This window comes from Sulfitobacter sp. EE-36 (assembly GCF_000152605.1).
In the GTDB taxonomy this organism is placed as follows: Bacteria; Pseudomonadota; Alphaproteobacteria; order Rhodobacterales; family Rhodobacteraceae; genus Sulfitobacter; species Sulfitobacter pontiacus.
The window spans coordinates 1026421-1084091 of sequence record NZ_CH959310.1; the positions used below are offsets into that span (position 1 = coordinate 1026421).

The following is a 57671-nucleotide window of genomic DNA, read 5'->3' on the forward strand; positions in this document are numbered from 1 at the left end:
GGGGCAGATCGCCGTCGGCTGTGCTTTGGGATACCTTGATTTCCGGCATGACGCGCGCAATTGGCGTAAGGGAAACGACGCCTTGGCAGATTGGGCGCGCCGCTTTGATTCGCGTGCATCCATGCAGGCCACTGCCCCTCCGGCAGGATAAAAGCGCAAAAAATCCGGTCTGCACCCTTGAAGGAATGCAACACTGCGACGGTTTGCGCGACAAAGGTATCTGGACGTGCGCGACGCAGCCCGCTAGTAACCAAAAGAATTGTGGGAGGTGCGTCAGCGCCGCCCCTTGATTTAATGGCCGTCAGGCCCTCGATTTGGAGTTAACCCGTGTCCCAAGCAGAAGATCACGCAGGCACCCGGAGGGATTTCCTCTATTACGCCACAGCTGGTACAGGTGCGGTCGCCGTCGGCGCGGCAGTCTGGCCATTGGTCAATCAGTTGAACCCATCCGCAGATGTGAAGGCGCTGTCGTCCATCCGCGTCGATGTGTCCGCTGTTGAGCCAGGTACACAGCTCACGGTCAAATGGTTGGGTAAGCCGGTGTTCATCCGCCGCCGTACCGAAGAAGAAATCGCCAAGGCACGTGACGTTGAAATGTCCGAGCTGCCCGATCCGGGCGCCGAGAACGCCAACATCGCAGCCGGTGCCCCCGCGACGGATGAAAACCGCGCCATGGCCGGTAAAGAAGACTGGCTGGTGATGATGGGCGTCTGTACCCACCTGGGCTGCGTGCCATTGGGCGACGCAGGTGACTTTGGCGGCTGGTTCTGCCCCTGCCACGGGTCGCACTATGACACTGCGGGCCGTATCCGCAAAGGGCCAGCACCGCGCAACCTGCCGGTGCCAATCGCAGAATTCGTGGATGAAACCACGATCAAACTAGGTTAAGGGAGAACGGGAATGGCTGGAATTCCTCACGACCATTACGAGCCGAAATCTAACGGAGAGAAGTGGCTGCACACCCGTCTTCCCGTTGTTGGGCTGCTGTATGACACATTGATGATCCCGACACCGAAGAACCTGAACTGGATGTGGATCTGGGGCATTGTTCTGACGTTCTGTCTGGCACTGCAAATCGTGACCGGCATCGTGCTGGCGATGCACTACACACCCCATGTCGATGTCGCGTTCTCGAGCGTTGAACACATCATGCGGAACGTGAACGGCGGCTACATGCTGCGCTATCTGCACATGAATGGCGCGTCGCTGTTCTTTGTTGCGGTCTACGCGCACATCTTCCGCGGCCTGTACTACGGGTCGTATAAAGCGCCACGTGAAATCACATGGATCGTCGGCATGCTGATCTACCTTCTGATGATGGCAACCGGCTTTATGGGCTATGTTCTGCCTTGGGGTCAGATGTCGTTCTGGGGCGCAACGGTTATCACCGGTCTGTTCGGTGCGATCCCGTTCATCGGGGAAAGCCTGCAAACGCTTCTGCTGGGCGGGCCTGCGGTCGATAACGCCACGCTGAACCGTTTCTTCAGCTTGCACTACCTGCTGCCCTTCGTGATTGCCGGTCTGGTGATCGTGCACATCTGGGCCTTCCACACCACCGGGAACAACAACCCCACAGGGGTCGAGGTCCGTCGCACAAGCAAGGAAGACGCAGAGAAAGACACGCTGCCCTTCTGGCCCTACTTCGTGATGAAAGACCTGTTCGCGCTGGCCGTGATCCTGGTTGTTTTCTTTGCGATCGTGGGTTTCATGCCGAACTATCTGGGCCACCCCGATAACTATATCGAGGCGAACCCGCTTTCGACGCCTGCGCATATTGTGCCTGAATGGTACTTCCTGCCGTTCTACGCGATCCTGCGTGCCTTTACTGCCGAAGTCTGGGTTGTTCAGATTGCGTCTTTCGTGACCGGTGGCATCATCGACGCCAAGTTCTTTGGTGTTCTGGCGATGTTCGGTGCGATCGCGGTGATGGCGCTGGTGCCTTGGCTGGACACATCCTCGGTGCGTTCGGGCCGCTATCGTCCCATGTTCAAGTGGTGGTTCGCGCTGCTGGTGATCGACTTCTTCGCGCTGATGTGGCTGGGTGCCATGCCTGCGGAAGAGCCATATGCCAGCTTCTCGCTGATCGCGTCGGCCTATTGGTTCGCATACTTCCTGGTGATCCTGCCGCTTCTGGGTGTGATCGAGAAACCAGCGCCGCAGCCTGAAACCATCGAAGCCGACTTTGACGCGCATTACGCGCCAAAAACCGGCGGCACCAAGACGCTGGTCAAGCCAGCAGAGTAAGGACCATGACAATGATCAAGAAAACCTTCCTTTCGGCTGTTGTCGCCTTGGGCTTTGCAGGTTCCGCTGCTTTCGCCGCCGGTGGTGAAGCGCATGTCGAAGACTTTGACTTCTCTTTCGAAGGGCCTTTCGGGTCCTTCGATGCCAACCAGCTGCAACGCGGTCTGCAAATCTATACCGAGGTCTGCTCTGCCTGCCACGGGATGAAGTTTGTGCCGATCCGTACACTTGCGGATGAAGGTGGCCCCCACCTTCCCGAAGACCAGGTCCGTGCCTATGCCGCGAACTTTGATATCTTCGACCCCGAGCTGGACGACACACGCCCCGGCACGCCGGTTGACCATTTCCCTGAGTCCGCGTTGGATACCGCGCCCGACCTCAGCTTGATGGCCAAGAAGCGCGCCGGTTTCCACGGGCCTTACGGTCTGGGGATCAACCAGTTCTTCAAAGGCATCGGCGGACCCGAGTACATTGCGTCCCTGATGGTCGGCTATGAAGAAGCGCCTGCCTGTGCCCCCGAGGATTTCCCCGGTCACTACAACACGGCGTTCCCAAGCGGCGGTATCCCCGAGTCCTGTAAGGACGAGAATGGCCACGCCACAATCGAAGGCAGCTGGATCGCCATGGCACCCCCGCTGTACGGCGACGACGTGACCTATAACGACGGCCACGATTCTGACCTGCACCACGAAGCCGAAGACGTTGCGGCCTTCCTGATGTGGACAGCCGAGCCCAAGATGATGGCACGCAAGCAAGCCGGTTTTGCTGGCGTTCTGTTCCTGACGCTACTGTCGGTACTCCTGTACCTGACCAACAAACGTCTGTGGGCTCCTGTGAAACACAAGGAAGACTGATCTTCCTTCACACGACCAATGCCTGAATATAGCCCCCCGATCCATTGTGGTTCGGGGGGCTTTCTTTTTTTAGGGTAATCGGCTGGTCGCCAAGCTCGCTGGTAAAGTACCGCTAGCGACGGTGCCCGTGGCTTAGCGGTGGAACCCTGCCACGCGGTCCAGCCGCACACCGCCATAGCCGGCAAGCACGGACATCACCGCGGCGGTGGCAGGGCCGTAGACGGTTAAACGCACCGGCATAAACAGCTCTGTAAACCGGTCAGCAAAGCGGCCACCGAACTGCGCAAAATGCGCCATCACGGCTGCGTTGTCCGCATAACGTTCCAGCACAGTGCAGGTGCGTCGGTCGTCGGACATGTAGAATTCGCAATGCAGCGTGCGCGGTTCGTCTGCCTCTGCAGCCTGTACCATTTCCTCAAGCAACGGTTGGACATTGTCGCCCTGACCATCCCGCACGTCCATCTCGAGGACCCATTCGATAATTTCGCTCATGTTAACCCTTTCTCGCTAGGGAATCACCCTAGAGGAGAAAGGTTTACAATCTGCAACGCCTCACACAGCCAGCAGATGCCCTGCGTTCTGGCCGGTGATCGTGGCCGAAATGATCGCGCCCTCGGTCTGGGGGGTGGCAAAATGGGTTTCGGTGAATTGTTCGGTCCGGCCCATTGTGGGGTTTTCCATCAACACCTGATGGGCGCGTCCTTGTTGGGCGGCCAAATGGCGCGCGACCTGCGCGTCACCCGCAGCACGCAGCTGCGCCGCGCGTTCCTTGATGAGCGTGCCGTTCACCGCAGGCATCCGTGCAGCGGGCGTGCCTTCGCGCGCCGAATAGGGGAAGACATGCAGCCATGTCAGATCGCAGTCCGTCACCAGCTTGAGCGAGTTTTCGAACATCGCGTCGGTTTCGGTCGGGAAACCGGCGATGATATCGGCCCCAAAGGTCATGTCGGGACGCAGTTTGCGGGCCTCTTGGGCAAAACGGATCGCATCGTCGCGCAGGTGGCGGCGCTTCATCCGTTTCAGGATCATATCGTCGCCATGCTGCAAGGACAGATGCAGGTGCGGCATCAAGCGGGGCTCGGTGGCGATGGCCTGCATCAGGTTCTCGTCCACCTCGATCGAATCGATGGAACTGATGCGCAGGCGTGGCAGGTCCGGCACCAGCCGCAGGATGCGCATTACCAGATCACCCAGCTTGGGCGTCGCGGGAAGGTCCGCACCCCAACTGGTTAGATCGACGCCGGTCAGAACGACTTCGTTAAAGCCCTTGTCTACCAGCCGCTTGATCTGATCCACCACGACCCCCGCGGGGACCGAGCGGGAATTGCCGCGGCCATAGGGGATGATGCAGAAGGTGCAGCGGTGATCGCAGCCGTTTTGGACCTGCACATAGGCCCGGCTGCGCGTGCCGAAACCGTCAATGAGATGCCCCGCCGTTTCGGTCACCGACATGATGTCATCGACCTGAAGCGCCTCTGTCTCGCCGATGAAATCAGCGGCCAATCCCTGCCACGTCGCGCCCACCATCTTTTCGGTGTTGCCGATGACCGCGTCGACCTCTGCCATCTTGGTGAAGGTCTCCGGTTCGGTCTGGGCGGCGCAGCCGGTGACGATCAAACGCGCGTCGGGGTTGGCCTTGCGCAGTTTGCGGATGTCCTGACGCGCCTTGCGCACGGCCTCGGCGGTGACGGCGCAGGTGTTGATGATCACCGCGTCTTTCAGGCCAGCCTGTTCGGCCAGTTCCTTCATCGCTTCGGTCTCATAAGCGTTCAGGCGGCAGCCGTGATTCGAGAAGATCGGGGCGCTCATGTCAGGCTTTCCAGAAACGAAGGGGTCAGCACGCCGCTGAAGACATGGGCCGAGGGGCCGGTCATCCAGACGCCATCCTCGCGCCAGTCGATGTGCAGCGTGCCACCGTCCAGATCAATGCGCACGGCGCGGCCTGTCAGCCCTCTGCGTGCCGCTGCCACGGCCGTCGCACAGCTAGAGGAGCCGGAGGCCAGCGTGATGCCCACACCCCGTTCCCAAACGCGCATACGGATGTGATCGGGGCCGATGATCTGGGCGATCTGCACATTGGTGCGTTCGGGGTAAAGCGCGTGATGCTCGATACCGGGGCCAAAACCGGCCAGATCAATCGCGTCGACATCATCGACAAAGAAGGTGCAATGGGGGTTGCCCATGCCAGTGGCTGTCGGCGCACCGTCGATTGGCAGCTCAAGCGTATCCATCTGGCGGGCCAGCGGAATTTCGTCCCATTCAAGCTGTGGATGACCCATGTTGACCGATGTCAGCCCATTGCCTGCATCCCGCGCCGCCAGATCGCCGCGGTCGGTGGTCAGGTGCAGCTGGGTTTTGCCTGTTTCCTCCATCAGGAACCGCGCGATGCAGCGCGTGGCATTGCCGCAAGCTGCAGAGGTAGAGCCGTCAGCGTTGAAGAACGTCAGATGCGCATCAGCCGCGCCATTGGTGATCACGGCCAGCTGGTCGAAGCCCACGCCGAACTGGCGATGTCCGATGGCCTGCGCAAGCGCAGGGGTCACCTTCGGGAGCGCCGGGGTGCCGTCGGCACGCACAGCACCGTCGCGCGCATCCAGCATTTCTTTTTGGCGCGCATCCAGCACGACCTTTTCGCGCGCGTCTAGCACGACAAAATCATTGCCCAGCCCATGCATCTTCATGAAGGGCAAACCGTTGGTCAGATCACTATACATTCGGCGCATATAACGCGGCATTTGAAACTAATCCAGCGAGAGTGAAATTTTTCGTAAGTTTCCGCTTGACCCCAAGGCCGCACCTTTCTAGATACCCGCCTAGTGGGCCGTTAGCTCAGTTGGTAGAGCAACTGACTTTTAATCAGTAGGTCGATGGTTCGAACCCATCACGGCTCACCACTACTTTCCAGTCTGACTGGAACGGATAAAAACAGCGCCCCTCGGGGCGCTGTTTTTCGTTTCAGGTGTTGGGTTTAGGGCTTAGCCCGTATGGCCTTCAAAACATTTCAGCGCGATCCCTGCTTCTTGCAGGGATGATTTGACAGCGCGGGCAATATCGACGGCTTCGGGGGTGTCGCCGTGCAGACAGATCGTATCGATCGCGGCAGGAATTGTTTGGCCGCCCTCGGTCAAAATCGCACCGGCTTTGACCATTTTGACCATCCGTTCGCCCGCCAGTGCCGCATCGTGAATCACCGCACCGGGTTTAGAGCGGTCGACCAGCGTCGCGTCGTCGTTATAAGCGCGGTCGGCAAAGATCTCTCCGGCCCACTTACAGCCAAGCGATTGCACCGCGTCCTGTTGCGCCGTGGCGGCCAGCACCATGACGATCAGATCAGGCGCGACGCTGAGCGCGGCCTCATAAAGGTCACGGGCCAGTATCTCGTCCTCTGACGCCATATTGGCGAGCGCGCCGTGAAGTTTCAGGTGCCGCACCGATGTGCCAAGGCTGCGGGCCATGCCGACGCTGGCGGCGACCTGATAGCGGACCTGATTTTGCAGCGCGCCCCGTGGCACCGACATGCGGTTGCGGCCAAAACCGGCCAGATCCATGAAACCGGGGTGCGCACCGATACCGACGCCATTGTCACGCGCCAGCGCCATTGTGGCAGACATCACATCGGCGTCGCCCGCGTGGCCGCCACAGGCGATGTTGGCAGAGCTGATGATTTGCAACAAAGCGGCATCATCGCCCATTTTCCACGGGCCAAAGCTTTCGCCCATATCGGCATTCAGATCGACGGTCGGCATTTAATGCTCCTCTTCAAAGGGATTGTCGGTGGCAGAGATCGCGCCCCCCACCAGCTGATAGGCCAGCAGGTTGCGGATTTTTGCAGGGTCGCGGACCAGCGGTGTGACCTGCCCGCCAAGCGCCTTGATGTCTTGGCGGTGCTGCGTCTCGAGGGTGATGGCCTGTTCCAGCGTGATGAATTCGAACCGGATCGCGGTGCCCGATGCGGCTTGCGCCACGCGGGGCAGGTCGCGGGGAATCACGGTCCCGATGCGGGGATAGCCGCCGGTGGTCTGGCATTCGCCCATCAGCACGAAAGGTGCGCCGTCACCGGTGATCTGGATGTCGCCGGGCACGATGACCTCGGACAGGATGGACAGACCGCCCTCGGCGCTGAAACCGTCGCCGTCGTGGTCCATGCGCACGCCCATGCGGTTGGCACGCGGGTCGCGGGTAAAGGCGGTGGTCTCGAAACGTTCGCGTTCATCAGCGGTAAAGTGGTCGGTCTGCATGCTGGCCACGACGCGCACGGTGCCGCCGTCAAAACGACTGTCGCGGGGCAGTTGTAGCCCCGTTTCGCGCGACTTGTCCGCCCCAAGGGGCAGCGCGTCGCCCGCAGCAAGCGGCTGGCCCAGACCTGCGCTCAGGTGGCTGGCCCGTGCCCCCAACAGTCTGTCAGAGGCGATGCCCCCGCCCACATGCAGATAGCCATAGGTGCCGCCCGTGGTGCCGCCAATGGTCAGCTTTGCCCCAGCGGGCAGCATGTGGCTGGCGTTCCAGACGATGGCATCCCCGTCGATGCTGGCGGCCATGGTGGCCCCTGTCAGGGCGATACGGATGTCGGCGTCAGCCGTGAAGGTCCCGCCGGTGCCTGTCATCTCTATCACCGCAAGCTCGGGCGATTGGCCAAGCAGGGCGGCCCCTTCGTAAAGCGCCACGGGATCGGCGGCACCGCCCTTTGTAAGCCCTTGGGCACGCCAACCGGGACGGCCCATATCCTGTATCGTCAGGGCGGGACCGGCTTGGGAAATGGTGAGGGTCGCGCTCATGCCAGCACCTCTGTCTCTGCGCCGCCCTGACCTGTTTCATCTGTCGCGGTGATCTTGTCATATTCGGCGCGCGATATGGAGGGGAAGCACAGCTCGTCCCCCGGTGACAGGGCAAAGGGCGTGTCGCTGCGCGGGCGGAAGGTCTTGAACGCGGTCTGCCCGATATGGCGCCAGCCGGTGGGGGAGGCATTGGTGAAGATAATCAGCTGCCGGATCGCCACGATCAACGCGCCGGCGGGGACGGATTTTGTCAGCCCCTGCTGGCGCGGAATATCCCAGTTCTGCGGCAGTTCGCCCATATAGGGCTGGCCGGGGGCAAAGCCGATGGTCAGCACCCGTACGCGCGCCTGCGACAGCTGTGCAATCGCCGCATCGGGGTCCAGCCCCGCAAGCTCTGCCGCTTCTTCAAGCTGTGGCGCAAGGTCGGTGCCATAGACCGTTGGCACATGCCACAGCGTCCGCCCCGTCGGCAGGTCAGAGGTGTACCAGTCGCGCGTTGCCAGAAGGTCGTGCAGCCGGTCCAGCAGGGTGTCCACCGAAGCCGCCACCAGATCGATCTGCAGGAAGGTGGACACCAGCGAGGTGCTCGTCTCTGTTACCTCGGGCCAGTCGGCGGCATCCACGGCGGCGCGAAACGACAGGGCGGCGCGGTTCGCGGGCTCTGACATCGTGTCGGCAAAACGCACCAGCACGCCGGACAGGCCAACGGTCTGGATCAGGGGAAAGTCGGTCATTGGGGCACCTGCCTTAGATTTTCGGGCAGCCAAGTCGCGATGTCGGGGAAAAAGATCAGGACAAAGACCATCACCACCATAATCAGGAACATCGGCAAGGCGGCTTTGGTGATATATCCCATCTCGTGATCCGTCATGCCTTGCAGCACGAACAGATTGAACCCGATCGGCGGCGTGATCTGCGCCATCTCGACCACGACCACAACAAAGATTCCGAACCAGATCAAGTCGATCCCCGCACCGCGCACCATCGGTTCAACGACAGCCATCGTCAGCACGACCGACGAAATACCATCAAGGAACATGCCCAGTACGATATAGAATACCAGCAGCGCCATCAGCAGTTGAAAGCGCGTCAGTTCAAGCGCGGCAATCCCGTCCGCCAGCGCACGCGGCAGGCCGGTAAAGCCCATCGACAGTTTAAGAAAGGCCGCGCCCGCAAGGATCAATGCGATCATGGCAGAGGTGCGCATCGCCCCCATCAGGCTTTCCTGAAAACTGGTCCAGTTCAGCGACCCTTGCATCAACGCCAGCGCCAGCGACCCTAGCACACCGATGGCAGCCGCCTCTGTCGCGGTGGCGTAGCCCAGATACATCGACCCGATCACCACCGTGATCAGCCCGAAGACCGGCAGCAGAAAGCGCGAGTTGCGCAGCTTGGCGGCAAAGCTCATCCCTGTCTCGACGCTGGGGTTCCAGTCCTTCGAGGTCAGCGCGATAAAGGCGACATAGGCCATGAACATCAGCGCCAGAATAAGCCCTGGCAGGACGCCGGCAAAGAACAGTTCGGTGATGCTTTCGTTCACGGTGACGCCGTAAACGATCAGCGCGAGCGAGGGCGGGATCATCAGACCCAGCGTGGCGGCACCGGCCAGCGTGCCGATGATCATCTTTTCGGGATAGTTGCGCGCCCGCAGTTCGGGGATCGACATTTTGCCCACGGTCGACAGCGTCGCGGCAGACGACCCTGACACGGCGGCAAAGACGGTGCAGCCGACGATATTGGTATGCACCAGCCCGCCGGGCAATTTCGCCAGCCACGGCGACAGCCCTTTGAACATATCCTCGGATAGCCGCGTCCTGAACAGGATCTCCCCCATCCAGATGAACAGCGGCAGCGCGGTCAGCGTCCACGAGCTGGACGAGGCCCAGATCGTCGTGACCATAGCATCGCCCACGGGGCGGGTGGTAAACAGCTCCATCCCGAACCAGGCGACGCCCATCAGCGCCAGACCAACCCAGACGCCGGTGCCCAGCAGGAACAGCAGGACAGTGATAAACAGAATGATCGCGTAAAGTTCCGTCACAGCGTCACTCCCCAAAACTTTGATCGACAAGATCGCGGGTGAGACGGTGTTCGCCTTTTACGATCAGATAGAGCAGGTTATCGGTCAGCGCGATGGCAAGGATGCCGCCGCCCACAACCATCACCGACTGCGGAATCCACAAGGACGTGGCGTCTTGCGACTGGCTGACTTCGTTGAATTTCCACGACCAGTAGACGAACCAATAGGCGTAGTAGGTGAAATACCACGCAATCGCCGCGGCAAGGCCGAAACACCATATTTCAAGCAGCCGTTTCGGGCCTGCGGGCAGGGCGTTCAGCAGCACAGATACGCGGATATGCGCGCCACGGTTCAGTGCGTTGGCGAAAGCGAGGAAGCTGGCGGCGGCCATCGCATAGCCGGCATAGCTTGCCGCACCGGGGAAAACCTCGCCGGTCCAGCGGGCAACCATCTGCACCACGATCAGCAGCAGGATCGCGACAAGACTGACGGCAGCCAGGGCGCCGGATGCGAAATAGATGAAATCAAGCAGGCGTCGCAGGATGTTCATGGGAAAGGTCTCCGGATTGGCGGATCGAAGGTCAAACGGCGGCACCTGTGGGGGTGCCGCCGTTCGTTGATTTACTGCATGGATTTGTAGCTATCGACGATCGCCTGACCGTCCTCGCCCGCATTCTCCAGCCATTCGGAGGTCATGGTGCCGCCAATGTCGCGCAGGCCGGACATCAGCTCTTCGCTGGCGGGTTCCACGGTCATGCCGCCTTCGCGCAGCCCGTCATAGGTGAACTGCGTATAATCCTTGGAGGCTTGCAGCCCGCGCGTTTCCGCATCGCTGGCACAGGTGGTGATGATCGCCTTGTTCTCTTCCGAGACATCGTTCCACACGTCATTGTTGATCATGATGTAGTTGCGCGGCAGCCAAGCGTCGACCTCGTAGAAATGGGTCAGGCTTTCCCAGACTTTCTGGTCATAGCCGGTCGCACCGGACGAGATCATCGATTCCGCAACGCCGGTGGCAAAAGCCTGGCTCAGCTCGGCGGCTTCGATGGTGACGGGCAGCATGCCTGTCAGCTCTGCCAGACGGCTGGTGGCGTTGTTGTAGGACCGGAACTTGACGCCCTTCATGTCCTCGATCGTGTTGACCTCTTTCTTGAAGTACAGACCCTGTGGCGGCCATGGCACGTTATAAAGCAGCGTCAGGTTCTGCTCTGCCAACAGCTCTTCGATCTTGGGTTTCGCGGCTTTCCACAGCTTGTCGGACGCCTCGAAGGACGGCGCGAGGAAGGGGATGGAATCAAAGCCGAAGATCGCGTTTTCATTCTGGTGCCCCGACAGGATGCGTTCGCCCAGCTGGACCTGACCGGTCTGGATCGCGCGTTTGATATCGGCACCCGCGATCAGCGACCCGCCGGGGTGCACGGTGATCTCGATCTCGCCCGCGGTGCCTTCGGTCACGCAGTTGGCAAATTCAACGCCGTTCTCGGAATGGAAGTTCGACGCCGAATAGGCCATCGGCATGTCCCATTTCTCAGCCGCGAAAGCGGGCAGGGCGGTGGTGACCGTCAGGGCGGCGGTCGCGACGCCTGTCATCAATGTGGTGGTCCGTTTCATGTGGTTCTCTCCTTGTTGGTATGTCTTTGGTTTGCGGGGTTAGCCCCTGCTAAACCGTTGTGGTGCATAGGGCTGCAGGTCGGTGTTGACGGGTTGCCCGATAACCAATCCTGCGACGAGGCGGCCTGTTTTGGGCCCGCCTGTCAACCCGATGTGGTGATGCCCGAAGGCGGTAAAGACCCGGCTTGTGCCAACCTGTCCGATCAGGGGCAGGCTGTCGCTGGGGGCAGGTCGGTGCCCCAGCCATTCGATTTCGCGCGTGGCCTCAAGCTGTGGAAAGGCCGCCTTGGCCTGTCGCCGCAGCAGCGCCAGCGGTGCCTTGGACGGGGCTGCGTCAAGCCCGCCGAATTCCAGAATACCCGCGCAGCGTAGGCCCTGCGCCATGGGGGTGGCAACGAATTTCCCGCTGGCGATCATCACGGGGCGCGCGGGGCCGCCCGTCGCCCCCTCGAATATCACATGATAGCCGCGTTCGCTTTCCAGCGGGACGTTCAGCCCCAGCTTGGCCATCAGCGGTTTCGACCAGACGCCGGTGGCCAGCACGATATCGTCACAGGCCACGCGGCCTTGGGTCGTCTCGACCCCGGAAATCGCGCCGCCGGACAGGTCGAAATCCTTGACCTCGGCCTGCAGGATCTTGCCGCCGCCCTGTTCGAACGCCCGCGCCAGCGCGCCGACATAGCCGCCGGGGTCGCGGATAAAGCCGTGGTTCTTCATGGTGGCAAGCAGGTGAATGTCCGGCCCGAGCGTCGGTTCATACTCGTGTATCTGCGGCCCCTCGATCAGCTCTGGCGCGAACCCCGCCTCGGCCCGCAGCGCCCAGGTGTAGGCTTCGACGTCAAACGCGGCGCGGTTTCGGTAGGCGAAAACATAATCGCTGTCCCGCACCCAGTCGGACAGGCCCAAATCAGCGGTCAGGCTTTTGTGTTGGTCCACACTGTCGCTGACAATAGGCGCGAGCCCCTGCGCAATCCGGCGGGTGTCGCGGTCGTTCGCGACCCGCAGATACTTTGCCAGCCAAGGCAGCAGACGCGGCAGATAGGGCAGGCGCAGGTAAAGCGGCACATCCGGGTTCAGCAGCATCGCGGGGGCTTTGGCGATCAGGCCGGGGGCGGTGACGGGTGCCACGGCGCAGGCCGCCAGCACGCCCGCGTTTCCATGCGACGTGCCTGTCCCCGGTGCCGCGCGGTCAATGATCGTGACCTGCGCGCCTGCGCGTTGCAGCCAGATCGCCGATGACACACCGACAATACCCGCCCCCACGACGACCACATGGCGCGTCATGGGCGACCCTTGGGATGAAAGCAAAGACGGTTCGACATGGTTCTTGATTCCTTTCCGCTCACTTTGGCAGGGAAAAGCAATACGTCAACAAAATGTTTACAAATTGTCATCGTTGTTGCCTGCGCAGGCATGTACCGCCAATTCGTTCATCGAAACGGGGTGGGTTAGCGAAGCCAGCCGTCTTCGAAAGCGATCTGACTGACGCCTGCCAGACGGATGATGCGGGCCAGCTCTGCCTCGAAGGCGGCTTGTTTGCCTTTGCCCCACCGGCTGCCCGGTTCTGGCCAAAGGGCGCGTACCACCAGCGTATCGCGGTCACGATGCGCTTTCATATCCACCCGCGCGATGATGCTGTCGCCCTGCAGGATCGGAAAAACATAATAGCCATACACCCGTTTGGGCGCGGGCACGAACATCTCTATCCGGTAGCGGAAGCCGAACAGACGTTCGGCGCGTTTGCGATCGCGCAAGGCCGGGTCAAAGGGGCTGAGCACGCGTAGCCGTGCGGTCGGAGCCATGTCTCTCGCGGGGTCGCTTGCCAGACCGGGACGGGCAAAGCTGCGATGGACTGTGCCGTCGGCGCCCGCGATCTGCACCTGCTCGACACGTCCGGCGGCCTGTTCACGCTGGACCCATGCCTTCGCCTCTGCCGGAGAGATATGCGCCCAGAATGCCGCCAGCTCCCCCGGTGTGGCAAAGCCCAGACGATCCAGCGCGCCGTTGCAGCACCAATCAATGGTCTGCGCCTCATCCGGTGCCTGCGACGGGTCGCATAGCGCCGCGTCAATCACCCGCTCTGTCAGGTCATAGCGTTTCTGGAAGCCGTCCCGCCCCACGACGCAAAGCGCACCGGCGCGCCACAGATATTCCAGCGCGGTTTTGGAGGGATGCCAATCCCACCACCCGCCATTTGATCGCGGTTCATCCTGCCCGACATCAGACGACGACACCGGCCCCTGTGCGCGGATCTGGTCGAGCACGGTCTGGAACCGCCCCTCGAAATCATGTTGGTGCCAGTTCTTGTACCGCTGGCGCAGCATCTGCGCGTCCCGCTGGCGGCGCAATTCCCAATGGGGGTAGTATCCCATCGGGATCACCGCGGCGTCATGGGTCCAGTGCTCAAACAGCGCCCCATCGCGTTCATACAATGTCTTCAACGCTTGCGGGCGATAGCGTTGGCGGCGCGAGAACAGGATCAGGTCATGCGCCCGCGCCACGGTATTGATGCTGTCCAACTGCACAAAGCCCAGGCCCTGGATCAGCTGCAACAGGTCGTTCCCGCTGGCGGGCCCCTGGGGCGCATCGCTTAGCAGATGGCGATGCAGAAAGATGCGACGGGCGTCGCGGTTGCCGATCAGCGGCAGGGTCATACCTTGCGGTTGCGGCGCAGCGTGTCCCCCAGCGACAGGGTCGGTGTCAGGGTAATCTGCGTTTGCAGGTCGGGGTCCGGTTCATCCAGTGTATCGTTCAGAATGATACGCGCCGCGGCCTGTCCGATCTCGAGCCGACAGGCGTCCATCGTGGCAAGCTGACGGGGCAAGCCCTGTAGCAGCTCGACGTTGTTGAAACCGGCAAGGCCGATCTGGCCCGGAATATCGATGCCCTGATCGATCAGATACAGCAATCCGCCGGCACCGATCATGTCGTTTGAATAATACAGGAAATCCAGCTCGGGCGACCGCTCAAGCATGTCTTGCGTCATCTCGCGCCCCTTGGCCAGCGCAGAGCCGCCAGAGTAGAACGCGCGGTCCTCGATCTCTATCCCGGCTTTGGCGAGCCCTTCGGTAAACCCTTCGAACCGTTTGCGGGCGCGGTGGTCAAGCGGCATCTTGGTGCCCATGAAACCGATGTGTTCATAGCCTTCCTTGAGGATCGCCTTGGCCATTTCCTGCCCCGCACGGCGGTGCGAGATGCCGACCATCGCATCAATCGGACGCCCGTCAACATCCATGATCTCGACCACGGGGATGCCCGCGTTCTTGAGCATGGCACGCGTCGCATCACTATGTTCCAGCCCCGCGATGATCACGCCCGAGGGCCGCCACGACAGCATTTCATAGAGAACACGTTCTTCTTTTTCGGGCATATAGTCGGTGACGCCCACGACCGGCTGCAGCGGCGTGTCTTCAAGCACCTGATTGACGCCGTTCAGCACCTCGGGAAAGACCATGTTCGACAGCGACGGGATAATCACCGCGACAAGGTTCACCCGTTGGGACGCTAGCGATCCGGCAATCTGGTTGGGCACATACCCCAGCTCTTTCGCCGCAGCCAGCACCCGCCGGCGCGTCGCTTCGGACACGTCGCCGCGTTTTCGCAGAACCCGGCTGACCGTCATTTCCGACACCCCGCAGGCATCGGATACATCACGAAGGGTCAACGGGCGTTTCGGAGGCTGTGTCAAAGGCGCTTGTCCTGCTTGAAAGTGGTATTCTATCAACAGCGTAGTGCGTCGGTCGGGCGCAGGCAATCACCATATCAAGCCCCCCACCACAGCGCTGCCATACCACCGTGCAGTGTGGCTGGATCACCACCCCGTTTTGCGCTAAGCCAAACCCGTGGCCCCGTGGCTCAACTGGATAGAGCAGCCCCCTCCTAAGGGGCAGGTTGCAGGTTCGAATCCTGCCGGGGTCACCAGTAACTATATGAATTTCAATACAATTATTATGATTTTCTGTGTGAGGTGATTCTCACCTTTTGCTGTGTTTTACTGCATTTGCGTGTGAAACCCTGCAAATTGCACGAAATTTCCGTGCAAAATCCGTGCAGTTGGTTCTGGCATTGTTCACCCTCAAGTAGGCGCGAGAAAGCGGAAGCCACGCGGGTTGGGAATGAGCGCGGTATCCAACTCAATTTAGCAGCATGACGCAGATCGGATTTCCTGCAATTTTTTGTCAAGGAGCGTTTGTCTTGAGGTCGGCGGACCTACTGCTTTATGTAAAGCGAGAAGCGTAAGTTAATTTACCAAGCAAGTGATATTGGAGCAGTGCATTGTCTGAACAGAATGAGAACGAAGAGGATGCGAAGAGCGACGGTGACCTTCGGTCTCGGATCAGTGCGTCTAGGGTTGTTTCGGCAGCCTTTGCGGTATCCGGGGTATGGGTCGCTGTATTCGCCATCATTTGGCTTGCAGGGCCAGTTTCAAGCGCTTTTCTAGAAGCTGTAGTTGGCTTGAGCGATCTACTTGACATAAGTACTTCTGCAGTCACTGCCGGTATATTTGTGTCAACCTACATCACATTTGCCATGCTAGTGATGCTGAACCCAAGTGTTCGCAAGTCACTTTTTCGATTGGCGGGTGTAGTAGTAAAGCAAGAAAAGTCTTTTCACTTGGGTGCTAACGCGGCTCGTTTGTCCAAGTTCAGTGTGACTGCTGGTTCGGATAACCCTTTCAGAAATGGAGACGAATTTAGAAGAAAGATTGATGATCGGCTCGCCAAGATGGAGAATAAGCTTTCTTACCCGGCCGAAGTTAAGGTGGGTGAGGGAGAATGGGAAGCCATTCGATCGCAGGCTATCGTTGCCGTTACTGAGAAATTAGCGGACGATGTGCGAGAGCGGGTGAAAGAGAAGCTTTGGCAGTCCCGCATTCTGGAGTTGGAGAATGCCTCATTAGCCCGACTGTCTGATCAAATCGTTGTGCTCGGCTCACGGGCGAACCTAGCACTCGTCACTGGCGTAATTTTTTGTGTAGGTGGCTTGTTAATCTTATGGTGGACGTTGGCAAACGTTGAGTTTTCCACCCCTGAAGCTGTCTCAGGGAGCTTATACTGGGCAGAGTTCCTAAAGGTCTTTGCCCCCAGACTATCGTTGGTATTGATCGTAGAAATCATCGGTTTTTTCTTTCTGAAGCTTTTCCGTGGAGCATTGGACGAAGTGCGCCTAACTCAAAATGAGATAACCAATGTTGAAATGAAGCTCATCGCGGCAAACTTAGCGTTAAGCGAAAGTAGAGACGATTTGCCGAAAGTAATTCACGAGCTCGCAACCACTGAAAGAAATATGATCATAGACAAGGGGCAGACCACAGTTGAACTTGAAAAGGCCAGAGGAGTACGAGAGGTCGAAGGTCGATATGTTGACTCTCTCGTCGCGTTATTGAAGGGCCGAAGGTGATATAAGCGCTCCTTAGCTTATTAGCTGCTCATTGGCTGCATTGTCGAAACGTGCAAAATCCGTGCAGCCATGCCAAAGTTAGCTCTTAACTAACCAATATTAATCAATAAATTGGAATAATCCCGCCCCCTCCTAAGGGGCAGGTTGCAGGTTCGAATCCTGCCGGGGTCACCATTCCTGCCTGAGAACGTGACCTATTTGCGGGGAAGCCGAACGCGTGGAGGTAAGGGGGCGGCTTAGCTGCATTGGCCAGCAGGACGTATTCGACACGCCTTGCAGCGATTGCGCATTTAGTGATGGCAGAATGCGAGACGTTCTCACGGTCTGCGCGAAACCGGACCTCCATGCCATCAGCGTTGAAGGGGGCCGATACCGCGCTGTTGTTGATCATCGAAGGGCTGACGCAAGCGTGGCCCCTGCATCATGAGGCCGCGCTGAATGCGGCCAAGCGATTAGGGCTGTCGCTGCTGCCACAGGATCATTGACGGCCCCACAGCCGGATGTCGCGGCGGTACCACGTTCCGGAACGCGGGTGTTCTTGCGGGGGCTGCCCGTAGCTCTGGTGTAAACCTGCATGGCTGGCACCGCTGTGATCGAGCGACTGTTTTATTCTGCACAACAGATTGGCACATGCGTCTTTTCTGCTCACTGTTTGGGCTAAGCATGTCGTAAGCCGCTGGCGCACGAGGGGTGTCAGATTGAAGTTGCACCGATGATCGTGGATCAAAATGCATGAATGCAGATCTGCGTATCCTGGTTGTAGAGCCAAACCCCGACCGCGTGCGTGACATCGTGGATGCACTGCGCGAAGCGGGTTGGTCTGACGTCAAGGCTTTGCTGCAGATGTCGGAGCTGAACCAGACGGTGAGGGAATTTTCACCGGATATCGTTCTTATCGACCTGACAAATCCGGACCGCGATACGCTTGAACATATCTCTCACGCGACCGAGACGACCAAGCGGGCGGTCGCGCTGTTTGTGGATCAGACCGATGAGAACCTGACGCAGGCGGCGCTGAATGCCGGGGTCAGCGCCTATGTGGTGGATGGTCTTCAGATGGACCGGATAAAACCCGTGCTGCAAACGGCCATCGCGCGCTTCAAAATGATGCGTCAATTCCACTTCGAACTGAATGCTGCCAAGCAAGCGCTGGAGGATCGCAAGACGATCGACCGCGCAAAGGGGATCCTGATGCGCCAACGTGGCATGTCCGAGGATGACGCCTATAAGCTGCTGCGCACCACCGCGATGAGCCAGAATCGCAAGGTCATCGATGTGGCACAAGCGTTGGTAACGGCAGCGGATCTGTTGTCATGAGCGAGGTTGTTCTGAACTGTGGCTATGTCCCGTTGGTTGATTGCGCCCCGCTGGTCATCGCGAAAGAGCTGGGATTTGCTGCCGAACAGGGGCTCGCGCTTAATCTTTTGCGTCAGCCTTCGTGGTCTGCGCTGCGCGATATGCTTGCACTGGGGCATCTGGATGCCGCGCATATGCTGTCACCAATGCCCGTGGCCATGTCCATCGGGATGGGCGGATTGCCCGCGCGGGTAGATGCGCTGATGGTCTTGTCCGTGAACGGCACGGTGTTCGGCGTCTCTAACGCTGTTGCTTCCGCATTGGAGGATGTGCGCTTTGGGGACACGACTGCATTGCTGTCGGGGCTCAGCGCGCGCGGTGCCAAACCGCTGCGTGTGGGTATCCCGTTCCACTATTCCATGCACCGGCTGCTGCTGTCCTATTGGGCCGCGCAAGCGCCCGACCTGCAGATCGAGGAAGTCACCGTGCCGCCGATGCGCATGGCGGATGCAGTCTCGGACGGGTTTGTCGACGCCTTTTGGGTGGGCGAGCCCTGGGGCGGTGTGGCCGTGCAGAATAATATTGCCAAGCTAATGATGGCGGGCCGCGATGTCTGGCAGTTCGCGCCGGAGAAGGTGCTTGCCGCGCGCCATGAGTGGGCCTCGCAGAACGAGGACAGCGTGCGTCGCCTGATGCGGGCGGTATACCAAGCGTCGGCCTGGCTTGATGCGCCGGGAAACAAGCCGCTTTCGGTCGAGATTCTGGGCCGCAGTGAACACCTGAGCATGTCGCCCGATTTGATCGATCCGGCGCTGACCGGGCATATCGTCCCCCGAACGGGGGCCTCTCCGATCACGGTGGACCGGTTTTTGCAGTTCCACAGCCATGCCGCCACTTTCCCGTGGCGCAGCCAGGCGGCGTGGATCGCGCATCACTTAGGCGCCGACGCCGCGGGAATCGAGAAAGCCAAAACCTGTTTTCGCGCCGATCTTTTCCGCCAGAATCTGTCTGATATCGGCGCTGATATGCCCCAATCCTCCGAGAAAACCGAAGGGGCGATGACCTTGCCAACATCTGTAGCATCTGCGCGGGGAGAGATGATTCTTTCGCCCGACGCCTTTTTTGACGGCAGAACGTTTGATTTCACCGCAGCTGTGCGATGAATTCTTAAGCGGCTTCTGCATGGGCCTCTGAAAAGCTGCCGCAATGCAGAAAATTCGTTGCGTGAAGCCGCGTCTATGAGCCACCCTTGATACCAAGGGACAACGTTGTCCGACCTATACCGCTGACCAATGCTGGTCGCACATCACTCAGAGCAATGCCGCTCGTACGGAGCACGGATTTCTTCCCCGTGAACCATACGTGCGGCTTTTTTCGTTTCTGCCCTTCGGGGCCATGAAAGGACATGACCCATGAAAAATACATTCGCACTCCTGCTCGCCTCGACCAGTCTGCTGGCGACCGCGGCGTCGGCCGAAATGCTGGCGCTCGAGAAAGAGGAGCTGACCTTTGGCTTTATCAAGCTGACCGATATGGCACCTTTGGCCGTGGCCTACGAGCTGGGATACTTTGAGGACGAGGGGCTTTTTGTCAGGCTTGAGGCGCAGGCCAACTGGAAAGTGCTGTTGGACGGCGTGATCGACGGCCAATTGGACGGCGCGCATATGCTGGCGGGCCAACCGCTGGCGGCAACAATCGGCTATGGCACCAAAGCGCATATCATCACGCCCTTCTCGATGGACCTGAACGGCAATGCGATCACCGTTTCCAATGACATCTGGGACGAGATGAAGCCGAACGTGCCCACGATGGACGATGGTCGGCCGCAGCATCCCATCAGCGCCAGTGCTTTGGCTCCGGTGGTCGAAGGCTACAAGGACCGCGGCGAGCCGTTCAATATGGGCATGGTCTTTCCCGTTTCGACCCACAACTACGAGATCCGGTACTGGCTTGCGGCGGGCGGACTGAAGCCCGGCTATTATAGCGCGCAAGATATTTCCGGTCAGATTGATGCGGATGTGCTGCTGTCCGTGACGCCGCCACCGCAGATGCCTGCCACAATGGAAGCGGGGACGATATCGGGCTACGCCGTGGGGGAACCTTGGAACCAGCAGGCGGTTTTCAAAGGGATCGGCGTGCCGGTGATCACCGACTACGACATGTGGAAAAACAACCCCGAGAAGGTCTTTGGCATTACCGCCGAATTTGCCGAGGACAACCCCAACACCACGCTTGCATTGACCAAGGCACTGATCCGCGCGGCAATGTGGCTTGATGCCAACGACAACGCCAACCGCGAGGAAGCGGTAGAGATGTTGTCGCGCTCTGAATATGTCGGCGCGGATGCGGATGTGATCGCCAACTCCATGACCGGCTTTTTCGAGTTCGAGAAAGGGGATGTGCGCCCCGCCCCCGACTTCAACGTCTTCTTCCGCTACAATGCGACCTATCCGTTCTATTCAGACGCGATCTGGTATCTGACCCAGATGCGTCGCTGGGGCCAGATCGACGAGACAAAGCCGGATGAATGGTATTTCGAGACTGCCGCAGACGTGTATCGCCCGGACATCTACCTGCAGGCCGCAAGGCTGCTGGTGGACGAGGGTATGGCCGACGAAGCGGCGTTCCCTTGGGATAGCGACGGCTTCAAATCACCGACACCGGCTGCCGATATCATCGACGGGATCAGCTACGACGGGCGCGCGCCGAACGCCTATATCGACAGCCTGCCCATCGGTCTGAAGTCCGGTCAAACGGTCGTCGACAGCAAGGTCGAAGGCTAAACCCCGCCCCCTCCGCTTTGCCACACCGCAAAGCGGAGGGGGGAGGGAGCCACTTTCATCAAAAGCAGCAATTGGACAGCCGATATGACCGCGATTGACACAAACACACTCGATATCGAAGCCCGCCGCGCGCGGCGCTTTGCCCGGATCAACAAGGCCGACGCATGGTTCAGCGTCTTTGGCCTGTCTTGGATGACACCGATCCTGAAGGCCGCCGCGGGGGATAATCCGCGCGCGCAGGCGGGCGAGATCTGGCGGCTTCTGGGCGTGCCGCTCTTGGCGATTGCGATCTTCCTGACCCTATGGGCAAGCTTGGCCCCCAAGGTTCAAACCTCGCTCGGGGCTGTGCCCGGCCCTGCCCAAGTCTGGGAGCAGGTCGGCGAGTTGCATCAGGATGCCATCCGCGAGGGCGAACGCGAAGCCGCCTTCTACGAGCGGCAAGAGGCGCGCAACGCCAAGCATATCGCAAGTGGCAACGCAGATCGTGTGCGTGATCGCGCCTATACAGGCAAGCCAACCTACTACGACCAGATCTGGACCTCGATCAAAACGGTGCTTTTCGGTTTTCTCATTGCGTCGATCGTTGCGATCCCATTGGGCATCGCTGCGGGCCTGTCTGTAACGGCGAATGCGGCGCTGAATCCGCTGATACAGATCTTCAAACCGGTCTCGCCACTGGCATGGCTGCCCATCGTGACCATGATCGTATCAGCCGTCTATAGCACCAATGACGGTATGTTCTCAAAGTCGTTCCTCATCTCGGCGATCACTGTTACGCTCTGCTCGCTCTGGCCCACGCTGATCAATACATCCCTTGGCGTCGCCAGCATCGACAAGGATCTTGTCAGCGTCAGTCGCGTGCTGAAAATGAATACCTATACCAAGATCACCAAACTGGTGCTGCCCTCGGCGCTGCCATTGATCTTTACCGGGCTGCGGCTGTCGCTTGGTGTGGGCTGGATGGTTTTGATCGCGGCGGAAATGCTGGCGCAGAACCCCGGGCTTGGAAAATTCGTCTGGGATGAATTCCAGAACGGCAGCTCGCAAAGTCTGGCGCGGATCATGGTCGCGGTGCTGACCATCGGCATCATCGGCTTCCTTCTGGACCGTGTGATGTATGCGCTCCAGTCCATGTTCACCTTCTCGAATAACCGGTGATCGATATGGGTATCTTGAACTTTAACAATGTCACCAAAACCTATGGCACCCAACCCGTTCTCAAGGACATCTCCCTTGACGTTGCCGAAGGTGAATTCGTCGTCATCCTCGGGTTTTCGGGCACCGGCAAGACCACGTTGATCAATCTGATGGCGGGGCTTGAGCAGCCGACCTCGGGCAGCGTGACCTACAAGGGAAAGCCCATCACCGAACCGGGCCGCGAACGCGGTGTGATCTTTCAGAACTATTCTCTGATGCCGTGGCTTTCCGTGCAGGGCAATGTCAGGCTTGCTGTCGATACGATGTTCCCTGATCTCTCCAAACTCGAACGGGCGGCCAAGGTCGATCACTATGTCGACATGGTGGGTCTGTCCCATGCGGCCACGCGCCGCCCTGCTGAATTGTCCGGTGGGATGCGCCAGCGGGTCAATGTGGCACGCGCCCTGGCGATGGACCCCGAAATGCTGCTGCTGGATGAGCCGCTGTCGGCGCTCGACGCTCTGACCCGCGCCAATCTCGCGGATGAGATCGAGGCGATCTGGGACGAAGACAAGAAAACCTGCGTCCTGATCACCAATGATGTGGATGAAGCGATCATTCTGGCGGATCGGATCATCGCCCTTAATCCGGACGGCACGCTTGGGGAGGCATTCAAAGTCGACATTCCCCGCCCCCGCGACCGGATTGCGATGAACAATGACGCGGCATTCAAGGCGCTGCGCGGGCAGGTCACGACCTATCTGATGGACATCGGTATCGCCGCGAAAGTCGAAGAAACGCGTATGCTGCCCAATGTCACGCCGATCCATTCAGTGCCCGCGGCAGTCTCCAAAGCGCAGGAAGGAGCCATCCAGGAAAAATTCCTGAATTTCTCGCAGCTCGACAAGGTGTATCCGACGCCGAAAGGGCCGCTGACCGTGGTCGAGAACTTTGATCTCAAGGTCAACAGGGGCGAATTTATCTCGCTGATCGGGCATTCGGGCTGCGGTAAATCCACTGTGCTGACGATGGCTGCGGGGCTGAACCCGATCTCGAAAGGTGCGATCCGTCTGGACGGGTGGAACGTCCAAGGTGCAGACCCCGAACGCGCCGTCGTGTTCCAGTCGCCCAATCTGTTCCCGTGGCTCTCGGCCAAGGAGAACGTCGCCATTGGTGTCGACAAGGTCTATCCCCGCGCGTCGCAGGCGGAACGTCAGGATGTGGTGGAATACTACCTTGAACGTGTCGGGCTGGCAGACAGTATGGACAAGAATGCCGCCAGCCTGTCGAACGGGATGAAACAGCGCGTCGGCATTGCCCGTGCCTTTGCCCTATCGCCCAAACTGCTGCTTCTGGATGAACCCTTCGGCATGCTCGACAGTCTGACCCGCTGGGAATTGCAGGAAGTGCTGATGGAAGTCTGGTCGCGCACCAAGGTGACGGCGATCTGCGTGACCCATGATGTGGACGAGGCGATCCTGCTGGCCGACCGCGTGGTGATGATGACCAACGGACCCCAAGCCACCATCGGCAAGATCACCGACGTAAACCTGCCGCGCCCACGCACCCGCAAGGCGCTGCTCGAACACCCCGACTATTACAGCTACCGGCAAGAAGTGCTCGATTTCCTTGAGGAATACGAACACGGCAATGCGCCGAAATCACCTGCCTCGGGCGGGACACCGAAACCCAAAGCAATCGCGGCGGAGTGAGACCATGAAACAGAAACTTGTCGTTATCGGTGCCGGGATGGCCTCTGGTCGGGTGCTGGAGCACCTTCTGGAACAGGACCGCGATGCCTATGACATCACCCTTTTCAACGCAGAGGCGCGGGGCAATTACAACCGCATCATGCTGTCCCCGGTCCTGTCGGGAGAGAAGACCTATGCCGACATCGTGACCCATGATGCTGGATGGTACGCTGAAAATGACATCACCTGCCGTTTTGGCGAAAAGGTGCTGGAAATAGACCGTGCAGCAAAGACGGTAACGGGCGAGAACGGCACGGTGTCCTATGACAAGCTGGTTCTGGGCACCGGATCGAACCCCTTTATGATCCCTTTGCCGGGTCACGATCTGGAAGGCGTCATCGCCTACCGCGATCTGGAAGACACCGAACGGATGATGGGGCTGGGCGAAGGCAGTAAATGCGTCGTGATCGGCGGCGGGCTGCTGGGGTTGGAGGCGGCGGCAGGCATGGCGGCCCGCGGCGTCGACGTGACCGTTGTGCACATCATGGGGCATTTGATGGAGCGGCAATTGGACGAGGCCGCAGGCTATCTGCTGCGCCGCGCCCTGACGGATAAGGGCATCACCGTCAAATGCGCCGCAAACTCCAAGGAGATCCTGGGCGAGAACGGAAAGGTCCGTGCCCTGCTGCTGGATGACGGGACGGAACTGCCCTGCGATTTGCTGGTCATGGCCGTGGGCATCCGCCCCAACGTGGCACTCGGGCAGGGCGCAGGCTTGGCCGTTGGAAAGGGCATCCATGTAGATGACCAGATGGTGACCTCCGACGCCGATGTGCTGGCTGTCGGGGAATGTGTGGAACATAACGGCGCGCTTTTCGGTCTGGTGGCACCGCTGTACGATCAGGCAAAGGTGGCGGCGCAGACCCTGCTGGGGCAGTCATCGACCTTTGTCCCGAAAGAGCTGTCGACCAAGCTCAAGGTGACGGGCTGCGATCTGTTCAGTGCGGGCGATTTTGCCGATGGTGAGGGGCGCGAGGATATCGTCTTTCGCGATCCGGCGCGGGGTGTCTATCGCCGTCTGGTGATCAAGAACAACGTGGTTATCGGGGCGGTGATGTATGGCGACACCGCCGACAGCAACTGGTTCTTTGGCCTGATACGCGACAAGACCGACATCGCGGACATGCGCGATACGCTGATTTTCGGCCCGGCCTACCAAGGGGGGACCCCCCTGGACCCTTTAGCAGCTGTTGCAGCCTTACCGCGTGACGCGGAGATCTGTGGCTGCAACGGTATCTGCAAAGGACAAATCGAAGACGCCATCGCGGCGGGCGTCTCTGATCTGGGCGCGATCAAAGCGACGACCAAGGCCAGCGCATCCTGCGGGACGTGCACCGGGCTGGTCGAACAGGTATTGGCGGTCACGCTGGGGGATGATTTCGTCTTGCCTGCCGCGGCGTCGATCTGCGGCTGCACCGACATGACCCACGAAGACGTGCGGCGGATGATCAAGTCGCAGCGACTGACCTCGATGCCGGCGGTCTGGCAGGAATGCGGGTGGAAGACGCCCGACGGCTGCCATGTCTGCCGCCCCGCGTTGAACTTCTATCTGCTTGCCGATTGGCCGCTGGAATATCGCGACGATCCGCAATCGCGTTTCATCAACGAACGCAAACACGCCAACATCCAGAAGGACGGCACCTACAGCGTCGTGCCGCGCATGTGGGGTGGGATCACCACGCCGGACGAACTGCGTGCCATTGCCGATGCGGCGGATAAATACATGGTGCCAACGGTCAAGGTCACCGGCGGGCAGCGGATCGACCTATTGGGCGTAAAAAGCGAGGATCTCCCCGACATCTGGGCCGATCTGAACGCGGCCGGCATGGTGTCGGGACATGCCTATTCCAAAGGGCTGCGCACGGTCAAAACCTGTGTCGGCACGGATCATTGCCGCTTTGGCACCCAGGACAGCACGGGTCTGGGCATCCAGCTTGAGAAAGAGCTCTGGGGGGCCTGGACGCCGCATAAGCTGAAACTCGGGGTGTCGGGCTGCCCGCGCAATTGCGCCGAAGCGACCTGCAAGGACATCGGGGTCATCTGTGTCGACAGCGGATACCAGATCAGCATCGGCGGGGCGGCCGGTATGGACGTCAGGGAAACCGAATTGCTGATCCAGGTGCCGACCGAGCAAGAGGCGATCAATGTGATCAAGGCGGTGACCCAGCTGTATCGCGAGAATGCCAAATACCTTGATCGCATTTACAAATGGATGGCCAAGGTCGGTCTGGACTGGATCAAGGAACGGGTTGCTGCCGAAGGCGACGCTTTGGTTGATCGCTTCGAGCTGAGCCAGACGATTTACCGCAAAGACCCCTGGGCCGAACACGTGACCCAGCAGGCCGAGCGCTACAAACCCCTTGCAACCCTGTCACTGGAGGCTGCGGAATGACCAGCTGGATCGATATCGCAGCACTTGATGATGTGCCACAGCGCGGTGCGCGTATGATCAAGACCACGCTTGGCTGTGTCGCGGTGTTCCGCACCGCCGAGGATGAGGTCTTTGCGCTTGATAATGCCTGTCCGCACAAGGCGGGGCCGCTGGCCGAAGGCATCGTGCATGGCAAATCCGTGACCTGCCCGCTGCACAACTGGGTATTCTCTCTCGAGACCGGAGAGGCGCAGGGCGCGGACGCGGGCCGCGTCGCGACTTATCCGGCGCGGGTGGAAAGCGGGCGCATCCTGCTGGACCGGACGTTCCTGCACGCGCGGAGCGCCGCATGACCCTCACGCGCACCACTTGCCCTTATTGCGGTGTAGGTTGCGGTGTGCTGGCGGCCGCCGATGGTACAATCAAGGGGGATCCGGATCATCCGGCCAACTTCGGGCGGCTCTGCTCCAAAGGCGCTGCCTTGGGGGAAACCATTGATCTGGACGGGCGGCTTTTGCATCCGCAGATCAACGGGGTGCGCGCAGACTGGGATGCGGCGCTCGATATGGTGGCGCAGAGGTTCAGCGATGCCATCGCGCAGCATGGGCCGGAAAGCGTCGCCTTCTACGCCTCGGGCCAGATGCTGATCGAAGACTATTATGTCGCCAACAAGCTGATGAAAGGGTTCATCGGGGCGGCCAATATCGACACGAATTCACGTCTGTGCATGGCGTCCTCTGTCGCGGGTCACAAGCGTGCCTTCGGCACCGATACCGTTCCCGGCACCTATGAAGATCTGGAGCAAGCCGATCTGGTTGTGCTTGTCGGGTCCAATCTGGCGTGGTGCCATCCGGTCCTGCACCAGCGTATTGCCGCCGCAAAGCAGGCGCGCCCCCATATGCGGATCGTCAATGTCGATCCGCGCCGTACGGCGACCACCGATCTGGCGGATGTGCATCTGAGAATCGCTCCCGACGGGGATGTTGCCTTGTTCAACGGGTTGCTGGCGTATCTGGCAGAGACCGGAAAACTCGACACGGCCTATACGGAAAACCATGTGAACGGGCTGGACGCGGCACTGGCGGCGGCACAGGCCAGTGATCCGGCGGACAGCGGGTTGAACGCTCGGGAATTGGTCGATTTCTATGCGCTTTGGGCAAACACGCCCAAAGTCGTCACCGCGTACTCCCAAGGCGTCAACCAATCGGTCTGCGGCACGGATAAGGTGAACGCGATCCTGAATTGCCATCTTGCCACAGGGCGCATCGGCAATCCGGGGATGGGCCCGTTCTCATTGACCGGCCAGCCCAATGCCATGGGGGGGCGCGAAGTGGGCGGTCTGGCCAATATGCTGGCAAACCACCTAGAGATCGGGGATGAAGCGCACCGCAGCGTGGTGCAGAGTTTCTGGCAAAGCCCGACGATTTGCACCAAACCGGGACTGAAGGCTGTCGATCTGTTCGAGGCCTGTGCCGACGGGCAGATCAAGGCACTGTGGGTGATCTCGACCAACCCCGCGGTGTCGTTGCCTGATGCCGATGGCGTGGCGGCGGCAATTGCAAATGTGCCCTTCGTTGTTACGTCTGACATCATGGAGAAGACGGATACCAACGCGTTGGCAGATGTCCTGCTGCCCGCCACCGGTTGGGGTGAAAAAGACGGCACCGTGACCAATTCCGAACGGCGCATTTCGCGCCAGCGCGCCTTTCTGCCCGCCCCCGGTGATGCGCGGCCCGACTGGAAGATCATCAGCGACGTGGCCAAGCGTATGGGGTTTTCGGGTGCCTTTTCCTATGGCTCATCCGCGGATGTGTTTGCCGAATATGTAGCGCTTGATCAGGCTGCTTCGGCCTTCCCGCGCGATCTTGATCTGAGCATTTTTGCCGATGCGGATTACGCGAAAATGGTGCCGACCCAATGGCCGCGCAATGGGGCGCGTTTCTTTGCGAACGGGCAATATTATCACCCTGACGGCAAGGCGCAGATGGTTGCCGTGACATCGCCTGTGTCGCTGAATTCACGCTTTACGCTCAATACCGGACGGAACCGCGACCAGTGGCACACGATGACGCGCACGGGCAAATCGGCGCGGCTAGGGGCACATCTGGCCGAACCGTATGTAGAGATGAACCCAGTTGATGCCGCCGCATTGGGCGCACTCCCCGGTGCGTTGATCGCGCTGCAAAACAGCCGTGGTCGTGTTTTGATGCGGGCATTGATCACCCCGCGCGTCGCCCAAGGCGCGTTGTTCGCGCCAATGCACTGGACACGTCAGCGCAGCACCGCGGGCACGGTCAATAGCGTCATGACGCCGCTGACCGATCCGATTTCAGGTCAACCCGCCTTGAAGGCCAGCGCTGTCACTGCCGAGGTTTTCAAGGCGAAATGGTACGGCTTTCTGGCAAGCATCGTGGAACCCGCCCCACGCACCACCTATGCCGCCGTGGCCCGCACCAATACCGGCTGGCAGGCAGAGCTGGGGGGCAGCAAAAGCCCCGAGGATTGGGAGGCAGAGGCCCGTCTTCTGACGGGGCAGGCGGAGGGTGATCTGTCGCTCCAATCCGACGTGGCAACCGGTGGCGTTCGGATTGCGATAACCCAAGGTGGGCGGATCACCGGGCTGCTTTTCGTATCGCCCAATCCGGTGGTCGTCTCGCGCAGTGCGATTATCTCGCTGATCGGGACGGACACATCGGCGTTGGCGGCGCTCGCCGGGCGCAATGCCTCTGACCGGCCGGACCCGGGTGCTACGGTCTGTGCCTGTTTTGATGTGGGGCGCAACACCTTGCTGGCGGCTATCGCCGGCGGGGCCTCTACCGTCGCGGCCTTGGGCGACGCCACCTGCGCGGGGACAAACTGCGGGTCGTGCAAACCCGAACTCGCCGCCTTGCTGGATCAGACCTTGCAACGGATGGCCGCAGAATGAGCCTGGCCCCCTATGTCCGGATCGTCGCGCGCGGCAAGGGGCGGGCCCGCGCTATGACCTTGGCCGAAGCTCAGGACGCCATGGCGCTGATCTTACGCGGTGATGCTGCCCCCGAAGCGGTCGGCGCGCTGTTGATGGTCATGCGTCTGCGCGGCGAAACCCCCGAAGAGATTGCCGGTTTCACCGCCGCATTGCGCGCACATGTGGTGGGCAAACTGCCCAAAGCGGATCTGGACTGGCCGTCCTACGCCGCAGGCCGCAGCCGGGGGGTGCCGCTGTTCCTGCTTGCTGCGCGGCTGGTGGGGCAGGCCGGTTACAGCATTTCGATGCACGGGTGGAATTCGCATCAATCGGCCAATGCATCGGTGCGCGAAGTGATCGATCTTGCCGGGCCGCAGGTGGCCTATACCCCGCTAGAAACCCTAAGCCCTGCGGCTTTCAGCATCTTGAACCTGCGCGATACGCTCGGCCTCAGATCGTGTTTCAATACGGTATTGCGGATGTGGAACCCGTCCGAGGCCCCGGCGACGGTGCAAGGCGTGTTCCACCCGTCGTACCGCAGCCTGCAGGCCCAAGCCGCGCAGCTATTGGGCCAGCAGGATCTGAGCATCATCAAAGGGGGCGGCGGCGAATTCGAACGTCATCCCTCCAAGGACATCGCCCTGTTCGGCCTGCGCGACGGGGCGCATATCCAGCAGACCGCCGCGCCAATCCTGGATGACACCCGGCGTTTGCATGAAACAGGCGATGTCATCGACCTACAGGGCCTGTGGCAAGGGCGCGTGGACGACCCTTTCGCTATCGCCACGGTGACCGGCACTGCGGCACTTGCGCTGTGGACGCTGAAGGCGTCTCCGACGCTCTCTCAAGCCGACCAAATGGCGCGCAGCCTTTGGGACCAGCGACACCAGTCAAAGGAGCAATCCGCATGAAGACATTTCCAATGTTCCTGCAAATGGCGGGTCGCCGCGTCGTGATCATGGGCGGGGGCGAGCAGGCCGCCCAGAAGGTGCGACTGATCCTGAAAACCGAGGCGACGGTCGAGATCTGGGCCGCTACATTCGATGCCGAACTGTCGGACCTTGCTGCATCGGGCCGTGTCACACTTCACGACGGTACAATCACCCCGAACAGCTTTTCAGACACCGCGCTGGCCTTTATCGCCACTGGCTGCCCTGGTGCGGACATGGCGCTGCATGTTTTGGCCAAAGAGGCCGGGGCGGTTGTGAACGTCGTCGACCAGCCACAGCTTTGCGATGCGATCACGCCTTCGATCGTGGACCGTGATCCGGTGGTCGTGGCCATCGGCACCGAGGGGACAGCCCCGGTGCTGGCCCGCCAGATCAAGACAAAAGTAGAGGAAATGCTAGAGCCGCGGCTGGGGGATCTTGCTGCTCTTGTGGGCCGGTTGCGGGGGAAAGCGTCTGCGCGCCTTGATCCGCGCGCGCGTCGCGATCTGTGGCGTTGGGTCTTCAACGACAGCCCGCGCTGGATGTTTGCCGCCGGTGCCGAACGGGCGGCGGCCAAGCGTATCAAGACGGCCATCGAAACGGGCGACTTCGGCACCGCTGCGGGCGGCAGTGTCAGCCTTGTTGGCGCAGGACCGGGGGCGAAGGATCTGATCACCCTGCGCGGCGTGCAGCGCCTGCAAGAAGCGGATGTGATCTATTATGACCGGTTGCTTGACCCTGAAATCCTTGAATTGGCCCGTCGTGACGCCGAGCGCATTTACGTCGGCAAGGCTCCGGGCTGTCACAGCTGGCCGCAAGAGAAAATCACACAGACCCTTGTGATGGCTGCCAAACGCGGCCAGCGCGTCGTGCGCCTGAAATGTGGTGATCCGGGGGTGTTCGGGCGCAGCACTGAAGAAGTCGATGCGCTGAAAGCCAGCGGTATCGCATTCGAGATCATTCCCGGCGTCACCGCGGCCTGCGCCGCGGCCGCGAGCATCGGTGAAAGCCTGACGGATCGGGGCAAGATCGACACCGTGGTGCTGACGACCGGCCATCGCCAAGATGGATATGCGGTGCCCGAACCGATCAAGGATATCAGACCCGGCACATGCGTGGCGCTTTACATGGCCGTGGGGGCCGCGCCACAGATTGTGGATCACCTAAAGACAGCGCATCCGGGGGTTCAGTTCGACCTGCAAATCGCCGCGAAAGCGCAGCGCAAGGATCAGAAGATTTTGCGCTGCTCCCTTCAAGATCTGGAAGCGACGCTGAGCGTCAATAAGATCGCAGGCGAGGCCATGCTTTTCATCCGGTGGCCTCGGGAGGCCCATCAGGCCGATATGCCCTTGGTGCAAAGCGCAGTGGGGCGCGTCGTATCGATGGTGCAAGACTGACCCTTGGTGACGATCCCCGCGGGGATGTTGCGGAATTGACTTATCCGAGTAAATTTGTCAGAAAATGGTTTCAGAATTCTGGAGCTGTCTCAGCGCGTCGTCATGTCATCCGCCCCTCTATCAAAATCCTATGTGCCACAGGTTTTTGTCCCTCGTATGGAGGCGCAGACCCGGAACCTGCGCACGATCAAGCCCTTGCGGTTTCGGCCCTTGTCGGGGGCTATCGCAGATGTCTGGCATGTCGACGGGGACCAAGGGGGCGGCGGGTATTACACCGCGCCGGATCCGCGCCTTGTGGTCTTTCTGGATGACACCCCGCCGCTGATCGCGCTTCGAACGGGCGAGGGGGCGACGGCCCAATTCGGAACGCGCGCTTTCTTTGTTCCGGCGGGAACCCCGTTGTGGAGCAAGCTGGGCAAGGCCCAAAGGCTCAGCCATATTGATTTCCATTTTGACGCAGCTGCATTGCAGACACGGCTTGGTGCGATCGGTGTATCAGAGCTGCCTCGCCGCGTGATGTTTGCGCCGGAGGATAGCTTGCTGCTGACCCTTGGCCGTCTTGCGGCCCGCGAAGTGGAGACCCCTCAACGTGGGACGATGGTCTTGGAAGGCCTGCTGCAATCGCTTTTGGGCGCAGTGATGGACCCGCTGTCGCAAAACGCCCTGCCTGCGTCCGGCGGGCTGTCGCCTCAGCATATGACGGCCGTGCGGCAGTACATGGCGCAGAATATATTTCGCCCCGTCGGTGTGGGTGAATTGGCCGATTTGGCGGGGCTCTCCGAAAGCTGGTTCAGCCGCGCGTTCAAGCAAACCTCGGGTCTGTCGCCCCAACGCTGGATCGCCGAGTGTCGCGTTGTCGCCGCCAAGGAGATGATGGCCGACCCCGGACGCCCCCTTGCCGACATCGCCGCGGCAACCGGTTTTTCCGATCAGGCCCATCTGTCACGGGTCTTTCGCCGGTCTGTCGGGGTGCCGCCATCGCAGTGGCGACGCGATATTCAGTGATACGTTTACAGCGGATTGGGACAAATGACGGCGGATGCGTTCAAGACGCCGCCTTATAACTGAGTTAAATACTCGGAAAAATAAACAGCGGGACGTATATCCATGAAATTCACCTTTTTCTTGATGCTGGGGACCAGCGCGCTGGCCCTGTCTGCCGGTGTGGCGACGGCGCAGGACGCCGTCGATCTGGGCGAGATCATTATCCAGTCCGAAGAAGACCCGACCGGTCCGGTGGTGGGCTATGCCGCGGGCACCACGGCGTCGACCAAAAGCGGGCGGTCCTTGCTGGAAACGCCGTCCTCCGTCACGGTGGTCACCACCGACCAGATCGAGGATACGGCCGCCAACAATCTTTCAGAGGCGCTTGGCTATGCGGCGGGTGTCGTGACCGAAGCCTATGGGGCCGATCCGCGGTTTGATTCAATTTCGGTCCGCGGGGCTGACCTGCAAAACCAGATCTACCTCAACGGGTTGCAATTCAGCCGCTCTACGCGTCCGAACTATGGCGCGCCCTCGCTTGATCTTTACGGCATGGAACGGGTGGAGCTTCTGCGCGGCCCAAATTCGGTGCTATACGGGGCAGGGTCGCCCGCCGGGCTGGTGAACCTGATCCAGAAACGCGCGCAATCTGATGGCGACACGACCGAGCTGGGCCTGCATGCGGATGGCAACGGGTCCCATTATGTCTTTGGCGATGCCAACCGCGTGGTCGATGACCGCTTTGCTTACCGCATCGTCGGCAAGGCGGGCAATCGCGTTCTGGGGATCGATGAATACGACAACCCCGGGGCCTATCTGGGCTTTGCCGCGAAATACCAGGCGACCGATGCAACGACGGTGGAATTCCTGCTGTCCTATCAGGATGACGACCCGGATTCCCCCTCGGGCGTGCCCAACGGGCTGGTCGGCACCCGTTCCGACGAAGACCTGCGCGACTTCTACTTTGGCAATGAGGCATTGGAATACGGCGACCGCAAAGTGCTTAATCTGGGCGCGCAGGTCACCCATACGTTCGATAATGGCTGGCGGCTGGTCAGCAACACCGGCGTGACGAAATTCGACTGGTCCTATTCCAACCTTTTTGTCGGCGGCGTGACCGGCACCGATGTGGCGCGCACACAGCTGTTGCAAGACGAAGATGTGACGTCTTATGCCACGGACCTGCGGCTTGAAGGCTCGGCGCTGACCGGCGATGTGCTGCATAATCTCGCCTTTGGTATCGATGCCAGCCGGTTCGAAGAAACTGCGCTCAGCGTGTTTTACTATGGTCAGGACAGCATTGATTTTGCTGCGCCAGACTACAGCCCGATCACGCCGGTGCGCGACGGGGCAAGCTGGTATGCGAACAAGAATGTGACCGTGGAACAGGTCGGCATCTACGCCAGCGACGAAATCGAATATGGCAATTGGCGCGCGGGTCTGGCCCTGCGCCATGATCGCAACAAATCCGAAGGGCAGTCCAACACCCTTTACACCGTTCCGGGCTCTGGCGGCACGCCCGGCACCGTTGATCTGACACGCGACGACAGCGCCACCACCGGTCAGGCAAGCCTTGGCTATGTCTGGGACAATGGCGTGTCGGCCTATCTGTCCTATGGCACCTCGTTCCAAAGCTTTGCAGAACCGGGCGACACGGGCACAGCGCTTGACCCGACCACGGGCGAGCAATGGGAAGTTGGCGCGAAATACCTGCCCGCCACCCTTGATGCCTATCTGTCGGCCTCGGTCTATCAGCTCGAAGAAAAGAACCGCCCCGTCTATGTGCAGAATGGGGCCGGGGTGCGGGCCTATGATCAGGTCGGCAAATCCCGCATCCGCGGGCTAGAGCTGGAAGGCCGTGCCAATCTGGCCGACGGCTGGAGCGTGACGGGCGGCTATTCCTATACCGACAGCGAGATCATCGGCGGTGACAACAATGGCAACGAACTGGGGCTGACCCCGAAACATACCTTCAAGCTGTGGGCATCGAAAGAGATCCAGGGCGGGCCGCTTGCCGGGCTGACCGTGGGCGCAGGCGCGCGGTTCATCGGGGAACGCTATGCGTTCAACGCCAATGCCAATCAGCTCGACTCTGTGACGCTGCTGGATGCGGCTGTGTCCTATGACTTTGACGACGGCACAGAGCTGCAGGTCAATGTGACCAACCTGACAGACGAGGCCTATGTCTCGTCGGTGGGCTATTTCTCCACCTACTATGGCGACGGGCGCACGATCTCTGCGACGCTGTCCAAGAAGTGGTAAAGCGCCTCGCCCTCACGCGCCGCGCGATCATTGCCACAGGAGCCTGCGCTCTTGTGGCATCTCGCGCGCGCGGTGCGCGCGGTTGGGGGGGATCGCGCCTCGCCGCGATTGACTGGGCGATGGCGGAAACCGCGGCCGCCCTCGACCTGCCGCTGGTTGCCGTGGCTGAGAAACGTCAATTCCTGCGCGGTACGGCGGTGACGCTGCCCCCGAACTGTGCGGATGTCGGGTTGCGCGGCAGCCCCAACCTCGAAGCGCTGAGCCTTGTCGCCCCTGACCTGATCCTGTCGTCGAATTTCTACAGTTTCGTTGAACCGCAGTTGGGACGTATCGCACCGGTGTTCACGCAAAATATGTTCATCCCGACCGAACCGGCGCTGCCCAAGGCGCTGTCGGCGCTGGAGACGTTGGCAATACAGCTGGACCGCGGAGAGGTGGGCCACCGGGTGCGTCGGGACTTTGAGGCCGCTTTCGATGCGCTGCGCGCACGCGCGACAGGCTTTGCCGCGCGCCCCTTTGTGGTGATGACGGTGGGGGATGCGCGTCATGTGCAGATCTATGGCAGCGACAGCCTGTATGGCGGGGCGCTTCGCCGGATCGGCCTGACGAATGCCTGGGGCGGCGATACTGAATTCGGATTCAATGCCCCGGTCCCTCTCTCCAGATTGATCGATTTTCCGCAGGCGCATCTGGTCATCGCGGGCGCTTTGCCAGTGTCTGCTCGGCGCGCGATTGGCCAAAGCGCGCTTTGGTCCGCGCTGCCGCCCGTGCGGGCGGGTCGCGTGTCGTATCTGCCCGATCAGATGCCCTTTGGCGGCGCGCCTTCCGGGCTGCGTTTTGCGTCCCATCTTGTGACGGCGCTGGAAGCCGCATGATCCGTCCGCCCTTTTTAACGCTGCCCCTTGTGGCCGCCCTCGGCGCGGCGTGCCTATGGACCATCGCAGCGCTTGCCGTCCTGCCCGCTGCGCAATGGGTGCTGCCCGTCGCAGGTTCGCAAGACCTGTCGCCCGAACAGATTCTCTTTGCCTTCGGGTTGATGCCGCGGGCGGTGATTGCCCTGCTGATCGGGGCGCTTCTGGGGCTGTCGGGCGCATTGATGCAGGCGGTGCTGCGCAATCCGCTGGCCGATCCAACGACCCTTGGCGTGGCCTCGGGTGCACAGCTGGCGCTGGTCTGCGCCACGCTGCTATGGCCGAATATGCTCGCCCTTGGTCCCGGCCCTGTCGCAGTGGTCGGAGGCGGGCTTGCAGCGCTGATTGTCATGGCGCTTGGCGCGCGGCGTGGCTTTGCGCCTGTTACGGTCACCATCGCGGGGATGCTGGTGGGCATGCTTGCTTCCGCCATCTCTACCGCGCTCACGCTGGGGCAGGGGCATTACCTGCTGTCGCTGGTGATCTGGAACGGCGGGGCGCTGTCACAAGACAGTTGGCACGGGGTGACCCGACTGGCTGTGGTGCTGGTGCTGGGGGCGGCAGGAGCCGCCTTGCTGGTGCGGCCACTGGTGGTCCTAAGTCTTGGCGGGGCCACGGCCAAAGCGCTTGGGGCGCAGGTCGGGGCGATACGGGTCGCGGCGCTGGCGTTGGCGGTGTTCGTCTCGGCGATGGTCTCTGCAGAGGTGGGGCTGGTCGGGTTTGTCGGGCTGGCGGCACCGGCCCTGGCACGGCGTTTGGGCGCGCGCAGCGTGGCACAAGTCCTGCTGGCCGCACCACTGGCGGGCGCGCTGCTGCTGTGGCTGGTGGACAGCGCGCTGCTGGCGCTTGCCGCCTTTGGGCTGCCAGAACTGCCGACGGGCGCGTTGACCGGGCTGATCGGCGGGCCGCTTTTGATCGCTTTGCTCCCGCGATTGCGCAACATTGTCCCGCCCGAGGCTGAACGTAACGACACCTTGCCACCGCGCGCGCCGCACCCGTGGCGGCGGGTTGCTCTGCTGGCCTGCGCGGCGGTCGCCTTTGCCGTGCTGAGCCTGTTTGGCACCCGCGGACCCGAGGGCTGGGGCGTGATATCGGGCGCGATTGCGGCGAGTTTCGTGCCATTGCGGGCCACGGCCATTCTGGCGGCTGCAGCGGCCGGAGCGCTGCTGGCGCTTTCGGGGGCGGCATTGCAACGGGTGACTGCAAACCCGATGGCCGCGCCCGAGGTTCTGGGTGTGACCGGTGGTGCCGCGCTTGGCTATGCGGCGACGCTGTTCCTGCTGCCTGCCCCGTCGCCCGTGGCGCTGGCGCTCGGGTCTTCTGGCGGGGCGGCGGCGACGCTGATCATCCTGTCCGCCTATGCGGCGCGCAGTGATATGGCACCGGCGCGGCTGTTGCTGGCGGGGCTGGCGATCGGAGCCTTCGCCTCGGCCCTTCTGGCAGCGATCATGGCGTCGGGCGATCCCAGAGCATGGTCCCTGCTGGGGTGGCTTGCGGGAAGTGCGACACGGGTCTCGGTCGCAGGGGCGATGGCGCTTGCCGCAATGGCGGTGGCGGCGCTTGGCGCGGCGCTTTTGCTGTCGCGCTGGTTCGACATCCTGCCGCTGGGATCGGGTGTCGCGCAGGGACTGGGGGTGCCGCTTGGCACCGTGCGGCTTGCCGTTGTGCTGGCGGCAGGGCTGGCCACCGGCGCGGCAAGCGTGCTGGTCGGCCCGGTCAGTTTCGTTGGCCTGATGGCCCCCCATATCGCCCGCAGCCTTGGCCTGCTGCGCCCTGCGCCGTTTCTGGCCGCCAGCTGGTGTCTGGGTGCGTTGCTCATGAGCCTCGCAGCCTTTGGCGCGCGCACCGCCAGCTACCCCTACGACCTGCCGCTGGGGCTTTTCGCGACGCTGATCGGCACGCCCTGGCTTTTCATTGCCCTACTCGGACGGAGACACGCATGACCCTCTTTACGCTCGAAAATGTCTGCTTTGACGTGCCCAAGCGGCGGCTGGTCGATCACCTTTCCTTGGCGATCAAACCGGGGATCACGGCGCTTGTCGGGCGCAACGGGTCGGGCAAATCAACGCTGCTGAAAATGCTCGCCGCGCAAACCCGGCCGAGCGCCGGAACCATCCAATATGGCGGCCAAGACCTGAGGGACTGGACGCCGCGGGATTTTGCCCGTGATCTGGCGTTTCTGCCGCAGGTGACGCCCCCGACCGAAGGGCTGTGGCTGGAGGAGCTGGTCGCGCTTGGCCGATACCCGTGGCGCGGAGCCTTGGGTCGATTGGGCCCCGAGGATCGCTTTATGATTGATACGGCGATTGCTCAATGTGGTCTGGAGCACAAGCGCGGCCAGATGGTCGACACCATGTCGGGCGGGGAAAAACAACGGTCGTGGATAGCGATGATGCTGGCGCAGGGGGCGCGTAGCTTGCTGCTGGATGAACCGATTTCGGCCCTGGATGTGGCCCATCAGATCGAAGTGCTGGGGCTGCTGCGTGAAACGGTCAATGCCGGTGCGCTTTCTGCCGTGGTGGTGCTGCATGACGTGAATATGGCGGTGCGCTTTTGCGATCATGTTATCGCGCTGGATGCCGGGCGCGTGGCGCTTGAGGGCGATGCGCACTGCTTGCTCGACCCCGACGCGCTTCAGCGGATCTACGGACTGCCCATGCAGGTCATCGACACAAAGCCCAGCCCGGTCGTTCATCCGATTTGACCCCGACCATATTCATCCGAAAGCCAGCCTTATGCTCCGCCAATTTTTCGAATACTATCGTCCCCACACGCGCCTGTTCTGGGTGGACTTCGGCTCTGCCGTGCTGTCCGGCTTGCTGGAGCTTGCCTTCCCGCTCGCCATCACCGCCTTCATAGATCACCTGCTACCGCTTGGCGATCTGAGGCTGACCATACTGGCCGCGATTGGGCTGTTGCTGGTGTATCTGGTCAATACCGCCCTGATGGGGGTGGTGATCTATTGGGGGCACCGTCTGGGGATCGAGATCGAGACCGAGATGCGCCGCCGCGCCTTTTCGCATCTGACGCGGCTCTCGTGGCGCTGGTATGACCGGGCGCGCACCGGCAAGCTTGTCGCCCGAGTGACCCGCGACCTTGAAGAAATAGGCGAGGTCGCGCACCACGGGCCCGAAGATCTGTTCATCGCGGTGGTCACCTTTGTCGGAGCCTTTGCGTTGATGATCAATCTGCATGTCACGCTCGCCCTGATTACGGTCGTGATCGTGCCGCTGATGGTCTGGGTGGTGGCCGTCTACGGCGCGCGCATGACACGGTCTTGGCGCGATATCTATGCGCGTGTGGGGGCCTTTAACGTGCGCCTGGAGGAAGCCATCAGCGGCATCCGGGTCGTGCAGGCCTTTGCCAATGAAGGTCACGAAGAAACGTTGTTCGCGCGTGACAACGCAGCCTATCGCAGGACCAAACTGTCGGCCTATGCGATCATGGCGAAGGCCAGTGCGATCCACTACATGGGCCTGCGTTTCGTGCAGGTTGTGGTGATGGTGGCGGGTGCGGGTTTTGTGCTGGAAGGGTCGCTGACCACGGGCGGCTTTGTCGGCTTCCTGCTGCTGGTCAGCGTCTTTTTCCGCCCGCTGGAGAAAATTGCCGCAGTGATCGAAACCTACCCCCGCGGTATCGCCGGTTTCCAACGCTACACCGAATTGTTGCAGACCGACCGCGATGTCAGAGATCGGCCGGATGCCGTCGCAGTGACCGTCACGCAAGGCGAGGTCGCTTTTGAAGATGTGTCATTTGCCTATGACAGCCCGTTGCCCATTCTGCACAACGTCACCTTGACAGCCAAAGCCGGTGAGACAGTGGCTTTCGTCGGGCCGTCGGGTGCAGGCAAGACAACGCTTCTGGCATTGCTCCCGCGGTTTTACGACCCTTCCGGCGGGCGGATTACGATTGATGGGATCGACATTGCGGATATGACCCTGAACAGTCTGCGCTCTCAGATCGGGTTGGTCTCTCAGGATGTGTTCCTATTCGGGTCCACCCTGCGCGAGAATATCCTGTACGGAAAACTCGATGCCACGGCGGCGGAACTGGATGCCGCGGTCGAGAATGCCCAGTTGGGCGCGCTCGTCTCCGCACTGCCCGAGGGGCTGGAAACCATCGTGGGCGAGCGGGGTGTCATGCTGTCGGGCGGGCAGAAACAGCGTGTCGCCATTGCTCGCGCTTTCCTGAAAAACCCGCCGATCCTGATCCTGGACGAGGCAACATCGGCGCTGGATCGCGAGACGGAGCGCGACATCCAGCAGGCGTTGGAGCGGCTTTCAAAGGGCCGCACCACGCTCATTATCGCGCATCGGCTCGAGACGGTGAAACATGCCGACCAGATCATCGTCATGGAGGCAGGGCGCAAGGTCGAAGCCGGAACCGACGACAGCTTGCGCGCGCGCAATGGCCTTTACGCGCGGCTGACCTGACACGCATTTTACAACGCGTGGTGCTGCTTGGGCGTGCTTCTGGATCAGTTGGGGAAAGTCAGCTTGGGCCGTTCGTCGTCTCGGGCAGGCGCAAGACGGCAGCAAAACCGCGCGGGCTCAGTTCCCGGGGTACGTAAATTTCAAGTTGGCATCCGGACTGGGCGCATAGATCTTGTATGATCGACAGTCCCAGCCCGTATCCGTCTGACAGCGCGCCACGCCGGTTGAACCGCTGCTTTATGCGGTCGAGGTCCGCGGGTGAGAGAGGGGCGCAATCGTTCACGACGGCAACTCTTCCCGATTGGCTGGCGTCTACAACCGTGGGCACAGGGCCGCTAGCGTGCTTCAGGGCGTTGTCGAACATATTGTTCAGGATGATCCCAAGGGCATCCGGATCAACGCGCGTTGAAAAATGTGTTTCGGGAAACTTCAATTCGATCTTTTCCGGGGTGCGGCTTCGGCTGCGCATCTCGGACATCAAAAGCGTGATTACCGGGGAAACATCCGTCGCGACCGCATTGAGGCCCAGTCCTGATTGCGCCCTTGATAATTGCAATAGGCGCTCGATCAAGCGCTCGAGCCGCTTCAGACCTGTTTCGATTTCGACGATATTGTCGATCTTTGCGGGGTCGCTCAGCTTTGCCCGCAGCCGCTGCGCCTGCGCCAGACAAATGGCAACGGGGGTGCGCAATTCATGCGCGGCATTCGTGGCAAAGGCACGTTCTGCGGTGATGGCGCGGTCAAGTCGCCCCATGAGCCCGTCAAGCGTATCAATCGCCGGGGTTATTTCGGAAAAGACATTTTCGCGTTCAATCGGGGAAAGATTGTGTTCGTTCTTTTCTGCGATGTTCCGGCTGAGCTCGGCAATCATCGCGACTGATCGTCGAACCGCCCAGAAGGAAGATAACGCAAATAGCGCCCCCAGCAGGCCAAAACCGATCGCCACAGCGATCACCACATCGGTTATCGCCTCATTACGTTCCACCATCGGCTCGGCCACTACGACGCTGCCCGTCTCGGGCTGATCTGAACGGAGCATGATAAAGCGATGCCCGGCGGCGGTGCTTAGCCCGGTGGCCAAGGGCGTGGGAAGCGCGAAAGCACCAACGCTTTTTGACTGCGCGTAGACCTGACCATCCGGATCCAGATACCACATCAACGCGCGTTCATCCGGCTTACGCAGTTTGCTTTCAAAATCCAGCAAGCCGCCCACGTCAAAGCCCGCGTCGCCTTGGGCCGTTTCGATGAACTCCACCAAGAGATGCGCCTTGCCAATCAGGCTGGCATCAAGCAGCTCGTCATACTCGTCCTTGAAGATATGCTGGACGATCAAAACGCCAATCACCATCACCGCCAGCCCGGGCACAAGCAGCGACCCAAGCAGCGACTGAACCAGACTTTTGTGGCGGCGTGTCATGAGGTCAAGGCGTAGCCTAAACCACGGTGCGTGGCGATAAGGTCTTTGCCTAATTTCGTGCGCAAACGGCTGATATGTACCTCGATCGCGTTGCTTTCGACTTCTTCGCCGTAGTCATAGATGGCAGCTTCAAGGCTCTCCTTCGGCACGATCTGGGGTTTGCGGCGCAGTAGAGTTTCGAAGACACCCCATTCCTTAGCGGTCAGACGTACGGGCTGTTCAGCGCGCATGACAGTGTGATCGGACAGATTGACCACCACATCGTGCAGCTGAACCATTTGGGCAAACTGGTTGGCGCTGCGTCGACAGACGGTATGGATGCGCGCTTTGACCTCATCTAGGTCAAAAGGCTTGATCACATAGTCATCAGCCCCCCTGTTCAGCCCCTCTATCCGGTCCGACACCTTGTCGCGGGCGGTGAGAATGAGGATCGGCGTGCGTATGGCCTTTGCCCGCAGTTTGCTTAGAAAGTCCAACCCGTCGCCATCAGGCAACTGCAGGTCCAGAAGTACCACATCATAGGATAGCGTACGCAGCGCGGCGTCTGCCTCGTCCAGGGTGCAGAACCATTCGACAATGTGAAGATCCGCTTCCAGATGCTCTTTCAACGGCCGCGCCAAAGCTTTTTCATCCTCGATCAAGAGTATGCGCATAATGTTACTGTCCAGTTCCGAGACGCGGCTTAGCCAATTCGGCTGATGCTGACATGATCATAGTTTCAGGCTTAGGGCATTCTATTTTCTGCGACCGGTGCATCGGCATATCTCAGGCCATCCCGAAATAGCGCAAAGCGACCACAGCCATGAAAAAACCGTTCGCGAAAAGCAAACACATGGTCGCGAGCGAACCAAGGTCTTTGGCGTCACGGGCGAAAACTTCCCACTGTGGAGCGAGGTGGTCGACGATGCATTCGATCGCCGTATTCAGAGCCTCGACCGCGACAAGAGCGGAAAAGAGGACCAGAAAGACCAGAAAATCAGCGACACCCGCATCCATGATGTAGAGTAGAACACTACCGATTGGCAGCGCCACAATGATATGCCTGAACGCGGTTTCCATCCAAAGACGTCGCAGCCCGCCAATCGAATAGCCCGCAGCGGCAAACAGATGGGCGGCCCCCGTAACGCGTTCGGGTTTCTCAAGCGGTTTGATAATTTCCGGCTTCATATCTTGGCCACCTCAGTATTTGTTTTGCAGGAAGCGAAGATATCCAGATCCGGGTTACGCTCTGCGGTGTTGATGTCGAGCATCCCAAGTAGGGAATGGAACAGGTTGTCGTGTGACAGCGGCTTGTCCTTCTGTTCCGCCACACAGCTTTCATCGATGCCAAAGCGGGTTCGGAATGCGTCTGACATCCATAGGAGCATCGGGACATGGGTCTGCGTGTCCGGGGCCATGAAATAGGGTGCCCCGTGCAAATACAGCCCGCGTTCGCCAAGCGATTCACCGTGGTCGGACACATAAAGCAGTGACGTGGCCAAAGCTTCATTCGCGGCAAGCATTTTTATCGTCTGGGCAAGGATCTGATCCGTATAGGCGATGGTGTTATCATAGGCATTGGTGATCTCCTGCGGGGTGCATTTCTTGAACTCCGCCGTACGGCATGCGGGTGTGAAGCGTTCAAATGCTGCCGGATAGCGCTGATAATAGGTCGGCCCGTGACTGCCGATCTGGTGCAGAACCAAGACCGTGTCCTGCTTGATCGATGCGATGTAGTCTTTCAACGGTTCAAGGAATATGCCGTCGATACATTCACCCGTTGCACAGAACTCCGGGTCGGTCAGATCGTTGAACCTGCGTGTCTTGAACCGTGCGGCAATCGCTTTGTCGCCGGTGTTATTGTCCCACCATTCGACCTGCAGCCCGGCATGCCCGAAGACATCTAGCACATTCTCGGTCGAGGTGCCTTTTTCAAAGCTGTAGTCATCTCGGCTGTATTTTGAGAACATACAAGGCAGTGACACCGCCGTGGCAGTGCCACAGGACTGGGTATTGCTGAAGTTGATAATTGGTAGCTTGGACAGCTCTGGGTTCGTGTCGACGCCGTATCCGTTCAAGCTGAAATCCTGCGCCCGCGCGGTTTCCCCCGCAACGACAACGGTCAGCATAGGCTTTTGCGGCGCGTCATAGGCAGAACCGCCTCTTGCATCCGTTCCGGTGCTGGTGAGGACCAGATTGGCCGAACGCGACATCATCTTGGCGTAACGGATCGCGCCTACCAACGGGGCACCGGGCTGGTAGCTGCTCATGAAATCCTTCCGCTCGCGCAGGATCGACGCATAGGATTTCAGGTCTGACATCAGCAATCCTGCGGCCAATGCAAGGCTGACAACAAAGGTCACTATCGGCGTTACAGCCGCCCTGATCCGCGTCTGGGGTCGAATGGGCACCCACATCACGATGAGCGCGGGCAACACGCCGAAGACAATAATATGGGTGATGTAGCCAAGTGTTATCAGATGCCGAGATTCCGCGACGGTGGTCACCATGACATTCTGGATCATGTCGCGGTCAACGATAATGCCAAGTGTATCGACGTAATAAGACGTCATGGCGGCCAGGATGAGCATCGAGACCAGAAACGGTTTAGCCGTCCATGGGTATGCGAACAGGCTGAAGGCGGCCAACGTCAAACAGAACACAGCCCCCATAAAGCCGGCGAGCGACAATAGGTGGCCCGAGAAGACATCCCTTGAGATGTTCCAGAATGTGCTATTATCGACACTGAACACGAATGCGATGGAAAGAACGGTCAGCAGCACGGGGGAGATGCTTATCCGTTCACGCAGAACGGCTAGCCGGGATAAAAGGGTCTTCACAGAGGCCATAATAGAGCTTTCGCAGATTTAGATGCGTGCTCATGACCAGCGTAAGCTTACGAAAAGCTTACGATCGGAATTTTTCATTTCTAAAAGGTAAATTGTACATGGAGAACGAAATCGGCGACGCCGCAGTTCGAGAAAGGCCCGGGCTCGTGCGCCTCCTTGCATGGTACGCGATATTTGGCTGCATCCTGTTTTCGGGGATGATCCTGATCGCGGATTTTGTTGTTCCGGACCACGACTGGATCGCCGACACCATCAGCGATCTTGGCGCGGGTGAATATGAATATATTGTCGATATCGGCATCTATGCGTTTTCGGCTTCACTGATATCGGTCGCTTTACTTGCCGCGCATATTCATCTGGGCAATTGGCGCTGGAGCGTCGGGATCGTGGGCTTCACCGTCTTGGGGCTGATTGTCTTCCTTGTCGGCGCGCGGAATGAATACGGCGACAACGACAGCGATGGCGTCGTGATCCATAGCTACCTGGTCTATGCTCTTGGCCTTCTTATGGCGATCTTGCCGTGGTCCATGTCAGACGGGGCGCGCTGCTGCGGTGCAATATACGGCAGAACTCTTGTCGGTCTCTCCGCGCTCTGGACCGTCTCGGCACCGGTCTTTTTCATGCTACCCACCGATGTCGACGGTCTTTACGAAAGGTATCTCGGTGTGATTGCGATGGCGACGGTGATCACTCTGGCGGTATTGTTTCTGCGCCGGCAGGGGCGCGGATAGGGTCACGGCTGCTGCATTCGCTTATGCCCGCTTCAACGGACGTGGCTGCGGCATGCGGCAGCGTCTGATGCGTCTGGCCAAAGCAAAGCAGCCCCGCCGGTCATCCGGCAGGGCTGCGCTTTATGGCTTACAGGCTTGCGTCCAGGGCGGCGAGGATTGCGTCACCCATTTCCGAGGTCGAGATGGGGGAGCCGCCTTCGGGGCCCATCAGATCCGCGGTGCGTGCCCCATCGGCCAGCACTTTTTCAACGGCTTTTTCCAGACGCGCGGCTTCATCGCCCTGGTCGAAGGAATAGCGCAGCGCCATTGCAAAGCTGAGGATGCAGGCGATGGGGTTCGCCTTGCCTTGACCCGCGATATCGGGGGCAGAGCCGTGGACGGGCTCGTACAGCGCTTTGGGGCGGCCATCGGCATTGGGCGCACCCAGCGAGGCAGAGGGCAGCATCCCCAGCGAGCCTGTCAGCATCGCGGCACAATCGGACAGGATATCGCCGAACAGGTTGTCGGTGACGATCACGTCGAACTGTTTGGGCGCGCGCACCAGCTGCATCGCGCCGTTGTCGGCGTACATGTGGGACAGCTCGACATCGGGGTAGTCTTCGTCATGCACTTTCTGCACGACTTCGCGCCACAGGATGCCGCTTTCCATGACGTTGGCTTTCTCCATCGAGCAGACTTTGTTGCCCCGACGACGCGCCAGTTCAAAGGCTGACCGTGCGACACGGTCGATCTCGGATTCGGTGTAGCGCTGTGTATTGATGCCGACGCGCTCGTTGCCTTCCTCGAAAATTCCGCGGGGTTCGCCAAAGTAGACACCCGATGTCAGTTCGCGCACGATCATGATGTCGAGCCCGGCAACGAGGTCTTTCTTCAGCGAGGAGAAATCCGCCAACGCGTCAAAACACTGTGCCGGACGTAGGTTCGAAAACAGGTCCATTTCCTTGCGCAGGCGCAGCAGGCCGCGTTCGGGTTTGACGCTGAAATCAAGCGCGTCGTATTTCGGCCCGCCAACGGCACCCAGCAGAACAGCATCCGCCGCCAGCGCTTTGGCCATCGTGTCGTCATGCAGGGGGGTGCCGTGTTTATCATAGGCGGCACCGCCGACCAGATCGTGATCTACGTCAAAGGCCAGATCGCGCTTGTCGCCAAACCAGTCGATGATGCGAACAACCTGGCCCATGACCTCGGGGCCGATGCCGTCACCGGCGAGGATTAGCAATGTGGGGTTGGCCATGCGGTGTCTCCTGAAAAATACGTTGATAGCGGGGTAGCGCGGGGAGGCAGAGGGGTCAAGAACGGCTAGCGGTCAAGATCGACCCAGACCACGCCATGGCGGCTGGCAGCAGGGTCGCGGGCCACGCCAGCGGCGACGACGCGCCAGTCGGTTGAGGGCAGTAGATAATCGACACGCATATCGCCCAAACCGTCGAAGGTCACGGTGGGCTGACCCGCCAGCGGGTCGTGGAGCGCGGGGTGATCCAACAGCGTCTGGATCGCGGCGCGCAGCCCTTCGCCTTTCGCCGGATCAAGATTTGCATCCCCCAGCAGGATAAAACGGTCTGTTGGCGGCGGGCCGAAGCTGCCCGCCAGATAGTGATCCCAGAAGAGGATTTCATCATGGTTGCGTTTGCCGTTGCGGTCCTCTGGTCCGTCGAACACAGGGGGCGTGGCATAGAAGGTCAGCAGGGTCAGGGGCGCTTGATCTGGGATGTCGAGGGGTACGACCCATGCCCCGTGCGAGGCAAGCCGCTGCACCTCTTGCGCCGCGGCAGAGGGGAAGGGGGCACCGTCCGTCTGCGGCAGCAGCGCATCGGGCAGGTCACGCCACAGAAAATCGCTGTAATCCTGAACATCGGTGCGCAGCACGGGATAGCGCGACAGGATCGCCAGCGCGCCCGCGCCGAAGAAGCGGCCATAGCCCTGACCATCGCGCGCTCCGCCCGTTTTACCGTCGCCGTCCATATCCAGACCCGTAGGCCGTCCCGCATTCGGAGGCAGCGCGAAACGGTAGGGGTAGCTGGGGCCAGCCTCGCCAAGCCTGTCCGCCAAAGCGCCAAGCGTTGTGCCGCTAAGATCGTAATCCACCCCCTGCAGCACGATGATATCGGCAGCGACATCCGCCAGCAGGCGCGTCACAGCGGTAATCTGCGGGTCCGACCCTTTGGCAATGTCGCGCAGCAGCAGACCCGGTCCGGCCCGCGATAATTCGGTGTTGAAGGTGGCGATGCGCAGGGGCTCTGCCACCGCGGGGGATGCGGCCAGCAGGACGCCTGCGATCAGGCTGGCTGCAAGCCGTGATCTTTCTCCGCCTCGTCGGCATAGGCGCGACGGCGTTTCTCTTCGATCATCTCGGCGATCTTGCCCATGGCAATGCCGCGCATGATGATGCTGGCAGGAAGGAAGGCCCATGCGGCGACTGTCCAGATCTGGGTATGCGGGTTCTGCAATGTAATCGGGTCTAGCAGATCGGCCGCCGCTTTGACTACTGCGGGGATCAGGAAGGGCAGAAGGAAGCCAAGCGCGATATTGATCCGTGCGTCCCGTTGCAGACGATAGATGACATCGCCGCCCGCGGTCGGGTCGAACAGCGGCAGGTTCACCCAGACGTTAAAGGCCCCCTGACGCACTGGCCAATTCATGATGCGCACCAGCACCAGAAACGCCCCCATCGAGATCAGCGAGATCAGATAGGCCATGCCTGCGGACGTACGGACCGATGTCACCAGTGCATCGCTGGCGCTTTCGGGCAGCATCAGGACAATCATGCGCACCGGCGAAAAGGGGAAATCCATCGCATTGCCAAGGATCGTCCCGATAGAGGTCATGGCACCGCCCAGAACCGAGGGGCTGACCTTTTGCTTCAGGATCAACGTCAGCAGGATGATCGTGACCAGCAAGCAGACATAGCGCAGCCGGTTGAAGGGGGCCGCGTCGCGGAATTCGATGATGCTGGGGAAGTTCGAGTTGTATTCGATGAACGTGAGGAAACAGGCGATCAGCGCCACCAGCATTGTGATCTGGCTGGAATCGTTCAACGCATCGGGTAACATGAGGGCGGGCGTTGCAATCAACAATGCCACCAGAATGCCACGCGCTGCCGCGCCGGATATACGTGCAATCACAAAACTACCCTTCCAAACTGGCCAGCCACGATTCTTTGCCGCGTGCTTGTTCCAACTTGATGCCCTCGGGTGTCGAAGGCCTGCCTCAGAATTGCCTCAATTGTGTCTTCTTTCGCCACATTCCTCAAGCCCGTTCCTGACGATGCGCGCGGATCTGAGACATTTTGAGCGCAGGTGTGGTGCGATATTGCATCATAGCTGCGGCGAAAATGACGCAACCCGCGGTCTGTTGTGGGCAATAAAGCGGTGCCCACAACCATGTATAGAACTCAACCCGTAGTTAGGTCAAGCGCGCCAGCCCGTCAGGCCGGGCCCGTGGGGGTCAGACCCAGGGGCGTGCCTGTGCAGCGGCAGATTCGAAGCTGTCGATAGAGGCCGCTTTTTCCAGCGTCAGACCAATATCGTCGAGCCCGTTCATCAGGCAGTGCTTCTTGAACGCGTCAACCTGGAAGCTGATGACTTCACCGTCAGAGCTGGTGATCGTCTGCGCCTCAAGATCCACTTCGATCCGCGCGTTAGAGCCTTTTTCGGCGTCTTTCATCAACAGGTCTACCTGCTCTTGCGGCAGGGCGATCGGCAGGATGCCGTTCTTGAAACAGTTGTTGTAGAAGATGTCCGCAAAGCTGGGCGCGATAACACAGGTGATGCCGAAATCGGCGATGGCCCAAGGCGCGTGTTCCCGCGAAGAACCACATCCGAAGTTATCGCCCGCCACAAGAATCTGCGCGTCACGGTATTGCGGTTTGTTGAGCACGAAATCCGGTACTTCGTTGCCGTCGCGGTCATAGCGCATTTCGTCAAACAGGTTCACGCCAAGGCCCGACCGTTTGATCGTTTTCAGGAACTGCTTGGGGATGATCATATCGGTGTCGATATTCACCATCGGCATGGGGGCCGCGATCCCGGAAAGTTTGTCGAATTTGTTCATGGTTTTGTTGTCCTTTGATCTGCTGGCCGCTTACGCGTCGAGCTTGCGGATATCGGTCAAACGTCCGGTAAGAGCGGCAGCGGCAGCCATCGCGGGGGACATCAAATGGGTGCGCCCCTTAAAGCCCTGACGGCCTTCGAAGTTGCGGTTCGATGTCGATGCGCAGCGTTCGCCCGGTGCCAGTTGGTCGGGGTTCATCGCCAAACACATGGAACACCCCGCAAGGCGCCATTCGAAACCGGCTTCCTTGAAGATGTCGGCAAGCCCTTCTTCCTCGGCCTGCGCCCGCACAAGGCCGGAGCCCGGGACGATCATGGCGCGCATCCCGTCCTTGATCTTCTTGCCTTTCAGAACCGCCGCCGCAGCGCGCAGGTCTTCGATGCGGCCGTTGGTGCAAGACCCGATGAACACGGTGTCGATCTCGATATCCGTCAGCGCCATGCCTTCGGTCAGGCCCATGTATTCGATCGCGCGTTTCGCCGCGTCGACCTTGCCGCCGGTAAAGTCCGATGCCGCGGGCACTTTGGCGGTGATGGGCAGAACATCTTCGGGCGAGGTGCCCCAGGTGACGGCTGGCGCGATGTCTTCGCCCTTGATCGTGATCACCTTGTCCCAATGGGCGTCGTCATCGGAATACAGAGTTTTCCACCAATCCATCGCGGCTTCCCACTGGGCACCCTTGGGCGCGTGGGGGCGGCCTTTGCAATATTCGAACGTCTTGTCGTCCGGCGCGATCAGGCCAGCGCGCGCGCCGCCCTCGATGGCCATGTTGCAGACGGTCATGCGGCCTTCCATCGACAGGTCACGGATCGCCTCGCCGCAATATTCGATGACATAGCCGGTGCCGCCCGCCGTGCCGGTTTCACCGATCACGGTCATGGTGATGTCCTTGGCCGTCACACCAGGGGCAAGTTTGCCGGTGATCTCGACCTTCATGTTCTTGGATTTCTTCTGGATCAGCGTTTGCGTCGCCAGCACGTGTTCCACCTCCGAGGTGCCGATCCCGTGGGCCAGCGACCCGAAGGCCCCATGTGTCGCGGTGTGGCTGTCACCGCAGACAACGGTCATGCCGGGCAGGGTCCAGCCCTGCTCGGGGCCGACGATATGCACGATGCCCTGACGCACGTCGGACACGGGGTAGTAGTGCAGGCCGAATTCCTTGGCGTTTGTATCAAGGGCGGCCACCTGAACGCGGCTGTCTTCGGTCATCGTCGCGGCGTTGGCGCGGTCCAGCGTGGTCGGCACGTTGTGATCGGGCACAGCGATGGTCTGGTCAGGGCGGCGCACGGTGCGGCCCGTCATCCGCAGCCCTTCAAAGGCTTGCGGGCTGGTCACTTCGTGGACGAGGTGACGGTCGATGTACAGAAGGCAGGTGCCATCGTCGGCCTCGTGCGCGACATGGGCATCCCAGATTTTATCATAGAGCGTTTTGGGGGACATGTGGTCCTCTCCCGTATGTTATGTAAGCGAAGTATAGGGGTGTACGAAAGACGAGCGCCAAGGCGCGGGCGGGCGTTTATAGTCGCGCCAGCACGGTGTGGGTTGCCCCGAAAAAGCGTTCGCGCAAGCGGGCGCGGTCGCAAATGTTGAACAGATCGTCTGAAACATGTGTCATAGCGGCTTAGCTAGACGCTTTCGGCCATGTGATCAAGGATTCTGACGGTGTGCGGTGGTGGCACGGTGGTGGCGCGGCTGCATCGGATCACGTGCTTGTGCATGGGCGCGGGTATCCCTTCTTGCGCGGTGCGCGGGATTGTCCCACCATTGAAGCCCTGTACAAGTTTCTTGCCTTGAAAGTTCATGATGACCCCAGACCCCTTTGCCCATTTCCTTGAGAGTATCCAGGCGTTGATCGCAGGGGGGATCGGATTGGCGGAAAGCCTGATGCAGCCCGGCTGGCGTCAGTACCAGATGTTCATCCTGCTCGGGCTTGCGCTGATATCATGGGGGCTGCATCACGCCACGGGCAACTGGCTGCAAAACTGGGTCCGCTCGCGCGAGGGGTGGTCCAAGTGGCAGCTGCGCATGGTGGTGCAGGTCAAGCGGCGTCTGGGGCTGATGTGGTTCGCCCTGCTGGCAGGGACGGTCTATCTGGTGATGCAGAACATCACCTGGCCGTCGCGGTCCTATCTGATCGGCATATTCGCAACGCTGGTGGCGGTCTGGGTCTGTATCGCCTTTGCAGCGCGGCTGGTGCGCAACCGCCCCATGCGGCGTCTGGTGACATGGGGGCTGTGGATCTACGCCACGCTCTATGCGCTGAACGTGGTCGATGATGTCTCGGCGTTTCTGGATTCGGTCGCGCTGTCGATCGGGGATTTCCGGCTGTCGCTGCTGACGGTGATCACCGCGCTGGTGGTGATCGGTCTGTTCTTCTCTGTGGCGCGGATCATCAGCCAGACCAGCGCTGCCACGATCCGCAAGAACGAAGATATCAGCCCCTCTATGCAGGTGCTGGCGGTGAAGGGCGTACAGCTGACGCTTTATGGCATCGCGTTCTTTATGGGGGTCAAGGCCGTCGGGATTGACCTGACCGGGCTTGCGGTGCTGTCGGGGGCGATTGGTGTGGGCCTTGGTTTCGGCCTGCAAAAGGTCGTGTCGAACCTTGTGTCGGGGATCATCATCCTCATCGATAAGTCGATCAAGCCGGGGGATGTGATCAGCCTTGGCGATACCTTTGGCTGGATCCAGACCTTGGGCGCGCGCTATGCCTCTGTCGTGACGCGGGACGGGAAGGAATATCTGATCCCGAACGAGGACCTGATCACTGGTCAGGTGGTGAACTGGTCCCACTCCAACGATTTTGTGCGGCTCGATATCTATTTCGGCACGGCTTACGGGGATGATCCCCATGTGGTGCGCAAACTTGCGGTAGAGGCCGCAAGCGGGGTCGAGAGGGTGCTGAGCTTCAAGGCGCCGGTCTGTCATATCGTGGGCTTTGGGGACAGCAGCGTCGATTATATCCTGCGCTTCTGGATCAAGGACCCGACAGGCGGTCTGACCAATATCAGGGGCAATGTGTATCTGGCGCTTTGGGATGCGTTCAAAGAGCACGGCATTTCGATCCCCTTCCCGCAGCGCGAGGTCAAGGTTCTGGACGACAGCAAGCTCGCCCTGTCCCGCGCGGGTGCAGGTGCCGGATCAACACAGGAATGAGCGGCGGGAATCAGCGGGGCCGTGAGCCTGTCGTGACTGCGCCCGAACCGCCATATCCCCCTGTCGCGGGCGCATGGCAGCTTTGCGACGCTGTGGCACGACTGCCAACCCGAGCCGGACAGATGGCATATGCGCCTATCGGCCAGACCTTCATGGCGCTGCGAGGAGGGTGGTCGTCGTACCCCCTGACAACGCCAGTGCCGTCAGTAAAAATGCACAGCGGACAAGAGTTTGCCGTCAGGGCGTGCCATTCTCTGGCCGCGTCACGGGCGGCCCGTCAAAGCAGTGGTGTCGCGGCTCTCGGAACGGCCCCGACTGGCGCGCGCCGGTAAATGCCGGTCATGGCCGCTTGTCATTGAAATTTCACTTCGGCGTGCCTATTCTAGGACATCCCCAGCGCCGGGGGACTGTCGGCGCGTCTAAAGGAGGACAATGTCCTGTCAACGCTTTCAAACGCAGTTCCGACTGCTACCCCGCAGGCAGCCCTGATGACTGCTGAACAAAACACAGCCACAAGCGACGCTCTGCTGGCTTCAATCCTTTCCCAACTTGACGACGACAAAGCCGAAGAAGTTGTGCAGATCGATCTGCGCGGCAAAACGGCGATCGGCGACTATATGGTTGTGTGCTCCGGCCGGTCTTCGCGTCAGGTTTCGGCAATCGCCGAAAAGCTGGCCCAGATGGTCAAGGACGACTATGGTCGCTCGCCCAAGGTCGAAGGCAAGGAAACCGGCGACTGGGTGTTGATCGACACCGGCGATGTGATCGTTCACGTGTTCCGTCCGGAAGTCCGCGAATTCTACCAGCTGGAGAAGATGTGGATGACCACAGAAGCCCCAGCCGTGATGCCGCATTAAGCTGCCTTTCAGGCAGGGTTCATGCGTGTTCACATCTGTGCGGTCGGGCGTTTGCGCGCCGGACCGGAAAAAGACCTCATTGATGATTATCTGAATCGGTTCGATCGAACCGGTCGCGCGCTGGGCCTTGGGCCCGCGCGCGTGATCGAGGTTGAGGATAAGAAAAATGGCGGTATGCCCGCCGAAGCCGCGCTGCTGCGCCGCGCTATTCCTGCGGGGTCGTTGATCTGCGTGATGGACGAACGAGGCAGGGTCGAAACCTCGCCGGATTTCGCCACCCGTCTAGGGGACTGGCGCGATCAGGGGCGGGGGGATCTGTGCTTTGTCATCGGCGGCGCGGATGGCATCGACAAAGAGCTACGCCGCGAGGCGGATCATGCGCTGTCATTCGGCAAGATGGTCTGGCCGCACATGCTGGTGCGCGTCATGCTGGCAGAACAGCTGTATCGCGCCGCCTCGATCCTGTCGGGCGGCCCATACCACCGCGTATAAATCCGCCAGCTCTGGGGTCCGGCAGGGCCCAAACCTTACTTGATCTGGACCTTCTTGATCTCTTTCCCCCAACCGGCCTGCGTATCGCGGGCCTGAATGCCGACCTCTGTCGTGCCTGCGGGCAGCTCAACGCCGGACAGGGAACGAGTCAGCGGTTGTTCGTCCACGTGGGGGTGGATCAATTCGCGGATCGCCAGCTGGTTGCCATCGGCATCCAGAATGCGCCACGCGTCCGAAAAGTGGTCCCAGCCGGTATCATTATGGCTGATCGTCACGTCGAATTTATAAAGGCCGCCCTCTTTCGAAACGCGCACCGAGTTGATGGAGGTCGGGTCAGCCGCAGCGACCTGTGCTGCAACCAGCAGCGGAATGGAAAGGATCAATTTGTACATGAATACACCAATGTCTGAAAACAGACATATAGACTAGCCTTGCTCATTTTCCAATAGAATGCGCCGTGACAGTGACGTGAACTCGCGCCGCCAGATGATGATGACGGTGACCATGGCCGCGACGGTGAGGGGGATCGGGCCGACGATCCAGCCCAGACTGGCCAGCGCAAAATAAAGCGATCGCAACCCCCGATTGAAACTGCGCGCGGCGGTGATGTTGATCTCTGCCGCCTTGGACGCCAACGGGGGGGCGCGGCGGTCCTCGGGGTCATTTGGGACGGCGGCCATGAGCACCGAACAATAGCCAAACAGCCGGTTTGACCAGACGAATTTCAGAAAGCCGTTGGTCAGAAAGAACAGTGGCAGCAGCATTTTGAATTCCCACACCACGGTGGGCAGCTCGGTCAGGGCAAGGTCTTCGACCACCGTCGACAGACGCTCGCTGTTGCCCAAAAGCGCCAGCGTCCCACCCAAAGCGATCATGCTGGTAGAGGCGAAGAAAGCCGTGCTTTGCCGCAGGGTGCTGATCATCTGCGAATCAAAGATACGCGGCTGACGGGTGATCATCTGGGTCATCCATTCGCGCCGGTATTGCGCCATGATCAGTGACACAGAGGGCTTCGCGGGGTTCGGGTGTTCGATGCGCCAGCCAATGGCCAGCCAGGCGCAAAAGATTATCGCCAAAGCGGCATAATCCAGCGGTTGAAACAGGGCGATGCGATCCATCCAAGTCATGCTAAGCTGCATACGCCGACTGGTTCTGTGTTGCCAATGTCTTTAATTGGTCATATTATTTTACCAAACTGGAGGTTCGCCATGGAAATGCCTATTCCCAGCCAAGCCGTGATCGCGCGCAAGACGCGTGTGGTTGATCGGCTGCGTCAGGTTCTGCCGGCTGATGCTGTCATCTCGGATGAGCGTGAGACGCGGGCCTATGAATGTGACGCGCTGACCGCCTATAAATGTGCGCCGATGGTGGCGGTGTTGCCCTATACCACACAGCAGGTGTCGGATGTGTTGCGCATCTGCCACGAAGAGGGTGTGCCCGTCGTGCCGCGCGGGTCCGGTACGTCGCTGGCGGGGGGCGCGCTGCCCACGGCGGACTGCGTGATCCTTGGCGTGGCGCGTATGAACGAGGTGATCGAAACCGATTACCCCAACCGCATCATCAAGGTGCAAACCGGGCGTACCAACCTGAGCGTCACAGGCGCGGTCGAGGAAGACGGTTTCTTTTACGCGCCCGACCCGTCTAGCCAGCTGGCCTGTGCCATCGCGGGCAATATCGCGATGAATTCGGGCGGGGCGCATTGTCTGAAATACGGGGTGACGACCAACAACCTCATGGGCGTTACGATGGTCTTGATGGATGGCGAGGTGATCGAGGTCGGCGGCGCGCATCTGGATGCGGGCGGGCTGGACCTGCTGGGGCTGATCTGCGGCTCTGAAGGGCAGCTGGGTGTCGTCACCGAAGCCACGCTGCGCATCCTGCACAAACCCGAAGGCGCGCGGCCCGTGTTGATCGGGTTCGACGATAACGAGGTCGCGGGGGAATGTGTCTCTGACATCATCAAGGCGGGTGTCTTGCCCGTCGCCATCGAATTCATGGACCGCCCCTGTATCGAAGCGACGGAAGCCTTCGCCAAGGCTGGGTATCCCATGTGCGAGGCATTGCTGATCATTGAGGTCGAAGGCTCTGACGCGGAGATCGACCACCAGTTGGGTCTGATTTCCGACATCGCGCAGCGGCACAATCCGGTGGAGCTGCGGCAATCCAAATCCGCTGAGGAAAGCGCCAAGATCTGGCTGGGTCGGAAATCGGCCTTTGGCGCGATGGGGCAGATCAACGACTACATGTGTCTGGATGGCACCATCCCTGTGTCCTCGCTGCCCTTTGTGCTCAAACGCATCAAGGAACTCAGCGATCAGTTCGGGCTGAAGGTCGGCAATGTGTTTCACGCAGGCGACGGCAATATGCACCCGTTGATCCTGTTTGATGCCAACAAACCGGGCGATCTGGAACTGTGCGAGGAATTCGGGGCCGAGATCCTCAAGCTCTGCGTCGAAGTGGGCGGCTGTCTGACCGGCGAACATGGCGTCGGGATCGAGAAACGCGATCTGATGCATGTGCAATACGCCCCCGACGATCTGGAGGCGCAGATGGCGGTGAAGGATGTGTTCGACCCCGCATGGCTGCTGAACCCCGCCAAGGTCTTTCCGCTGGACGCGTCAGAGACACGCCGCGCCGTGGCGCTGGCGGCGGAATAACCCGCGCCTGATTAACTGCTGATCTTCAACAGATCACACGCACGACGAAGGAGCCGAGACATGGCCATCACATCCGAAGAGGCGCTGGTCGAAGCGGTCAAAGGTGCCGCTGGCCCGATCTCGGTTCAGGGGGGCGGCACGCGCGGCCTGCCCGCGACGGGTCAGATCATGCGCGTTGCGGGGCTGCAGGGGATCACGCTGTATGAACCCGGTGCGCTGACGCTGGTCGCGAAACCCGGCACCCCCGTGGCCGAGATCGAAGAGGCGCTGGCCGCCGAAAACCAGCGTCTCGCGTTCGAACCGATGGACCATCGCGAACTGTTGGGCACCAGCGGCACACCGACGATCGGTGGGGTGATGGCGGGCAATATCAGCGGACCGCGGCGGATCTCGGTCGGGGCGGCGCGGGACTTTCTGTTGGGGGTGCGCTTTGTCGACGGGCGCGGTGCCGTGGTCAAGAACGGCGGGCGCGTGATGAAGAATGTCACCGGCTATGACCTGGTCAAGCTGATGGCGGGGTCTTACGGCACTTTGGGTGTGCTGAGCGAGGTATCGATGAAGGTGCTGCCACGCCCTGAAACGCAGGCGACCTTGGTGTTGCACGGGCTGGATGATGGGGCCGCTGTGGCCGCGATGGCCCGCGCCCTTGGCAGCCCGTTCGAGGTGACAGGTGCCGCCCATGACCCTGCCACCCGCGAAACCGCACTGCGCATAGAGGGGTTCGAGGCATCGGTCAGCTACCGTCTGAGCCAGCTTCAATCGTTGCTCGCCGGCGCGGGGGCAGAGGTCGAGCAACGCGATGCAGCGGCGACGCAGGCGCTTTGGTCCGGCATCCGTGATGTGGCGGCGTTTCACGAGGGGCAGGGTGATGTGTGGCGCGTGTCGTGCAAACCCTCTGACGCGCCGGGGATCGCGGCGCGGTCGGGGGCAGAGCGCTGGACCTATGACTGGGCGGGCGGGCTGATCTGGCTGCGCAGCGCCGCGGGCCATGATCTGCGCGCGGCCATCGGTCCGATGGATGGGCATGCAACGCTGGTGCGGGCCGATGCGCAGACCAAGGCGCGCTTGGGCGTGTTCCACCCCGAACCCGCCGGTGTGGCGCGGCTGACAGCGGCCCTGCGGGCGCAGTTCGACCCCAAGGGCATCTTCAACGCGGGCCAGCTGGACCGTGCGGCATGAGCTTGCTTGCGGTCTTCCTTGTTGTCTTTATCGGCGGGCCGTTGGTGTTCCGCCTCTTGACCCGTGGCAAGCCTGACCGGCGCAGCCTACGTGCGCTGGTGCTCTTGGCTTTTCTCTGTGCCGTGGCGGGGATGGCGATACGCTATGGCGTGGCGCAGTATTGGGGCGAAAACCTGCTGGCGTCGATGGGGGCGATTTC

At 60.6% G+C, this 57671-nt stretch carries 54 protein-coding genes and 2 tRNA genes (2 of these 56 only partly in view); 32 read left to right on the forward strand and 24 right to left on the reverse strand.

The genetic code is table 11. The features are described from left to right. The 4 genes from EE36_RS07510 to EE36_RS07525 all read left to right on the forward strand — a co-directional run. Positions 1-151, forward strand: the 3' portion of a protein-coding gene (locus EE36_RS07510) for a glutathione S-transferase (RefSeq protein WP_005850962.1). Its footprint begins 503 nt before the window's first position; 151 of the gene's 654 nt are visible here — the last part of the coding sequence; its start codon lies off the left edge, out of view; its stop codon occupies positions 149-151. A 176-nt stretch (positions 152-327) separates the two neighbouring features. Then, positions 328-888: a ubiquinol-cytochrome c reductase iron-sulfur subunit gene (gene petA, locus EE36_RS07515; RefSeq protein ID WP_037942947.1), complete on the forward strand. Its 561-nt coding sequence runs from the start codon at positions 328-330 to the stop codon at positions 886-888. A gap of 12 nt (positions 889-900) precedes the next feature. After that, complete coding sequence (gene petB, locus EE36_RS07520) at positions 901-2244, forward strand: cytochrome b (RefSeq protein ID WP_005850964.1); 1344 nt, start codon at positions 901-903, stop codon at positions 2242-2244. Positions 2245-2249: 5 nt separating this feature from the next. Then, positions 2250-3098, forward strand: coding sequence for a cytochrome c1 (locus EE36_RS07525; protein ID WP_037942948.1), 849 nt, complete (start codon positions 2250-2252; stop codon positions 3096-3098). 132 nt (positions 3099-3230) lie between these two features. Here the strand turns inward: EE36_RS07525 and EE36_RS07530 are convergent, their stop codons facing one another. Genes EE36_RS07530 through dapF form a run of 3 tightly spaced genes read right to left on the reverse strand, consistent with a single transcriptional unit; the run spans position 3231 to position 5812 of the window. Further along, positions 3231-3590, reverse strand: a complete 360-nt coding sequence (locus EE36_RS07530; protein ID WP_005850966.1) for a putative quinol monooxygenase — start codon at positions 3588-3590, stop codon at positions 3231-3233. A gap of 60 nt (positions 3591-3650) precedes the next feature. After that, complete coding sequence (mtaB, locus tag EE36_RS07535) at positions 3651-4907, reverse strand: tRNA (N(6)-L-threonylcarbamoyladenosine(37)-C(2))-methylthiotransferase MtaB (protein ID WP_005850967.1); 1257 nt, start codon at positions 4905-4907, stop codon at positions 3651-3653. Beyond that, the gene (gene dapF / locus EE36_RS07540) at positions 4904-5812 is read right to left on the reverse strand and encodes a diaminopimelate epimerase (protein ID WP_005850968.1); all 909 of its coding nucleotides are present in this window, start codon (positions 5810-5812) and stop codon (positions 4904-4906) included. The genes mtaB and dapF overlap by 4 nt, the downstream gene beginning before the upstream one ends. Before the next feature lie 104 nt (positions 5813-5916). Here dapF and EE36_RS07545 point away from each other — a divergent pair. Next, positions 5917-5992: transfer RNA gene (locus EE36_RS07545), tRNA-Lys, on the forward strand. Positions 5993-6073: 81 nt separating this feature from the next. Here EE36_RS07545 and pxpA read toward each other — a convergent pair. The 9 genes from pxpA to EE36_RS07590 form a co-directional block, all read right to left on the reverse strand. Beyond that, the gene (pxpA, locus tag EE36_RS07550; RefSeq protein ID WP_005850969.1) at positions 6074-6844 is read right to left on the reverse strand and encodes a LamB/YcsF family protein; all 771 of its coding nucleotides are present in this window, start codon (positions 6842-6844) and stop codon (positions 6074-6076) included. Beyond that, positions 6845-7873, reverse strand: a complete 1029-nt coding sequence (locus tag EE36_RS07555; protein ID WP_005850970.1) for a biotin-dependent carboxyltransferase family protein — start codon at positions 7871-7873, stop codon at positions 6845-6847. Beyond that, positions 7870-8607 carry an allophanate hydrolase subunit 1 gene (locus tag EE36_RS07560; protein WP_005850971.1) on the reverse strand — a complete coding sequence of 246 codons (738 nt, stop codon included), beginning with the start codon at positions 8605-8607 and terminating at the stop codon, positions 7870-7872. The genes EE36_RS07555 and EE36_RS07560 overlap by 4 nt, the downstream gene beginning before the upstream one ends. After that, a complete protein-coding gene (locus EE36_RS07565) occupies positions 8604-9914 on the reverse strand; it encodes a TRAP transporter large permease (RefSeq protein WP_009825820.1) in 1311 nt (436 codons plus the stop codon). Before EE36_RS07565 ends, EE36_RS07560 begins: the two co-directional genes overlap by 4 nt. Before the next feature lie 4 nt (positions 9915-9918). Next, on the reverse strand, positions 9919-10443 hold the full coding sequence (locus EE36_RS07570; RefSeq protein ID WP_005850973.1) for a TRAP transporter small permease: 525 nt from the start codon (positions 10441-10443) through the stop codon (positions 9919-9921). Between the two features lie 71 nt (positions 10444-10514). Next, entirely contained in the window at positions 10515-11504 is a 990-nt protein-coding gene (locus EE36_RS07575) for a TRAP transporter substrate-binding protein (protein ID WP_005850974.1), read from the reverse strand. Between the two features lie 39 nt (positions 11505-11543). Then, positions 11544-12812, reverse strand: coding sequence for an NAD(P)/FAD-dependent oxidoreductase (locus EE36_RS07580; RefSeq protein ID WP_367577024.1), 1269 nt, complete (start codon positions 12810-12812; stop codon positions 11544-11546). A 140-nt stretch (positions 12813-12952) separates the two neighbouring features. Further along, complete coding sequence (locus EE36_RS07585; RefSeq protein ID WP_005850976.1) at positions 12953-14158, reverse strand: winged helix-turn-helix domain-containing protein; 1206 nt, start codon at positions 14156-14158, stop codon at positions 12953-12955. Continuing rightward, positions 14155-15192, reverse strand: a complete 1038-nt coding sequence (locus EE36_RS07590) for a LacI family DNA-binding transcriptional regulator (RefSeq protein ID WP_037942958.1) — start codon at positions 15190-15192, stop codon at positions 14155-14157. The genes EE36_RS07585 and EE36_RS07590 overlap by 4 nt, the downstream gene beginning before the upstream one ends. A gap of 156 nt (positions 15193-15348) precedes the next feature. Between EE36_RS07590 and EE36_RS07595 the strand changes: the two genes are divergently transcribed. The 19 genes from EE36_RS07595 to EE36_RS07680 all read left to right on the forward strand — a co-directional run bounded on the left by EE36_RS07595 (position 15349) and on the right by EE36_RS07680 (position 40105). Next, positions 15349-15425, forward strand: a tRNA-Arg gene (locus tag EE36_RS07595). 354 nt (positions 15426-15779) lie between these two features. After that, on the forward strand, positions 15780-16904 hold the full coding sequence (locus EE36_RS07600) for a hypothetical protein (RefSeq protein WP_005850978.1): 1125 nt from the start codon (positions 15780-15782) through the stop codon (positions 16902-16904). Positions 16905-17248: 344 nt separating this feature from the next. Then, positions 17249-17389: a hypothetical protein gene (locus EE36_RS17315; protein WP_005850980.1), complete on the forward strand. Its 141-nt coding sequence runs from the start codon at positions 17249-17251 to the stop codon at positions 17387-17389. A 247-nt stretch (positions 17390-17636) separates the two neighbouring features. After that, a complete protein-coding gene (locus EE36_RS07605; RefSeq protein ID WP_005850982.1) occupies positions 17637-18221 on the forward strand; it encodes an ANTAR domain-containing response regulator in 585 nt (194 codons plus the stop codon). Beyond that, entirely contained in the window at positions 18218-19363 is a 1146-nt protein-coding gene (locus EE36_RS07610) for an ABC transporter substrate-binding protein (protein WP_005850984.1), read from the forward strand. The genes EE36_RS07605 and EE36_RS07610 overlap by 4 nt, the downstream gene beginning before the upstream one ends. A 249-nt stretch (positions 19364-19612) precedes the next feature. Then, on the forward strand, positions 19613-20983 hold the full coding sequence (locus tag EE36_RS07615) for a CmpA/NrtA family ABC transporter substrate-binding protein (protein ID WP_005850986.1): 1371 nt from the start codon (positions 19613-19615) through the stop codon (positions 20981-20983). 84 nt (positions 20984-21067) lie between these two features. Then, positions 21068-22141 (forward strand): ABC transporter permease, encoded by a 1074-nt coding sequence (locus tag EE36_RS07620; RefSeq protein WP_005850988.1) that lies wholly within the window; start codon positions 21068-21070, stop codon positions 22139-22141. A 5-nt stretch (positions 22142-22146) separates the two neighbouring features. Then, positions 22147-23832 carry an ABC transporter ATP-binding protein gene (locus EE36_RS07625; RefSeq protein ID WP_198005483.1) on the forward strand — a complete coding sequence of 562 codons (1686 nt, stop codon included), beginning with the start codon at positions 22147-22149 and terminating at the stop codon, positions 23830-23832. 4 nt (positions 23833-23836) lie between these two features. Then, complete coding sequence (nirB, locus tag EE36_RS07630) at positions 23837-26263, forward strand: nitrite reductase large subunit NirB (protein WP_005850992.1); 2427 nt, start codon at positions 23837-23839, stop codon at positions 26261-26263. Next, a complete protein-coding gene (gene nirD / locus EE36_RS07635) occupies positions 26260-26595 on the forward strand; it encodes a nitrite reductase small subunit NirD (protein WP_005850994.1) in 336 nt (111 codons plus the stop codon). The genes nirB and nirD overlap by 4 nt, the downstream gene beginning before the upstream one ends. Next, positions 26592-29168, forward strand: a complete 2577-nt coding sequence (locus tag EE36_RS07640) for a nitrate reductase (protein ID WP_083776454.1) — start codon at positions 26592-26594, stop codon at positions 29166-29168. The genes nirD and EE36_RS07640 overlap by 4 nt, the downstream gene beginning before the upstream one ends. After that, positions 29165-30100, forward strand: coding sequence for a glycosyl transferase family protein (locus EE36_RS07645; RefSeq protein ID WP_005850998.1), 936 nt, complete (start codon positions 29165-29167; stop codon positions 30098-30100). The genes EE36_RS07640 and EE36_RS07645 overlap by 4 nt, the downstream gene beginning before the upstream one ends. Continuing rightward, positions 30097-31515 (forward strand): siroheme synthase CysG, encoded by a 1419-nt coding sequence (gene cysG / locus EE36_RS07650; RefSeq protein ID WP_005851000.1) that lies wholly within the window; start codon positions 30097-30099, stop codon positions 31513-31515. Before EE36_RS07645 ends, cysG begins: the two co-directional genes overlap by 4 nt. A 102-nt stretch (positions 31516-31617) precedes the next feature. Then, positions 31618-32520: an AraC family transcriptional regulator gene (locus EE36_RS07655; protein ID WP_254655560.1), complete on the forward strand. Its 903-nt coding sequence runs from the start codon at positions 31618-31620 to the stop codon at positions 32518-32520. A gap of 102 nt (positions 32521-32622) precedes the next feature. Continuing rightward, on the forward strand, positions 32623-34761 hold the full coding sequence (locus EE36_RS07660; RefSeq protein WP_005851004.1) for a TonB-dependent siderophore receptor: 2139 nt from the start codon (positions 32623-32625) through the stop codon (positions 34759-34761). A gap of 53 nt (positions 34762-34814) precedes the next feature. Continuing rightward, positions 34815-35636: an ABC transporter substrate-binding protein gene (locus tag EE36_RS07665; RefSeq protein WP_005851006.1), complete on the forward strand. Its 822-nt coding sequence runs from the start codon at positions 34815-34817 to the stop codon at positions 35634-35636. Further along, positions 35633-37615, forward strand: coding sequence for a Fe(3+)-hydroxamate ABC transporter permease FhuB (fhuB, locus tag EE36_RS07670; protein ID WP_005851008.1), 1983 nt, complete (start codon positions 35633-35635; stop codon positions 37613-37615). The genes EE36_RS07665 and fhuB overlap by 4 nt, the downstream gene beginning before the upstream one ends. Continuing rightward, entirely contained in the window at positions 37612-38376 is a 765-nt protein-coding gene (locus EE36_RS07675) for an ABC transporter ATP-binding protein (RefSeq protein ID WP_005851010.1), read from the forward strand. Before fhuB ends, EE36_RS07675 begins: the two co-directional genes overlap by 4 nt. A 31-nt stretch (positions 38377-38407) precedes the next feature. Continuing rightward, entirely contained in the window at positions 38408-40105 is a 1698-nt protein-coding gene (locus EE36_RS07680) for an ABC transporter ATP-binding protein (RefSeq protein ID WP_005851012.1), read from the forward strand. Positions 40106-40163: 58 nt separating this feature from the next. Here EE36_RS07680 and EE36_RS07685 read toward each other — a convergent pair whose 3' ends face one another. Further along, positions 40164-41318 (reverse strand): HAMP domain-containing sensor histidine kinase, encoded by a 1155-nt coding sequence (locus EE36_RS07685; RefSeq protein ID WP_254655562.1) that lies wholly within the window; start codon positions 41316-41318, stop codon positions 40164-40166. 18 nt (positions 41319-41336) lie between these two features. On the opposite strand from EE36_RS07685, the gene EE36_RS17690 reads away from it, so the two are divergent. Further along, positions 41337-41537 (forward strand): hypothetical protein, encoded by a 201-nt coding sequence (locus EE36_RS17690; RefSeq protein ID WP_254655563.1) that lies wholly within the window; start codon positions 41337-41339, stop codon positions 41535-41537. Here the strand turns inward: EE36_RS17690 and EE36_RS07690 are convergent. From EE36_RS07690 to EE36_RS07700, 3 genes are all read right to left on the reverse strand, one after another. Further along, positions 41519-42175 (reverse strand): response regulator transcription factor, encoded by a 657-nt coding sequence (locus EE36_RS07690; RefSeq protein ID WP_005851016.1) that lies wholly within the window; start codon positions 42173-42175, stop codon positions 41519-41521. The two genes, EE36_RS17690 and EE36_RS07690, sit on opposite strands and share 19 nt — an antisense overlap. Positions 42176-42287: 112 nt before the next feature. Continuing rightward, positions 42288-42689, reverse strand: a complete 402-nt coding sequence (locus EE36_RS07695) for a diacylglycerol kinase (protein WP_005851018.1) — start codon at positions 42687-42689, stop codon at positions 42288-42290. Then, positions 42686-44284 (reverse strand): phosphoethanolamine transferase, encoded by a 1599-nt coding sequence (locus EE36_RS07700; RefSeq protein WP_005851020.1) that lies wholly within the window; start codon positions 44282-44284, stop codon positions 42686-42688. Before EE36_RS07700 ends, EE36_RS07695 begins: the two co-directional genes overlap by 4 nt. 164 nt (positions 44285-44448) lie before the next feature. Here EE36_RS07700 and EE36_RS07705 point away from each other — a divergent pair, with 164 nt between their 5' ends. Continuing rightward, positions 44449-45081 (forward strand): DUF998 domain-containing protein, encoded by a 633-nt coding sequence (locus EE36_RS07705; protein ID WP_005851022.1) that lies wholly within the window; start codon positions 44449-44451, stop codon positions 45079-45081. A gap of 127 nt (positions 45082-45208) precedes the next feature. Here EE36_RS07705 and leuB read toward each other — a convergent pair whose 3' ends face one another. The 6 genes from leuB to EE36_RS17465 all read right to left on the reverse strand — a co-directional run bounded on the left by leuB (position 45209) and on the right by EE36_RS17465 (position 50746). Continuing rightward, positions 45209-46315: a 3-isopropylmalate dehydrogenase gene (gene leuB / locus EE36_RS07710; protein WP_005851023.1), complete on the reverse strand. Its 1107-nt coding sequence runs from the start codon at positions 46313-46315 to the stop codon at positions 45209-45211. Positions 46316-46380: 65 nt separating this feature from the next. After that, positions 46381-47325 (reverse strand): endonuclease/exonuclease/phosphatase family protein, encoded by a 945-nt coding sequence (locus tag EE36_RS07715; protein ID WP_005851024.1) that lies wholly within the window; start codon positions 47323-47325, stop codon positions 46381-46383. Between the two features lie 32 nt (positions 47326-47357). Continuing rightward, a complete protein-coding gene (locus EE36_RS07720; RefSeq protein ID WP_005851026.1) occupies positions 47358-48203 on the reverse strand; it encodes a hypothetical protein in 846 nt (281 codons plus the stop codon). Positions 48204-48525: 322 nt separating this feature from the next. Further along, positions 48526-49131 (reverse strand): 3-isopropylmalate dehydratase small subunit, encoded by a 606-nt coding sequence (gene leuD, locus EE36_RS07725; RefSeq protein WP_005851028.1) that lies wholly within the window; start codon positions 49129-49131, stop codon positions 48526-48528. A gap of 30 nt (positions 49132-49161) precedes the next feature. Next, positions 49162-50571, reverse strand: a complete 1410-nt coding sequence (gene leuC, locus EE36_RS07730) for a 3-isopropylmalate dehydratase large subunit (protein WP_005851029.1) — start codon at positions 50569-50571, stop codon at positions 49162-49164. A gap of 76 nt (positions 50572-50647) precedes the next feature. Further along, positions 50648-50746, reverse strand: a complete 99-nt coding sequence (locus EE36_RS17465) for a hypothetical protein (protein ID WP_037954076.1) — start codon at positions 50744-50746, stop codon at positions 50648-50650. Positions 50747-51015: 269 nt separating this feature from the next. On the opposite strand from EE36_RS17465, the gene EE36_RS07735 reads away from it, so the two are divergent. The 3 genes from EE36_RS07735 to rlmH all read left to right on the forward strand — a co-directional run bounded on the left by EE36_RS07735 (position 51016) and on the right by rlmH (position 53636). Then, the gene (locus EE36_RS07735) at positions 51016-52287 is read left to right on the forward strand and encodes a mechanosensitive ion channel family protein (protein WP_235183809.1); all 1272 of its coding nucleotides are present in this window, start codon (positions 51016-51018) and stop codon (positions 52285-52287) included. Positions 52288-52775: 488 nt separating this feature from the next. Next, positions 52776-53144 (forward strand): ribosome silencing factor, encoded by a 369-nt coding sequence (gene rsfS, locus EE36_RS07740; protein WP_005851034.1) that lies wholly within the window; start codon positions 52776-52778, stop codon positions 53142-53144. A 21-nt stretch (positions 53145-53165) separates the two neighbouring features. Beyond that, positions 53166-53636 carry a 23S rRNA (pseudouridine(1915)-N(3))-methyltransferase RlmH gene (gene rlmH, locus EE36_RS07745; protein WP_005851036.1) on the forward strand — a complete coding sequence of 157 codons (471 nt, stop codon included), beginning with the start codon at positions 53166-53168 and terminating at the stop codon, positions 53634-53636. A 35-nt stretch (positions 53637-53671) separates the two neighbouring features. Here the strand turns inward: rlmH and EE36_RS07750 are convergent, their stop codons facing one another. After that, positions 53672-54028: a hypothetical protein gene (locus EE36_RS07750; protein WP_005851038.1), complete on the reverse strand. Its 357-nt coding sequence runs from the start codon at positions 54026-54028 to the stop codon at positions 53672-53674. Positions 54029-54061: 33 nt separating this feature from the next. Beyond that, positions 54062-54763 (reverse strand): DUF599 domain-containing protein, encoded by a 702-nt coding sequence (locus EE36_RS07755; RefSeq protein ID WP_037944882.1) that lies wholly within the window; start codon positions 54761-54763, stop codon positions 54062-54064. Between the two features lie 81 nt (positions 54764-54844). On the opposite strand from EE36_RS07755, the gene EE36_RS07760 reads away from it, so the two are divergent. The 3 genes in view from EE36_RS07760 to EE36_RS07770 are tightly spaced (at most 60 nt apart) and all read left to right on the forward strand, a layout consistent with a single transcriptional unit that may run on beyond the window. Next, positions 54845-56293 carry an FAD-linked oxidase C-terminal domain-containing protein gene (locus EE36_RS07760; RefSeq protein WP_005851041.1) on the forward strand — a complete coding sequence of 483 codons (1449 nt, stop codon included), beginning with the start codon at positions 54845-54847 and terminating at the stop codon, positions 56291-56293. 60 nt (positions 56294-56353) lie between these two features. Next, the gene (locus EE36_RS07765; protein WP_005851042.1) at positions 56354-57472 is read left to right on the forward strand and encodes an FAD-binding protein; all 1119 of its coding nucleotides are present in this window, start codon (positions 56354-56356) and stop codon (positions 57470-57472) included. Further along, positions 57469-57671, forward strand: partial view of a hypothetical protein gene (locus tag EE36_RS07770; protein ID WP_005851044.1) — the 5' portion only. It continues 163 nt past the right edge of the window; the window shows 203 of its 366 coding nt (coding positions 1-203); its start codon is at positions 57469-57471; its stop codon lies beyond the right edge, outside the window. Before EE36_RS07765 ends, EE36_RS07770 begins: the two co-directional genes overlap by 4 nt.

Bases quoted from the DNA above. Each gene is read 5' to 3' on its own strand.
- petB (WP_005850964.1), top strand. From the start codon at position 901: ATGGCTGGAATTCCTCACGACCATTACGAGCCGAAATCTAACGGAGAG.
- EE36_RS07525 (WP_037942948.1), top strand. From the start codon at position 2,250: ATGACAATGATCAAGAAAACCTTCCTTTCGGCTGTTGTCGCCTTGGGC.
- EE36_RS07530 (WP_005850966.1), bottom strand. From the start codon at position 3,590: ATGAGCGAAATTATCGAATGGGTCCTCGAGATGGACGTGCGGGATGGT.
- mtaB (WP_005850967.1), bottom strand. From the start codon at position 4,907: ATGAGCGCCCCGATCTTCTCGAATCACGGCTGCCGCCTGAACGCTTAT.
- dapF (WP_005850968.1), bottom strand. From the start codon at position 5,812: ATGTATAGTGATCTGACCAACGGTTTGCCCTTCATGAAGATGCATGGG.
- pxpA (WP_005850969.1), bottom strand. From the start codon at position 6,844: ATGCCGACCGTCGATCTGAATGCCGATATGGGCGAAAGCTTTGGCCCG.
- EE36_RS07555 (WP_005850970.1), bottom strand. From the start codon at position 7,873: ATGAGCGCGACCCTCACCATTTCCCAAGCCGGTCCCGCCCTGACGATA.
- EE36_RS07560 (WP_005850971.1), bottom strand. From the start codon at position 8,607: ATGACCGACTTTCCCCTGATCCAGACCGTTGGCCTGTCCGGCGTGCTG.
- EE36_RS07570 (WP_005850973.1), bottom strand. From the start codon at position 10,443: ATGAACATCCTGCGACGCCTGCTTGATTTCATCTATTTCGCATCCGGC.
- EE36_RS07575 (WP_005850974.1), bottom strand. From the start codon at position 11,504: ATGAAACGGACCACCACATTGATGACAGGCGTCGCGACCGCCGCCCTG.
- EE36_RS07585 (WP_005850976.1), bottom strand. From the start codon at position 14,158: ATGACCCTGCCGCTGATCGGCAACCGCGACGCCCGTCGCATCTTTCTG.
- EE36_RS17315 (WP_005850980.1), top strand. From the start codon at position 17,249: ATGCCATCAGCGTTGAAGGGGGCCGATACCGCGCTGTTGTTGATCATC.
- EE36_RS07605 (WP_005850982.1), top strand. From the start codon at position 17,637: ATGAATGCAGATCTGCGTATCCTGGTTGTAGAGCCAAACCCCGACCGC.
- EE36_RS07610 (WP_005850984.1), top strand. From the start codon at position 18,218: ATGAGCGAGGTTGTTCTGAACTGTGGCTATGTCCCGTTGGTTGATTGC.
- EE36_RS07615 (WP_005850986.1), top strand. From the start codon at position 19,613: ATGAAAAATACATTCGCACTCCTGCTCGCCTCGACCAGTCTGCTGGCG.
- EE36_RS07620 (WP_005850988.1), top strand. From the start codon at position 21,068: ATGACCGCGATTGACACAAACACACTCGATATCGAAGCCCGCCGCGCG.
- EE36_RS07625 (WP_198005483.1), top strand. From the start codon at position 22,147: ATGGGTATCTTGAACTTTAACAATGTCACCAAAACCTATGGCACCCAA.
- nirB (WP_005850992.1), top strand. From the start codon at position 23,837: ATGAAACAGAAACTTGTCGTTATCGGTGCCGGGATGGCCTCTGGTCGG.
- nirD (WP_005850994.1), top strand. From the start codon at position 26,260: ATGACCAGCTGGATCGATATCGCAGCACTTGATGATGTGCCACAGCGC.
- EE36_RS07640 (WP_083776454.1), top strand. From the start codon at position 26,592: ATGACCCTCACGCGCACCACTTGCCCTTATTGCGGTGTAGGTTGCGGT.
- EE36_RS07645 (WP_005850998.1), top strand. From the start codon at position 29,165: ATGAGCCTGGCCCCCTATGTCCGGATCGTCGCGCGCGGCAAGGGGCGG.
- cysG (WP_005851000.1), top strand. From the start codon at position 30,097: ATGAAGACATTTCCAATGTTCCTGCAAATGGCGGGTCGCCGCGTCGTG.
- EE36_RS07655 (WP_254655560.1), top strand. From the start codon at position 31,618: ATGTCATCCGCCCCTCTATCAAAATCCTATGTGCCACAGGTTTTTGTC.
- EE36_RS07660 (WP_005851004.1), top strand. From the start codon at position 32,623: ATGAAATTCACCTTTTTCTTGATGCTGGGGACCAGCGCGCTGGCCCTG.
- fhuB (WP_005851008.1), top strand. From the start codon at position 35,633: ATGATCCGTCCGCCCTTTTTAACGCTGCCCCTTGTGGCCGCCCTCGGC.
- EE36_RS07675 (WP_005851010.1), top strand. From the start codon at position 37,612: ATGACCCTCTTTACGCTCGAAAATGTCTGCTTTGACGTGCCCAAGCGG.
- EE36_RS07680 (WP_005851012.1), top strand. From the start codon at position 38,408: ATGCTCCGCCAATTTTTCGAATACTATCGTCCCCACACGCGCCTGTTC.
- EE36_RS07690 (WP_005851016.1), bottom strand. From the start codon at position 42,175: ATGCGCATACTCTTGATCGAGGATGAAAAAGCTTTGGCGCGGCCGTTG.
- EE36_RS07695 (WP_005851018.1), bottom strand. From the start codon at position 42,689: ATGAAGCCGGAAATTATCAAACCGCTTGAGAAACCCGAACGCGTTACG.
- EE36_RS07705 (WP_005851022.1), top strand. From the start codon at position 44,449: ATGGAGAACGAAATCGGCGACGCCGCAGTTCGAGAAAGGCCCGGGCTC.
- leuB (WP_005851023.1), bottom strand. From the start codon at position 46,315: ATGGCCAACCCCACATTGCTAATCCTCGCCGGTGACGGCATCGGCCCC.
- leuD (WP_005851028.1), bottom strand. From the start codon at position 49,131: ATGAACAAATTCGACAAACTTTCCGGGATCGCGGCCCCCATGCCGATG.
- leuC (WP_005851029.1), bottom strand. From the start codon at position 50,571: ATGTCCCCCAAAACGCTCTATGATAAAATCTGGGATGCCCATGTCGCG.
- EE36_RS17465 (WP_037954076.1), bottom strand. From the start codon at position 50,746: ATGACACATGTTTCAGACGATCTGTTCAACATTTGCGACCGCGCCCGC.
- EE36_RS07735 (WP_235183809.1), top strand. From the start codon at position 51,016: ATGCAGCCCGGCTGGCGTCAGTACCAGATGTTCATCCTGCTCGGGCTT.
- rsfS (WP_005851034.1), top strand. From the start codon at position 52,776: ATGACTGCTGAACAAAACACAGCCACAAGCGACGCTCTGCTGGCTTCA.
- rlmH (WP_005851036.1), top strand. From the start codon at position 53,166: ATGCGTGTTCACATCTGTGCGGTCGGGCGTTTGCGCGCCGGACCGGAA.
- EE36_RS07750 (WP_005851038.1), bottom strand. From the start codon at position 54,028: ATGTACAAATTGATCCTTTCCATTCCGCTGCTGGTTGCAGCACAGGTC.
- EE36_RS07755 (WP_037944882.1), bottom strand. From the start codon at position 54,763: ATGACTTGGATGGATCGCATCGCCCTGTTTCAACCGCTGGATTATGCC.
- EE36_RS07760 (WP_005851041.1), top strand. From the start codon at position 54,845: ATGGAAATGCCTATTCCCAGCCAAGCCGTGATCGCGCGCAAGACGCGT.
- EE36_RS07765 (WP_005851042.1), top strand. From the start codon at position 56,354: ATGGCCATCACATCCGAAGAGGCGCTGGTCGAAGCGGTCAAAGGTGCC.